Source organism: Rhizobium sp. AAP116 (genome assembly GCF_001295785.1).
Lineage (GTDB): Bacteria > Pseudomonadota > Alphaproteobacteria > Rhizobiales > Rhizobiaceae > Allorhizobium.
Map to the genome: position 1 here is coordinate 1 of NZ_LJIB01000043.1, position 56,013 is coordinate 56,013.

Consider the following 56,013-nt stretch of genomic DNA (forward strand, 5'->3'; position numbering starts at 1 on the left):
GGCGAGGGTCCCGGTCGGAATGGTGCACCATCCGGCGGGAACCTCCCGGGCCACCGGCCAGGCTATGGCAGACATTCCCTTGGGAAGACTCTGCCAAAGCCGGACCCGCGCCCGGTCATTCCTCGGGACGCAAGTTCCAAGGACCGTCGCCGCCTTGCCAGAGAGACGCATGCAGCGGGAATAGACGCCGAACGAGGCGCCGGAAGGAGCCACATAAACTACTTAGACAGGTTGCTTCTGGCGCCTCGTCCGAGACAAGCATGACCGACCCGGAGGGAGTTGATCCCGACCGGTGGCCGAGCATGCGTATTTTGACAGTTCAGTTCCTGGAGGGGGGAGAGCGGGCCGCAAGCGCGGAGGCCATCTCCCCCTTGGTGGGGGAGAAAGCGATTTCGATGAATTAGGCGAGCGCAAGCCGCCTAAACATCTGAAATCGCAAGTGAGGGGGTCCGTTCGTCGTGCCACCATCACCGATCCCCTCACCAACAAAATCTGAGGTTTAGCCCTGATCGGGCTAAGCCCTCGATTTTATATCCTCTCCCACAAAGGGGAGAGGAGAATTCAAAAATCATTTGTTCTCCCTTGAACAAAGGAGCGTAAACTGCCCATCTTGAGAGAGAAGAAAAACGAGAGGAAACCGCCATGGACGGACAGGTATCGCCGAAAGCAGAGATCGCGGATCCCGCCGCGCGTATCGCGTCCCTGCTCGCGGCGCAGAAGGCGGCCTGGGCCGCCGACGTTACCCCCAGCCATGCCATTCGCGACGATCGCCTGGCGCGGCTCGACCGGATGATCGAAGCCTGGCAGGATCGTTTTGCCGCGGCGATTTCTGAGGATTTCGGCAATCGGCCCGCCGTCGTTACCACGCTCACCGATGTCGTGCCGGTGCGGGCCGCGATCCGCCATGGGCGCAAACATCTGAAACGCTGGATGCGGCCGCGTCGCGTGTCGCTGGCCTGGACCGGCAAGCCGGCCTCGGCGGTCATTCTGCGCCAGCCGCTCGGCGTCGTCGGGATCGTTGCCCCGTGGAACTATCCGCTCAATCTGATGCTGTCGCCCTTGGTCGGCGCCCTTGCGGCCGGCAATCGGGCGATCCTGAAACCGTCGGAACTGACGCCTGCCTTTTCCGAGGTGCTGGCAAAAGCCATCTCCGAGACGTTCTCCGAGGACGAGGTGGCTGTCGTGACAGGCGGGCCCGAGGTGGCGACGGCCTTTACGTCGGCCCCCTTCGACCACCTGATCTTTACCGGCTCGACGGCGATAGGCCGCAAGGTGGCAGAAGCGGCGGCGAAGAACCTGACGCCTGTCACCCTCGAGCTCGGCGGCAAGTCGCCGGCCATTCTCGACGCTTCCGTGCAGTTCGACAAGGCCGTGCCGCGCCTCGTCTGGGGCAAGCTTTTGAATTCCGGCCAGACCTGCGTGGCGCCCGATTATGCGCTGGTGCCGCGCGAGCGGGTTGCCGATTTCCTCGCCGCCGTGAAGGCGGAGGTTAACAGGCAATATCCCGGCCTGCCTGCCAATGCTGACTACACCTCGATCATCAGTCCCCGGCATTACGCCCGGCTCACCCGGCTCGTCGAGGAAGCCCGCGAGAAGGGCGCGGAGGTGGCCGAGCTTGCCGGGCCGCATGATCCTGACGCCCGCGTGTTTTCGCCGGTCGCGGTAATCGGTGCGCCGGACGATACCGCCGTGATGCAGGAAGAGATCTTCGGGCCGATCCTGCCGATCGTTGCCTATGACACGCTGGACGAGGCGATCGCCTATATCAACCACCGCGACCGGCCGCTGGCGCTCTACTGGTTCGGCGAGGACAAGGCGGCGCAGGAGCGCGTGCTTTCCGGCACGATTGCCGGCGGCGTGACGGTCAACGACACGATCCTGCATCTCGCCCAGGACGATCTGCCCTTCGGCGGCGTGGGTGCCTCCGGCTACGGCGCCTATCACGGCGAAGCGGGGTTCCTGGCGCTCAGCAAGGAGAAGCCGGTGCTGAAGCAGTCGGCGATCTCTGGCGTGAAGTTCCTCTATCCGCCTTATGGGCGGATGGCGCAATGGATGCTGAAACTGCTCGGGCGCTTCGGCTGACTGATCAGGCTTGTCGGTCAGCCGGCAGCAAGGCGGGGGGACGGCCGTTCGGGGGCAAGCGCCGGCTTCGGCTTCGGGGCCCGCACCGCAAGCTCGAAATCGGCGAGCGGCATAGGCCGCCCGAAGAGATAACCCTGGAAGAACCGGCAGCCGGTCGTCTCGAGAAAGGCGAGCTGGGCCGGGGTTTCCACCCCTTCGGCCACGGTTTCGAGGCCGAGATCGGTGGCGATCGCCCTGATCGAGCGGACGAGGGCGGCATCGCGGTCGTTTTCGGCGACGGCTGCGACAAAGCTGCGGTCGATCTTGAGCTCGCTCACTGGCAGGCGGCGCAGATAGGCCAGCGAGGAAAAGCCGGTGCCGAAATCGTCGAGCGAGAAAGTGAGGCCGAGCCTCTTCAGGGACACCATTTTCTCCGCGACGGGTTCGAGCCCGGCGATCAAGACGCTTTCGGTGAGTTCAAGCCTCAGACGTGTGGGATCGATGCGGTGGCGGGCGAGCAAGTCCCGCAGCGTGGTTTCGAAATCGCCCTCGTTGAACTGGCTGGCACTGACATTGACCGAAAGGGTGAGGCGCCCGAGCCTCGGATCGGCCTGCCAGCGACCAAGTGTCGCCAAGGCCTCTTCGAGCACGAAATTGCCGACGAGCGGCATCAGTCCGACTTCTTCGGCGGCTGGGATGAAGGTGGAAGGCGGTATCGGGCCCTTGGCTGGGTGGTGCCAGCGCAGCAGGGCTTCAGCACCCATGATCTCGCCCTTCGCATCGACCTGCGGCTGGTAGGCGAGGCTGAGCTCGCCATGCCGGAGGGCTGCCACCAGATCTCGGGCGATGCCGCCTGGCGCCGAGAGCCGTTGCTGCAGGGCGTAAATGGCAGTGCAGAAGATGAGGGCGGCCATGGTCGGATTGAGCCAGACGCCGATGCGGTGCAGGTCCGGGGGAACCGGCTGGGCAAAGGGGAGCCTCAGATCGGCCGCATGCAGGACGACGAAGGAGACGAGGCTTGCGGCGATCACCGAAAGCTGGAGACGGGACGGTCGGCGCAGATAATTGATGTAGGCGAGCATGCCGAGCACAGGCAAGAAAAGATGCGTCACGCGCGGCGCGCCATTCTGCGGTACGTCGAACATCAGGCAAAAGCCGATGACAAAAATGAGAAAGCTGATCTGCGCGACAAGGAGGAAGAGATCGAGCCGGCGGCGGGTGACGAGCGCGAAGCAGACAAGGGCGGCGATAACCGGAAAGAACTCGGCCAGCGCCAGCAAGGTGTAGCCCTTGACCAGAAATATCAGCGACCAGAACAGCGCGACGCCACCCACGGCAAGCGTCACGGTCTGATAGACCCGGATGACACGATCCGCCTTGTCCTCCTGATTGGCCTTGCCGAACATCATTCGCCAAATCGTCCCTTCGGGGCCCCGGTTAGGCCTCTCTGGCACGGTGATCCAAGTGCGTCCGGAGGCTGAAATTCAGAATACCCTAACTTAGCCCACTAAAGAAACCATGTATCTCGATCATCAAGTCTTTCTGTTCGTTGCGAAGCCTGTCGGGCCGGACAAGGTGCGGGGCGGCCCATCTGCCGACGAACCGCCCCTTTGGACCTTAACGGTCCAACCTCCCCCCGGAGACTATTCAGCCCGATTGTTCAGCCCGCCTTGGCGACCTTCATGACGTCGGGATCGTAGACGCGGCCAAAGCGGTTGGCGAGGAAGGCGGGAAGGTCGATCTCTTCCTGGCGGACGAAGCCGGCCTGCGGCAGGGTGCCGTCGGCGAGCAGGTCAAGCACGGTGCAGATGCCGGCAGCCGTGGTGATCTGGATGGCGCTCATCTTCTTGGCAGCCACCACGCCGGCATAGACCTTGTTGGCATAGGTTTCCTGCAGGTAGCGGCCATCCTTCCAACCGCAGACGGTGACGAAGACGACAACCACGTCCTGCATGGTGGCAGGCAGGGCGTTTTCGAAGAGATCCTTCAAAACGTCGCGGCGGTTCTTCAGGTTGAAGTCGTTCAAAAGCGCCTTGATGATCGCCTGGTGGCCGGGATAGCGGATGGTGCGGTAGTTCATCGTGCGAACCCGGCCTTCGAGCGTCTTGGCCAGCGTGCCGAGACCGCCCGAGGTGTTGAAGGCCTCGTAGGTGACGCCGTCGAGCGAGAATTCCTCGCGCTCTTCTATGGCCGGCACGACAGTCAGCTTGCCTTCTACGATCGCCTCGCAGGGCTCGATGTACTCGTTGATCAAGCCGTCGGTCGACCAGGTGAGATTGTAGTTCAGCGCGTTGGACGGATATTGCGGCAGGGCGCCGACGCGCATGCGCACCGTGTCCAGCGTGTCGAAATGCTTGGTCAGGTCGTTGGCGACGATCGAGATGAAGCCGGGTGCGAGGCCACACTGGGGAATGAAGGCTGAGCGTGCGCCGCGGGCGAGTTCTTCCACCTTGCGCGTCGTCGCCACGTCTTCGGTGAGGTCTAGGTAATGCGTCGCGGTGCGTGCGGCACTTTCGGCGATCGCGCCGGTCAGGTGGAAGGGAGCGGCGGAGAGCACGGCGAACTGGCCGGAAAGGGCTGCGTCGAGAGCGTTCGCGTCTGATATGTCGAGTTCGAGCTTCTTTACGGCGGGATGTGCGTCGAGCTTTGTCAGCTGTTCGGCGCTGCGGTCCGCGACGGTCACCGCGTAGTCGCCGGTTTCGGCGAGCATCCGGGCAATTGCGCCGCCGATCTTGCCCGCGCCGATGATGGTGATGGTCTTCATGGTTGCCCCTCGCATGCCTGATGTCCGCAAATCGGACGAGATGTCATTTGTCAAAGCAGTGTGCGCGCGGAGGCTGTCGATTCCAAGTGACGATCTGATCGGATTGCGGTATCAATCCGGGCGTATCGACGAATGAAGTGGGCGAAATGCAGATCACAGATAAGGATCGGGAGTTGCTCTCGCTGCTCTCGGAGAATGCGCGGATGCCGGTGGCGGAACTCGCGCGGCGGCTCAATCTGTCACGCACCACCGTCCAGGCCCGGCTGGAGCGGCTGGAAGCGCAAGGGGTGATTGCCGGCTATCAGGTGCGGCTCTCCGATGCCTATCAAAGCGGGCTGATCCGGGCGCATGTGATGATCACCATCGCGCCGAAGGCGCTGACGGCGGTGACCGGAGAGCTGAACGCGATCCGCGAGGTGACCGCACTCTATTCGGTGAACGGTCCCTACGACCTGATCGCCATTGTCGCCGCCCCGTCGATTTCCGAGCTCGACCGGTTGATCGACCGGATCGGCGAATTGTCCGGCGTCGAGCGGACGCTGTCGTCGATCATCCTGTCGACACGGATTTCGCGGTAGGTTTCAAGCCGCCTTGAGTTCCGCCCTTGCAAGTGCCCGTTCGAGTGCTGCGATGCAGGTTTCGTCGTGGTGGCGGCCGGCGCCTTCCCAGAGGATGGTGAGTGCCTTTTCGACCGGCATGGCGGCGCGATAGGGGCGGTCGGCGGTCAGTGCATCGAAGACGTCGGCGGTGGCGACGATGCGGGTCTCGAAAGATATCTCGTCGCCCTTCAGGCCGCGCGGATAGCCGGAGCCATCGAGTTTTTCGTGATGGGTGCCGCCAATCAAGGCGAGATCGGCGAAAGCGGCGATGCGCGAGAGGATGGTCTCGGAGAATTCCGCGTGGCGCTTCATCTGCTCCCATTCCTCGCCTTCAAGGCGGCCGGGTTTGTCGAGCACGCTGTTGGAGACGCCCAGCTTGCCGATGTCATGCAGCAGAGCTGCACGCTTCAGGCGGCGTCGTTCCGGCAATGCCATGCCCATTTCCTCGGCGATCAGGTCGGTGAAGAGGGCGACGCGATCGCTGTGGCCGGAGGTGTAGGGGCTCTTGGCATCGATGACGCGGGCAAAGCCGGCAGCAATATCATCGAGATAGCACTCGTCAGCCATCACCGCCTGGCGGCCCGGTTCAAGCGCCAGCACATAGGCTTCCAAATTATCCGAGCCGAGTTCGGCAAAGAAGACTGGCGTGGCCAATGCTTCGAAGATTGTGACGAGTTCCGGATCGAACCAGCCGCCGGCGCGCTTCTTCACCTCGACGAGGGCGGCTTCTGGGCCCTGGTGGACGAAGAAGACGTCGATCACCTGCGCCATCAGCGCGATGCGGGCAAAGAGGTGGATTTCCTCGCCCTTCAAACCTTGAGGCAGGCCGCCGCCATCGACATGTTCGTCGAGATCGAGAATGCCCTTTGCCACTTCCTCGGAAAAGCGCATCTGCCGGGCAATCTCGGCCCCGCGCTGGCATCGCGTCTGGATCAGGCTGGTCGAGATCTCGCCGCCATTCTTGAAGATGTTGAGAATGCCGCGGAAGCGCTCGGCAAGCCCGGCTTCCATGCCGGTGTGGGAGAGCACGAATTTCAGAATCTGCGGGAAGGAGCCGTCGACCAGCTTGAAGTCGTGTTTGAACTTCAGGTCATCGGCCAGATAGAGTTCGCAGATGCGGGCGGCATTGGACGAGCAGCCGAGATCCTTCAAGAGCAGGGTGTAATAGAGATCGCGCAGCGCCTCTTCGCAAAGCCCAAGCGCCTGGCCGATGCGCGTGCCGATGAAGCAGCAGCGCACGCAATGGCCGGCGGGCTGACCTTCCGTCATGTCGAGCGCGTGACTGAGTGCCTCGATCAGTTCTGCAAGCCTGATGGTCTGGGTCATGGCGCCTTCTCCTCCCGTTAGACCATTTCCAGCAAAAACGGAGTAGCATCCATGCTCTATCCTTTTGTTTTCATGCAATTCCGGTGGCAAAGCGCGCTTCGCGCTTTTGCCTTGACTGCTCCAGTCTGAAGGAATGGGATTAAGAACGGGTATCGCTGCGGCGGTCGCGCGATCACGCAGCCGCGAGGGCGTTGTCCCGGGCGACGGCGTGTTCGAGGGCATCGACGCAGAGCGGGTCGTGATGCACACCTGCGGTCTTGCGGATGACGGCGAGCGCTTCTGCCGGGGTGATCGGAGCCCGGTAGGGTCTTTCGGCCGTCAGAGCATCGAAGACATCGGCAGTGGCGACGATCCGGGTTGCGAGCGAGAGCTGGTCGCCAGTGAGCCCACGCGGATAACCCCTGCCGTCGAGCCGCTCGTGATGGGCGCCGCCGACCTCCGCGAGTTCCGCGAAGGCGGGGATTTGCGAGAGGATTCGCTCCGAATGCGCCGCATGGGCCTGCATCTCTGTCCATTCCTCGGGATCGAGACCGGAGGGCTTGTTCAACACCCGGGCCGAGACGCCGAGCTTGCCGATGTCGTGCAGCAGGGCCGCCCGACGCAGGCTCCGGCATTCGGATGCAGAAATGCCGAGTTCTTCGGCGATCTTCACGGTGATTTCCGCGACCCGGTCGCTATGGCCGGCGGTGTATGGGCTTTTTGCGTCGATGACGCGGGCGAAGCCCTCCACGATATCGTCGAGATAGTCGTCGTCTGCCAGGATGACCGTCTGACCCGGCTCTGCTGCCAGCACCTTCAGCTGGAGATCCGGCGCCTTCAAATCGTCCCAGACGCCAGGTTGTGCCAGCACGACGAGGCATGCATCGACGACTGCGGGATCGAGCCAGGTGCCCCGACGGGCGCTGAGCTGACGCAATGCCTGTTCCGGGCTGCCATGGCTGGAATGAACATCGACCACCTGGGCGGCCAGTGCGATGCGGGCGAAGATATGGATCTCTTCGCCCTTCAGGCCGTCTGGTCGGCCGGTGCCGTCATGATGCTCGTCGAGCTCGCGGATTCCTGCCGCGACATCCTCGGAGAACCGCATCTGGCGTGCGATTTCCGCACCCCTGTGGCAGCGGATGTCGACCAGTTCTCCCGCATGTTTGCCTGAACGCAGCGCCTTAATGACAGCCTTGACCTTGCCCGTAACGCCGCGACGGGCGCCGGCGTGGCGGAGGACCTGTCGCAGCAAGCTGGGCAGCGTGCCATCGACGCGGCGGAAGTCGCCCTTGAAACGGGTATCGTCCGTATCGAAGATCTCACACATGCGCACCGCATTGGCTGAGCAGCCGAGATCCTTCAGCATCAGGGTGTAATAGAGGTCGTGCATCTGCTCTTCCGGCAGGCCCAGGCGGCGGCCTATGGCCGTACCGATATGGGCGGTGCGAATGCAGTGTCCGGCAATCTGCCCACCGGTCAGGTCGAGTGCGTGGCTGAGGGCACCAATCAGTTCAGCGAGGCGTATCTGTGCGAGCATGTGTATCTCCGTCGCTGCCAGATTTAACCCTTAAGAGTTAAGGGGTCGTAGATAATTCGGATATCCTCACATACGAAACGCCTGTGATGGCAACCTCCTGTTCACTCCTTCCATGCTTGTCTTTTTCCCGCATTGTCTTAAGCCATGAGACGCACTATGTGCGGATAAGCCAAACCAACGAGGACTGTCCCCTGTGATGAACGAAGACGAAGACGACAAGAGCAAGGAACTGCCGATCGGCAAGGAAACGGAAGCGAACCTCTTCAAGTCGCGTTCGATCTTCATCTATGGCGGTATCACCATGGAGCTGGCGCAGAAGGTCTGCACGCAGCTCGTCGCGCTTGCTGCCGCCTCGGATGAAGACATCCGCGTGTTCGTCTGCTCGCCGGGCGGCCATGTGGAAGCCGGTGACGCGATCCATGACATGATCCGCTTCATCAAGCCGAAGGTCTTCATCATCGCGACTGGCTGGGCCGCCTCTGCCGGCTCGCTGATTTTCGTCGCGGTTCCCAAGGAGCGCCGTCTGGCCCTGCCGAACACCCGCTTCCTGATGCACCAGCCGTCTGGCGGCACCCGCGGCATGGCCTCCGACATCGAGATCCAGGCCCGCGAAATCATCAAGATGAACGAGCGCCTGATCAAGATCTATGCGAAGGCCACCGGCCAGAGCCAGGAGAAGATCGCCAAGGACATCGACCGCGACTACTGGCTCTCGGCCGAAGACGCCGTTACCTATGGCCTGGTCGGCCGGATCATCGAGAGCCACGCCGACATCGGCTGAGGCTTTCGCCTGAGATTGACGTGAAAAAGCCGCCGGAGCGATCCGGCGGCTTTTGTCGTTTGAGGCTTTTCGATCAGATCAGCGGGCAACCGCGGCGATTGGCAAAGCGCAGCTGTTCAGGCCCGCGACGGGTAAAGCCACGCACGGTGATGCTGCGATCGGTGACGCGCACTACTTCGGCGCGGCGCAGACCCTCTTGCGCCGCGGCACGCTGGGCTTCACGCGGGCTGCAGCCGCGATTACGGTCGCGGCGGTCACGCTCGGGTTCGCGCTCGCGAATGATCGGGCGCACACCATCCGGACCGATGCGCAGTTCAATCCCTTGCGCGGAAGCCGGGGCGGCAAAGGGGGCGGCGAGCGGAAGGCCGGCGAGGGCGAGCGTGGTGACGAGCGCTGCGTGCAGGAACTTGGCGGACATGATGGGGCTCCTTTGATGTCTTGGCGAGGAAAGTCGCACGGAGCCCGAAAGTTCCCTCGTCTCAGGCGGATGAGCCGGCTGTCAGCGCCATTCGTGCAGCCGTTCAGCCATCAGCGGCCTGGATGTGACCAGCGGCAGGGCGGGGAAACGCTCGGCATAATCAAGCGCATCGGCCTCGTCGTTGAAGCCGATGAAGATCATCGACAGCGATTTGGCCTTCGGCGCGCCCTTCTTGCGATAGGCAAGCTTTACCGCGCAATGGGGAAAGGCCTCGTCCAGCACGGCCCCTTCGGGCAGGGCATCCGACAGAGCGAGATGGGCGCCGAGGCCGAGGAAGCGCTCGATGGCGGCAAAGGCGGTCGGCTCGGGCAATTGCTTGTTCTCGGAGGATCCCGGCGCGCGGCCCCAGAACAGGCTGTCGACCAGCCCCTTCGCCCGCTTCGACTTCACCACCACGAGCCCGCCGGCCGCGACAAGCTCCAGATGGGCGTCCCAGGTCTGGAAGAGGTCGGGGGATTGGTGGAGTTCGGTGAGGAGGAGGCGGAGGGTTGTGGTGAGGTCGGCGTAGAGGGCAGGGGGCATCGCGGTCTCGGGCTGTGTGGTTGGTTGGTGGCGGCCTCGTAGCATGGTGGGGGCGGGGTGGATATGCTCAGTTCGGCTCTGGCGTCAGATCGACACGGCTTTCCTTGCCATCCGGCGTCTTGAGCACGAGTTCGACGCCGCCGCCGATGGAGCGCATGTAGCGGACCACGGAGGAGAGGAGCACGTCGTCGGAGCGTTCGATTTTCGACACGGTGTTCTGCGTCATACCGGCCCGGGCTGCGACATCCTGTTGGGTGGCCTGCATGGCCTTGCGGACCTCGGCCAGTGCCTTGCCCAGCCGCCGCTCGTTGCGCTTGGCGTCGAGGCGTGCGCGGACGTCGTCCGGCAGTTCGGCGCGAAGGGTTTTCCAGTCAGTGTCCATTGTGCTTCTCCTTCAGCCAGGCTGAAAAGCGGGTATCGGCCTTGCGGATCAGGGTCTTGTAAAACAGCGTCTGGCTCATGCCCTGCTTGTCGCTGCCGCAGAGGATGATGGCGCTCTGGGCCGGATCAAAGGCGAAGGCGGCCGCTCCCGCCAATCCCATCAAAAATTTAGAGATGCACTTTATGAAACGCCCCTATCTTAACGGCCTCATCATGTATTGAGATAGCATTCATGCAAAGCTAAAATGAAGTGCAACGAAGCTGACCTTGCCCCACTCCGTCATCCTCGGCCTTGTGTCGAGCATCTGCAGTGGCGTCACCACCTTCGACCTCGCCGTTTGCCGCCGACGTCGGCAGATCCTCGGGACTTCGCCCGAGGCTGACGGCGGTGGGCCTTTTAGCCAACGAAAAACCCCGCCAGTTCACCACGGCGTGGCCCGCATTTTCTCAATCCTCAAGAGGCTAACGCACCCTCTCAAAACCCCGCGACCTCATCGCAGTCCATGTCCTAAATGTGCTTAGGGCGTCGGTCTTGCCGGACCATCTCCACCACATCCTCGACCCCCACAACCTGCCCGATCTTCCCATCCAGATAGCGTAGCGTGACCCGAGCGTGTTCGTCATCATAAGAGCCGATGCACTCCCTTGGCAGCAGAACGCGGTAGTCTCGCTGATAGGCATCGATGGCGGCGGTTCGGATGCAGGCATGGGTGTTGATGCCGCAGAGGACGAGATGATCGACCTTCTGCTCCTGCAGGGACTGATCGAGCGTGGTGCCGAAGAAGGCGCTATAGCGCTTCTTGATGATGGTCACGTCGTTTTCAGAGACTTCGAGGTCTGGATGGAGCTGCGCCCCCTCGGTTCCCTCGATCACACTGGCGATATTCTTATCCCGCATTTCCAGAAAGGCATCGCTCAGGTCGGCGCGGAATTCCTGACTGATCCAGACAATGGGTAGAGTCTCTGCGCGAAAGGTGCGGACGAGGTGGTTCGTGTTGGCGACCAGGGATGTGACGACGCTGGTTTCAAGCGACGCGAGGAAGTCGTTCTGCAGGTCGATGATCAGAAGGCAGGGTTTCATGTCGCTGATCGTTATGGGCTTGGCACGACAGACATGTGACGGAGTGGGGTGCCAAGGGTGCGGTCGTCATGCTCGGCCTTGTGCCGAGCATCTGCCGTGGCATCCGCACTCTCGACCGTGCCGCCTGCCGCTGGCAGCAGTAGATCCTCGGGACTGCGCCCTGACATGACGGCGGTGGGCCTTGTGGGCACGAAAAACCCCGCCGAATTTCTCCGGCGGGGTCCGCATTCCCTCAATCCTCAAACGCTATCCGCGCTCTTAGAACTCGACAGCCCGATCGCCGTCTTCGTCCTGAATGCGGGTCGGCAAACCAATCTTGTTCAGCAGATTGATGAACGGCTTGGGCGGCAGTTCTTCGACGTTGGCCATCTTCTTCACGTCCCATTCGCCTGTCGCGACGAGCATGGCCGCAGCGACCGGAGGGACGCCGGCGGTGTAGGAGATGCCCTGGCTGCCCACTTCGTTATAGGCTTCCTTGTGATCGGCGACGTTGTAGATGAAGACGGTCTTTTCCTTGCCGTCCTTCAAACCCTTCACGTAGTCGCCGATGCAGGTCTTGCCTTCGTATTCCGGGGCAAGCGAGGAGGGGTCGGGCAGGCAGGCCTTGACGACCTTGAGCGGCACGACTTCGGAACCATCGGCGAGCTTGACCGGCTGTTCGGAGAGGAGGCCGATCGACTTCAAGACGGTGAAGACGTTGATGTAGTGATCGCCAAAGCCCATCCAGAAGCGCACGTCGGCGCCGTCCATGTTCTTGGCCAATGAGTGCACTTCGTCATGGCCGCAGAGATAGGCGCGGCGGGTGCCGACGACCGGCAGGTCGTAGTCCTTGCCGATCTCGAACATCTTGTTGACCTGCCATTCGCCACCCTGCCAGGAATAGACGACGCCGGTGAATTCGCGGAAGTTGATTTCCGGGTCGAAGTTCGTGGCGAAGTACTTGCCGTGGCTGCCGGCATTGATGTCGACGATGTCGACGTCGGTCACCTTGTCGAGATACTCGTCCTTGGCGAGACGCGCATAGGCGTTGACGACGCCCGGATCGAAGCCGGCGCCGAGGATGGCGGTGATGCCCTTTTCAGCGCATTCTTCCGCACGCTTCCACTCGTAGTTTCCGTACCACGGCGGTGTCTCGCAGATCTTGTTCGGCTCTTCATGGATCGCGGTGTCGATATAGGCGACGCCGGTGTCCATGCAGGCGCGCAGCACCGACATGTTCAGGAAGGCGGTGCCGACATTGATGACGATCTCGGTGCCCAGCTTCTTGATCAGGGCCTTGGTGGCTTCGATGTCGAGGGCGTCGAGCGCATGGGCTTCGAGAACGCCCTCCTGCTTCATCGCCTTCTTTTCATGAACCGAAGCGATGATCGCGTCGCACTTCGCCTTGGTGCGCGAGGCGATATGGATGTCGCCGAGCACGTCGTTGTTTTGCGCACATTTGTGGGCAACCACCTGCGCGACGCCGCCGGCGCCGATGATGAGCACGTTCTTCTTCATAATGGGACCAACTCCTATGTCCAATCGTCAGAACCTGGGCTTGAAGGATTTCAAGACAGGCTTTGTTCGTAGTCCGTGTAGTCGAACTCACGGACCGTCCTGAGGCTGCCATCCAGTTCGCGGATGGCGATTGCCGGCATTTGCACGCCGTTAAACCAGTTTTTCTTGACCATCGTGTAGCCGGCGGTGTCCTGCAGCGAGATGCGGTCGCCGATGTTCAATTCCTGTTCGAAATTGAACTCGCCGAAGATATCGCCAGCAAGGCAGGACTTGCCGCAGACCTGGTACCGGTGCGGTCCCTGGTTAGGGTGGACCTTTGCGCTTTCCCGGTAGATCAGGAGATCGAGGAGATGCGCTTCGATGGATGAATCCACTACGACAAGGTCCTTGCCGTTATAGAGCTTGTCGAGCACGGTGACTTCGAGCGTGGTCGACTTGGTGATCGAGGCTTCGCCGGGCTCCAGATAGACCTGGACGCCGAATTCGCCGGAGAAGCGCTTGAGGCGCTCGGCGAACTTCTCCAGCGGATAGTTCTCGCCGGTGAAATGGATGCCGCCGCCGAGCGAGACCCATTCGGCCTTCTTCAGGAGGGGACCGAACTTCTGTTCGATATCGCCGAGCATCTGATCGAAAAGGTCGAAATCGCCGTTTTCGCAGTTGTTGTGGATCATGAACCCGGAGATCAGGTCCATGACCGGCTCGACCTTTTTCAAGTCCCATTCGCCAAGCCGCGAGAAGGGGCGGGCAGGGTCTGCAAGGTCGAAGCTCGAGGAGGAGACGCCGGGGTTCAGCCGCAGGCCGCGGATGATGCCGGAGGACTGGCTCTCGAAGCGGGTCAGCTGGCCGATCGAGTTGAAGATGATCTTGTCGGCATGGCTGACGACTTCGTCGATCTCGTAATCGGCGTAAGCGACCGAATAGGCGTGGGTTTCCTTGCCGAAGCGCTCATGGCCGAGACGGACTTCGTTGAGCGACGAGGAGGTCGTGCCGTCCATATAGTCGCGCATGAAATCGAAGACGGACCAGGTGGCGAAGCATTTCAGCGCCAGAAGCGCCTTGGCGCCGGAGAGTTCGCGCAAGGTCGCGATCTTTTCCATGTTCTGGAGCAGCTTGGACTTGTCGATCAGGTAATAAGGAGTTTGGATCAAGGCTCTATCCTTCGTGAACCCAGCCATATCTGGCGGAAGTGAACGGGACGCCCCGAATGCGTCGGAGGGGTCCCATAGGCAAAAGGGGGTCAAAAGGCAAGCATATGCTCAAGGGAATCTCCCCCGTTCCTCCTGTTTGCCTTGACATGGTGAAACGGCGATGACGATCAACCCGGCCGTTTCACAAGGCCGTCTTGCGTGGACGGGAATGCAGCCATGCGTGAGGCGGCGGGCTTCGTTCAGCAATCGGCAAGCTTTGCGTTGCTAAGCCAGGTTGTATCGGTTCTGCCTGGACGCCTCATGCATCTCGACCTCGCCACCATCCTGATCCTGCATCCGCTGTCGCTGACGGTCGGCGCGCTGTGTTTCCTTTATCTGCGCTTTGGCTCGCGGCGCGGCCATGGGCTCGGCAAGATGGCCGTCGCGTCCCTCGTGCTTGCTGTCGCCTCGGTACTGGCGGGCGCCTCCGAGCAGGGCTTCGTCGCTTACGAGACCTGGACCTATCTCACGACGATCGTCACCCCCGTTGCCTATGTTCTGATGCTTGTGGGGCTGAGCGACGTGATCACGGAAGACCGTGCGGGCAGGCTCTGGTGGGTGCTGCTCGTGCCTGCTGGCATCGCGGTCGCTGCCCTCGTGACCGCGTTTCCGCTGGAAAGGTTCTACCGCGGCGCAGTTTTCCTCACCTGCATGGGCGGCTTTTCGGCCGCCTCCGCTGCACTGGTGATGTGGGATCCGAAAAGGCAGAGGCTGACGAGCCGTTTCGGGCTTGCGGCAGCCTTCGGCGCCAAGGCCGTCACCGCTGCCGTAACCTTCGTGGCGCTCGTCGTGCCTGATAGCGTCCAGATGACGCCGGCGGCGGCATTTCTCGTGCTGATCCTCGCCCAGTTTGCCATCGCCATGTTTGTGCTGATTCTGGTGCAGGAGCGTGCAGAACAGAGACTGATCGCCCTCACCGAAACCGACAGCCTGACGGGCATCCGCAATCGCCACTGGATGATGGACCGTCTGCCGCGCGAGGCGCCGGTCGCCAGTGCCTATGTGATCATCGACATTGACCACTTCAAACAGGTGAATGATCGTCTTGGTCATCTGGCGGGTGACGAGGTGCTGACATCGGTGGCGCAGGCGATGACACGACAGCTGGGGCGCAATGCCATCCTGGCGCGTATGGGGGGCGAGGAGTTCGGCTTCTATCTGCCGGCTGCCAACGAGGCTGATGCCATGCAGACGGCGGAGCAGTTGCGCGCCTCGATCGCCGCGCTGACCATTTTCCACGAGGGGACGAAGATTGCGGTGACCTTGAGTGCCGGCGTGGCTGTGGCGCCAACGGCAATGTCGATCATGCAGCTCATCGGCCGCGCCGACGAGGCGCTTTACGCCGCCAAACGCGGCGGCCGCAATCGGGTCGTTCTGGCGCGATTCGAGACCGCGGCACATGATATGCGCCTCACGGAGGTCGATGTGCCACTGGTGGCAAAACCCGTCTGAACCGCGGGAGGGCGAACGCTTTTGCCGTAGCGGCGGCTTGCCACAGCGACCGTAATTTGATTGGCCTTGGATCCATCCAGGTTCGTTTTTTGGCGAGTCCATCATGCTCAAAGACTTTTCTCCCCAGGCGGCCTTCATGGGCGTGCTCGTCGCCTTTGTCGGTTTTGCCAGTTCGTTTGCCGTCGTGCTCCAGGGGCTGAAAGGCGTCGGCGCGACGGATTACGAAGCGGCCTCCGGGCTGATGGCGCTGTCGGTCGCCATGGGGCTCTGCGGGATCGTCTTGAGTGTGTGGACGAAGCTGCCGGTCTCTGTCGCCTGGTCGACGCCGGGTGCTGCGCTGATGGTGACGGCGGGGATTCCGGTCGGCGGGTTTCCGGCGGCGGTCGGGGCGTTTCTGGTCTGTGCGGCGCTGATCGTGCTCGCCGGCCTCATCCGGCCCTTCGGGCGGGCGGTTGCCGCCATTCCGGCGCCGATTGCCAATGCCATGCTGGCGGGTGTCATTCTGAATTTGTGCTTCGCGCCGTTCAAGGCGGTCGCCTTCGATCCTTTGCTCGGTCTGCCGATCCTCGTGGTCTGGGCGGTAGTCGCGGCCTTCAAGCGGCTTTACGCGGTGCCGGCTGCGCTTTTGACCTTTGTTGTTGTCATCGTCTTCGGCGTAGACTTGCCGGAGGGGGCAATGGCCAGCTGGGCGGCATCGCTTGCGCCCCCGGTGGAGTTCGTGTCGCCGGTCTTCACGCTGCCGGCGCTGGTGTCGATCGCACTGCCGCTGTTCATCGTCACCATGGCCTCGCAGAACATTCCTGGTATCGCGATCCTCAAGGTCAACAAATATGACCCGCAACCGGGGCCCATGTTTGCCGTGACCGGTCTTTTTTCTGCACTCGCGGCACCTCTCGGCGGCCATGCGGTGAACCTTGCGGCAATTACAGCGGCAATGTGCGCGGGCGAGGACGCGCACCAGGACCCGAAGCGGCGCTACTGGGCGGCGATCATTGCTGGGATCGGCTATGTGCTGCTCGGGCTGGCAGCCGGTGCCGTCACCGGCTTCGTGTCGCTGGCGCCCCCGATCCTCATCCAGTCGGTGGCGGGACTGGCGCTGATCGGGGCCTTTTCGGGGTCATCGGTTGCGGCGTTTCAGGTGCCGGAGACGCGGGAGGCGGCGGCGGTGACGTTTCTTGTCACGGCGTCGGGGATTTCCATCCTCGGGATTTCGGGGGCATTCTGGGGGCTGATTGCCGGGGTGGCGATGCTGGGGCTGGTCAAGCTGGCGAGAAACCGCACGTGAGACGGCTGCGCATCAAAGCCATCATCTTTGTGCTCTTTGCCGGTTTCTTCGGCTATGTCTTCTACACGCGCTACTGGATCTGGCGGGACTGCATAGCGGCTTCGCAATCGAGTTGTGTCACGCCCGATGGCAGCAATGTTACCGATGGCGGGATGGTCTGGGGCGTGATCGCGCTCGCCTTCCTGGCTGCCGCCGTCATTGCCCAATTCGGGCGGCGGTGATCTGGGTGTGCCGGATCTGGTGCAGTCGTAAGGGTTGCGCTAGGTTTTGCGCATGGAGTTCGAATTCGATCCGGTCAAAAGCGAGGCGAACAAGGCGAAGCGCGGAATCGATTTCGTGGCGGCGCAGGAGTTCGGTATGATCCTTAGATTTGAATGCTGGGTATGCTGCCGAACCAAGGCGGATCCGAATAGGCCTGATCTTTGGTCTCTTGTGGGCAGGTATCTACGTTCTGCGTGACGAGCGCATTCGGATCATTTCCGTTCGCCGGGCAAGAATTCAGGAAAGGCGTTTCTATGAAGACAATCAGCGCTGAAGAGCTGGATCGCCTGTTCGATGAGGGCGAAGAAGGTGTGCTGCAGTACTTCAACCTGACCACGGCCAGACGTCCCAATCTCGAACCGGTTGAGCTGACCGTGACGGTCATGTTGGGAACGAAGCTTAGGCTGGAGCGTCAAGCAAAGGAACTCGGCGTATCCGTTGACTCCTTGCTTGAAGACTGGCTGCGCGAAAAGCTGGACGAGGCAAGTCCATCCGCCGCCGAATAACACCCTTGCGCGATTCAATTCATCGCGTTATTCCTGACCCCATGAAGATCAACGGCACGACCATTGCTGCGACTGAAATGACGGCCCGCACTGCGGCCCGCTTCGTCGCGTCGGTGCCAAACTCGCTTCTTCTTCTCGGCCTTATCCGCGGTTGCCGGGTCCATTGAGGAGCGCCCGGCGGCCGGGTCAGCCGTTTGGCGATTGCTCCTCGAAATCCCCTTTTGTAATGCAATCCATCCCTTGAATAGGGCCTGTTCGGACGTGCCAAAGCTGCGCTGATTTGTTATCAGCCATGGCAGCCGCCAGGGACGAGAAGAGACCAAGACGATGATTTTGAAGACCCATACCGTGAAGCAGGGCATGCCGGACGCTTCGCAGAAGTACCGCGCCTATCCGCAAATCGCCATTCCGGACCGCACCTGGCCGTCGAAGGTGATCGACAAGGCACCGATCTGGTGCTCGGTCGACCTGCGCGACGGCAATCAGTCGCTGGTCAATCCGATGGGCCATGACCGCAAGGCGCGCATGTTCCAGCTGTTGCTCGACATGGGCTTCAAGGAAATCGAGATCGGTTTCCCGTCTGCGTCCCAGACCGACTTCGACTTTGCCCGCTGGTGCGTGGAAGAGGGCGGCGTGACCGCCGATGTGTCGCTGCAGGTGCTGGTGCAGTGCCGGCCGGAGTTGATCACGCGGACGTTTGAGGCGCTGGAAGGTGCCAAGAACCCGATCATCCACTTCTACAACTCCACCTCCGAGCTGCAGCGCCGCGTGGTGTTCGGCAAGGACGTCGCTGGCATCAAGCAGATCGCGGTCGATGCGGCGAAGATGATCATGGACATGGCGGCGAAGGCTGGTGGCGGTTATCGCTTCGAATATTCGCCTGAGAGTTTCACCGGCACCGAGCTGGAAGTGGCTTTGGAGATCTGCAACGCCGTTATCGCCGAAGTGAAGCCGACGGCTGACAACAAGCTGATCCTGAACCTGCCTTCGACCGTCGAGATGGCGACGCCGAACATTTATGCCGACCAGATCGAATGGATGTGCCGCAACATCGACAACCGCGAAAACGTGCTGATCTCCTTGCATCCGCATAATGACCGCGGCACGGGCATCGCTGCGACCGAGCTGGGCCTGATGGCCGGTGCCGACCGCGTCGAAGGCACGCTGTTCGGCAATGGCGAGCGGACCGGCAATGTCGATATCGTGACGCTGGCGCTCAACATGTTTACGCAAGGCGTCGACCCGCAGCTGGATTGTTCCGACATCGAGCGGATCAAGGCGGTCTATGAATATTCCAACGAGATGGTCATTCCCGAGCGCCATCCGTATGTCGGTGAACTGGTCTATACGGCCTTTTCCGGCTCGCATCAGGATGCGATCAACAAGGGCATGAAGGCGATCAAGACCGCCAATCATCCGGTCTGGGAAGTGCCTTATCTGCCGATCGATCCGCAGGATGTCGGCCGCACCTATGAGGCGATCATCCGCATCAACTCGCAGTCGGGCAAGGGCGGTATCGCCTACATCCTGCAGGAGGATTACGGCATCAACCTGCCGCGCAACCTGCAGATCGAGTTCCGCGAGGACATTCAGCGGATCACCGACGAAGAAGGCAAGGAACTGCCGTCGAAGAAGATCTACGACCGCTTCATCGAACGGTACGTCGATCAGACCGGCGCGCGCATCAAGTTCGTCGATCACCACACCTATCCGGCCGGGACTGACCAGAAGGGTATTCGGGTGGTTGCCGCCGAGATTACCGACAATGGCGAGACAAAGCGGATCGAAGGCAAGGGAACGGGCCCGATCGACGGCTTCGTCAACGCGCTCTCGACCTATCTCGGCATCGACCTCTCGGTGCAGGATTATTCCGAGCACTCTTTGCAGCATGGCTCGAATGCAGCTGCCATCGCCTATGTCGAGATGGCCCATGCCGGCGGCAAGTTGTTTGGGGCTGGCATCAACACCAACATCGTGACGGCCTCGCTGGAGGCGATCGTCTCGGCCGCCAACCGTGTGTTGGACGAGCAGAAGAAAGCCTGATGAGATGACGCTCTTCGCCGAGGTTCGACATCCGTCCTCGGCGAAGGCCCCACTTGCGTTGCTGCATGGTTTTGGCGGGATCGGCGCCTCCTGGGCGCCGGTCATCGAGCGGCTCGAGCCACACCAGCCGCTTGTCGTCTATGACCTGCCGGGGCATGGGCGCTCGCTTGATGCCGAGGGTGTCGGGCATGCCGGCGTGATGGCCAAGGCCATTCTGGCGGATCTCGACCGGCGCGGCATTTCGAGCTTTCATCTTTGCGGTCATTCCATGGGTGGGGCGATTGCCAGCCTGATTGCGCTCAGGGCGCGGGATCGGGTGGCATCCCTGACACTTGTGGCGCCAGGTGGCTTTGGTCCCGAGATCGATCATCAGGCCTTGCGGCGTTATGGTTTGGCCGTCGAACCAGACGAGCTGGCTGTCGGGTTGGCCGCAATGGCTGCCCAGGGTGTTGCGTTTGAGGCAGCGGCTCTCGATCGGCTCGCGGCTGCTCGACGGATTGCCGGGGCGACGGATCGACTGATGGAGATCCTCCAATCCTTCCTCGTGGAAACCGACGAACGGATCGGGCAGGGGACGTTGCCGCTCTCTTCATTCTCCGATCTCGGCATTCCAACGCGATTGCTCTGGGGAACGGCCGACCCGATCCTGCCGGTCGCGCAGGCAAAAAACATCTGGGAGGGCGCGGAGGTCGCGCTGATCGAGACTGCAGGCCACATGCTGATCGACGAGGCGCCGGATAGGGTGGCTGTGGCGATCCGGGCGGCGATGGCTGAAGGATAGAACATTTCCGGCGGAATTAGAATCGCCTGAAATGCTCTATCTCTTTGCTTTGACGCAATTCCGAACGCAAAACCGGTTCACACTTTTGCTGGAATTGCTCTAGCGGCTCAACCGAGCAGCCGTTCGCTGTGATCGAGCTTGAGCGGGGCATCTTCGCTTTCGATCTTGTAGCGCTGCCAGTCGAGTTGCCAGTTTCCGGCTTCGCCATCGATCGAGAAGAGATTGTAGCCGGCAGCGGGTTTCTTGGCGCCTGGTCCCTGGCTTGCCGAGGCGATGCCGACGACGGGGACGTTCTTTTCGCGGTCCGTCAGCCAGTAGAGCGTGTTGAGATGGGTGTGGCCGTGCAGCACGAGTTCGGCGCCGCCGGTGCGGATCGCGGCGGCGAAACGGCGGATGCCGATCATCCGCTTGTGCTGGGGAGCCGCTCCCCGGATTGGCGGGTGGTGGATCATCACCACGCGGAAAAGACCTTCCTCGCCGGCGGCCTTTAGAAGTGCTGCGGTCTCGCGGGCCTGGCGACCGCTGAAATAGCCCTGGGCGGAGAAGGGTGGGGTGGCGATGGAGGTCGAGCAGCCGATCAGCGCGACCGGGCCACGGCGGCGGATATAGGGGAAGAGCTTGTGATCGTCCTGGAAGATCAGCGGGTCGTCGTCGCCGCGCATGTAGTCGTACCAGGTCTGCACGACGCGCTCGTGGGCGCCAGGCACATAGGCGTCGTGATTTCCCGGCACAACGGATGTATCGAGCGGTGCACCGGCTTCCTTCAGCCATTCGGAAACGAGCTTGACCTCAAGCTTTGAGGCGAGGTTCACGAGGTCGCCCGTTATGGCAAGGTGATCCGGGTTTTCGGTACGAAGCGACTCCAGGACCATTTCCAGCGCATTGGGGAAAAGGTGCTTGCGGCGGTTGCGATGCCAGTTCACATAGCCCGTAATCCGCTTAGAGGCCAGTTCCCGGATCGTCAGGTTCGGCAGCGGGCCGAGATGCACGTCGGAGATGTGGGCGAGCTTGAACATGGCGCTTCTCTTAACGACGCTGAAACCGAGGGGCAAGGAAAATGACGCCAGCGGGTGGTGCCGGGACGGGTGCCGATAGCGAAAGGCTCGGATGGCCGAAGAGGTTCCTTGTTCGCCTTCTGCATGTCTATTTCGCCATCAATCGTGGCATGACGCTTGGTGTTCGTGCCGCCTGTTTCGACGAGGCGGGGCGGATCTTCCTGGTCCGCCACACCTATGTGCCCGGTTGGCATATGCCAGGCGGCGGGGTGGAGCGCGGCGAGACGGCGATCGAAGCGCTTTTGAAGGAAATGCGGGAGGAGGGTAATCTCGAACCCGTCGATGCTCCCGCACTCTTCCATGTCTACTTCAATGCCCGGATCAGCCGGCGTGACCATGTCTTGCTTTACCGTGTCAACGTGCGGCAGACGATGGTCCGCCCCGCAGACCGGGAGATTGCCGAGGCTGGCTTCTTCCACTTCGACGCTCTGCCGGAGGGCGTGACCCAGGCGACACGGCGCCGGATCGCGGAACTGCGCGGGGAAATCTCCCCGGCGCATCACTGGTGAGTGTCAGGCGCCGAGCTGTTCTCGACCGTGCGGCGCCATCAGGTCCTCATCAGGGCCAACCGGCACGACCCCGGTCGGATTGATCATGGTGTGGCTGCGGTAATAGTGATGCTTGATGTGGCGCATCTCGACCGTCTCGGCCACGCCCGGCGTCTGGTAGAGGTCGCGCAGATAGGCCGACAGGGCAGGATAATCGGCGATGCGGCGGATGTTGCACTTGAAGTGGCCGACATAGACGGGGTCGAAGCGCACCAGCGTGGTGAACAGACGCCAGTCGGCTTCCGTCATGCCGCTACCGAAGAGGTAGCGCTGATCGGTCAGTCGCTTCTCCAGCCAGTCGAGTGTCTCGAAGAGCGGATAGACGGCGCTTTCATAGGCTTCCTGGGTTGTGGCGAAACCGGCCTTGTAGACGCCGTTATTGACCGTGTCGTAAATGCGGGCGTTCACCTCGTCGATCTCGGAATGGAGATCTACGGGGTGCATGTCGAGGCCCGAGCCGGTCAGGCCGTCGAAGGCCGAATTCAACATGCGGATGATCTCGGAGCTCTCGTTCGAGACGATAGTGTTCTGATGCTTGTCCCAGAGGACCGGTACGGTCACGCGGCCCGAGAAGGTCGGGTCGGCTTTGACATAAACCTGCCAGAGGAAATTCGAGCCGAAGAGATGATCCGGCGTGGCGCCGTCGCGGTCGTGGAATTCCCAGCCGTTCGACAGCATCAGCGGATCGACCACGGAAACCGAGATCAGGTCTTCGAGGCCCTTCAGGGCGCGGAAGATCAGGGTGCGATGCGCCCAGGGGCAGGCATAGGAGACGTAGAGGTGGTAGCGACCTGCCTCTGCCTTGAAACCGCCCTTGCCGGAAGGGCCGGCGGAGCCGTCTGCGGTCACCCAGTTGCGGAAGCTCGAGTCAGCCCTCTTGAAGTGCCCCGAGGTCGATTTCGTGTCGTACCAGACGTCCTGCCAGACGCCATCCACCAGTCTACCCATGGTCGCTTCCTTCTCGTTTGAACTTGACCCGGAAGATACGGCTGTCGGCTGCAATTGCGAGGGGCGATGGGTTGAACAGTGCGTTTTCCGTTGGACGGACAGAAATTTTGCTGCTATCGGAACAACACTCAAGATTTAAAGGCCCCGATGACCCTCGCACGGAACCCACGACGACGCTGAAGCTCTCGAACGCACGATATTCGTGCGCGTGAACCCTATCGCTGTCTGTCTATTGGTTTCGGTCATCCATGTTTCACTCCGGCCTTGTCTACCTCACCGAGGATGCGTCGCACGACGCTGTCATTGAACTCATCAACGAAGAAGCTTTTGGTCCCGGCCGGCACACCCGTGCGGCAGCGCGCATCCGCGAGCAGGGGCCGCATGACCGGTCGCTTTCCTTCATCTGCGCGGATAATGGCGAGACGATTGCCTCCGTGCGCATGACGCCGGTTCTGGCCGGGGATGTGAAGGGGCATCTGCTGGGGCCGCTTGCGGTTCGTCCTTCCCACAAGAACCGGGGCATTGGCCGCGAACTCGTGCGGATCGCCATCGAGGCGGCGCGGCGCAAGGGGTCGGAAGGCGTCATCCTGATTGGTGATCCGCCCTATTACATGCCGCTCGGCTTCGAGAAGGTCGCCTACCAGGCGCTCGACTTTCCCGGTCCAGTCGATCCGAACCGGGTGCTCATCGTGCCTTTGGTGGGCGACGTGCATGACCGTTTGAAGGGTGTGATCGCCTGGCGGGACGCAAGTCCCGTCGAGGCCGCGGATGCGGCCGACGGTTCGAAACGCTACGCCTCCGCCTGACGCGGCGACTGCTCCCAGGGAAGGCACGGCCGTTCGCGCATCGGGTGGACGCTTTCAACCTCACGTTCGAGACAGGCACGAATGTAGACCCGGTTCACCAGTTGCATCAGCAAGGCAGTGAGCGGTGTTGCCATGGCGAGCCCAATCAGGCCGAAGAGCGTTCCGAAGACAAGTTGCGACGAGATCACCAGGACGGGAGGAAGAGACACTTTCTGCTTCTGCACGATCGGCGTGACGACGTAACTCTCCAGTGTCTGGACGAACATATAGACGGCAAGCACCATCAGCACCGCATTTGTCCCATCGGGTACGGCGAGCAGCAAGCCTGGGATCGCGGCGAGGATGGGGCCGACATTCGGGATGAAGGCGAGCAAGCCGGCGATGAGGCCAAGCGCCAAGGCGAGCGGTATGCCGATCAGCCAGAGACCGAGACCGGTCAGAATGCCGACGACGGACATCGATATCAACTGTGCCGACAACCAGCTCTGCAGCGTCGCGATGCTCTCGTCGATCACGTTGCCGGCCTCAGGACGGAGCGACGGCGCAAACAGGCGCAGAAAGCCTCTTCTGTAGGTGCCGGGATCGAACGCGCCATAGAGCGCGATAAAGAGCAGCAGGACACTGTTGCCGAGATAGCCGAATGCGGAACCAAGCGCCTGCGTGGCGGCGCCGCCGAACGCGCCGGACCAGAGATCGGTCTGCTCCATGCGATCGAGGAGTTCGCGGCCCCAGGCATATTGCTCGATGCGCTCGGCAAGGCTCTGTGCCGCTTCGGGGAGCTGTCGCCACAGCTCGTCGATCTGCGTCGATACGGCGGGCGCCGCGACCGTGCCGCCAATTGCAAAGCCGCCGACGATCAGCAGGAGGAAGATCGCCACACCCCATGCCGGGCGCAGCGACAGATGCCGGGCAATCCAGAGCCCTCCAGCCCGAAAGAATACGGCGAGCAGGAGCCCGGCAAAGATCATCAGCAGCGTTGCGGGCAAAAGAACCAGGAAAAGGATGAGCGCCGCTGCGAGGACGCCGAGTGACAGGACGCGCATCGAGACGCCTCTATCCCGCGCTTGATTGCGGCCTGGTGCTCTGTCCGTTCGGTTCATGTGAATTGCCCCTTGTTCGCCAAAAGTCGCTGGGGCCATGCCGGCACCCTAGACTGGGAACAGTGGGGAGGGCTCGATGTTCCGATCCATTCTTGGCCCGCATGTGCTGGCGGTGATCCGAACAATGGGCGATCGGGCGAAGCAGAAGCTCAGAAGCGCTTGATCAGCCAGCAGATATCATAGCCCTTGGCAAAATCCTCGATGCGGCCGAAGACGTGGTAGCCGGCACGTTCATAGGCACGGCAGGCAGCCGGGTTGATCGTGTCGATATAAGCGCCGATGCAACCGCGCGCCTTCGCCTCTTCTTCGGCGAGTGTCAACAATCTGCCGGCCATGCCCTGACCGCGCAGGCGCTCAGGGACCGAGAGCAATTCCACATAAAGCCAACCGCGACCGGTATAGCCGACGAGGCCACCGTCGACGGAGCCGTCGTCTGCCTGAATCGGAATGAAGAGATCGCGCCTATCGGATGGGCCGAGCAGGGTCTCGTTGTGGGCCTTGATGCTGGCGAGGATCGCGTCGCGGGCGGTTTCGGGGACGGTGTCGGCGGGAGGGAGTGATGGAGGCATGGGCGAAGGTTAGGCTGCGTTGGCTTCATTGTCCACGTGCTGGTCGGCTGGCCCACATCGGTCATGGGGGGATTCCGAGTGACCACAGCCGCAAAGTGCCTGTTTCCTCAGGGGGCTTGGTCGACGATGCATCGTTGGTCCGCCGTCGAATATGCTAGATCTGGTCCGCCCAGCTACCGATTTTGCAGTGAGAATTCCGATGCATCCGATACCGACATTCACAACAGGTCGCCTCGTTCTACGCGCCATGCGCAAGGAGGACTGGCCTTCGTACAAGCAGCTGATGGCGTCGGAACGGGCGCAATTCATGGGTGGCCCTTTCCTGGATGCTGCAGCCTGGGGCATGTTCTGCAGCGACCATGCGCAATGGGATCTGTTTGGTTGCGGGGCGCTGATGATCGATGAAACAACGACCGGTGCCTGTGTGGGACAGGTGGGGATCAATGCGGGGCCGCTGTTCCCGGAGTTCGAGTTGGGATGGTTCGTTTATCCTCAATTTGAAGGCAGGGGCTATGCCCATGAGGCGGCTGAAGCGCTGCTCCATTGGGCGAGAGAAGTGCGGCAGTTGCCGAGCCTCGTCAGCTATGTCGATCCTGACAATGTCAGATCTGCCGGCCTCGCCACACGGCTTGGTGCCGAGCTGGACCAGCGAGCGGCACGGCCGTCGCCGGGCGATCTGGTATACCGTCACTATCCAAAGCAACCGGAATAGGCGTGTCGGCTGGATGCGGCGTCACGGAAGGTCGCGGCATTACCGCCCCTCGCGCCACCACATGGCCGATACCGCCAGCAACAAGATCCCGAGCCCTGCAAAGCCCGCGAAAAGCGGCAGCGTGTTCACGCCCTTCAGCACGGTTTCGTCCGTCAGCTTGATCAGCATGCGGCGGTCGTCGGCAACACGGACTTCGCCACGCACGGGCAGGATGTCGGGGATGCGGACAGAGGCGTCTCCATCGTCCAGGCGGGCTGTGAGGCCGCGCGATTCCTCGCTCGTCGGGGCGAGTGTATCGGTGGTTGAGATCATCGCGCGGAATTCGGGGGCGTCGACGGCGCCGACATGGACGAGGCTCGAGAAGTCTCCATTGGTGATGGTGAACAGGCCGGTCTCGGTCATGCGGCGTTCGCCGCGATAGAGGCCGGGCTGGATCTCGTTTAGGTTCAACGCAATCGTTTCGCCTGAGGGCGTGGTGATCGTCGCGGGGCCGGGGGCGTCGCCGATGGTCTGGCGGGTCACTTCCAGCGTGCGGCCGGTGGCGCGCGCCTTCAGTGCCTCTTCCTCGAGCTCCGGCTCCTTCATCAGCCAGTGGGCGATGCGGCGATAGAGCGACACATGCGGGCCGCCGCCTTCAAAGCCGCGGGCCCAGAGCCAGCCCTGATCGGAGAGCAGCATGGCGACGCGGCCCTCATTGGCGCGGTTGAGCACGAGCAGGGGACGGTCGCCGTCGCCCGTCATGACGGTTTCGCCATCTGTACGGCCGACATCGACGCTGCGGAACCAGCGGCCCCATTGTGGCGGCTCCACGGCGGAGCCATCGAGGCCACGGGTGACGGGGTGGCGTTTGCCCTGCTCCGAGATGCGGGGATAGAAGCCGGCCTGATGGACATCGCCGGTCGGGGTGGCCGGAAGAACTGACTCGAGCGGTGTGAGGGCGATCGAGTCCTGTCCGGCATGTTCCGGGCCGGCGGCGATCAGCAGCGCGCCGCCATTCCTGACATATTCGGCGATGTAATCGTAATAGAGGATCGGCAGCACGCCGCGATGCTGGTAGCGGTCGAAGATGATCAGGTCGAAATCATTGATCTTTTCGACGAAAAGTTCGCGGGTCGGGAAGGCGATCAGCGAGAGTTCGTTGATCGGCGTGCCATCCTGCTTTTCCGGCGGGCGCAGAATGGTGAAGTGGACGAGGTCGACCGAGGCGTCCGATTTCAAGAGGTTGCGCCAGGCGCGTTCGCCGGCATGCGGTTCGCCCGACACGAGCAGCACGCGCAGGTTCTGGCGGATGCCCTCGATCAGGTGGATGGCGCGGTTGTTGACGTCGGTGACTTCGCCCGGTGTTGCGGCGACCGAGAATTCCAGCACATTGTTGCCGCCGCGTGGGACGCGGAAGGCAAAGGAGGTCTCGGCGCCGGGAACGGCCGGGATGGTGCCGAGGTCTTCGCCATTCATTCTGACCGAGACGTCGGCCGGCTGGTTGGAGGCCTCTCCGTCGTCGAAGACACGGAAGGTCAGTTCCTGTTCCTCGTCGACGATGCCGAAGCGCGGAGCGCGGAGGACTTCGATGCGGCGATCGAATTCGTCGGCCTTGCCGGTGATCAGCGAATGCAACGGGGCGTCGAAGGGAAGCGCCTGGTTTTCGGCCGGGATGTCATGCACCTGGCCGTCGGTGACGAAGATTGCACCACCGACACGGGCCGGCGGAACGTCCGTCGTTGCCGCAGCCAGCGCTTCGAAGAGCTTGGTGGAGGGTGCGTCGCTGTCGCCGGGGTCGGTGACTTCGATGATGCGCGGCTCGATATTCGGGAAGCGGCCGAGGCGGTCGCGGATGCCCTGCAATGCCTCATCGGTCTGCTCGGCGCGGCCGGCGATCTGCTGGCTCTGGCTGCGGTCAACGATCACGGGCACGACTGTCGTCAGCGGATCGCGCTCTTCCTGGAGGAGGAGCGGGTTGGCAAGGGCTGCAAGTACGGCGATCGAAGCGGCCAGGCGGATGGCGGTGCCGCGTACGCCGCGCAGGAAACCGAGGACGGACAGCACCACGGCCAGCACGGCAAGGGTGGCGATGGCGATCCAGGGGATGAAGGGGGCGAATTCGAGCGTCATGGTCTCACTGCCCCAGTCGTTCGAGCAGCGCAGGCACGTGGACCTGGTCTGCCTTGTAGTTGCCGGTCAGCATATACATCATGATGTTGACGCCGGAGCGGAAGGACATTTCGCGCTGCATCTCATCGGCGGGGACGACAGGGAGCACGCTTGCGCCATTGGCATCGATTGCCCAGGCGCCCATGAGATCGTTGCCGGTGATCATGATCGGGCTCACGCCATCGCCGGAGGAGGCGACGCCGCTGTTGCTGGAGAGCGCTTCCTGGCGGGCCTCGACCCAGAGCGGGCTGCCGCTGTAGCGGCCGGGAAAGCCCTGCAGCAGATAGAAGGCGCGCGTCAGCACGTGGTCTGATGGAACCGGCTCCAGCGGCGGGATGTCGATATTGGCAAGGATCGCCTGCAGGCGTTCGCCGTTTGGAGAGGCCCCGACCTCGTTGCCGAGCGTCGAGCCCTGGTCACGCGTGTCGAAGAGCACGGTGCCGCCGGCGCGCATATAGGCGTCGATGCGGCTGATCGCGGCTGCTGACGGCATGGGCGCGGAAGCCGAGATCGGCCAGAAGATGATCGGGTAGAAGGAGAGTTCGTCCTTCGAAATGTCGACACCTATGGGCGGGGCGGGCTCTAGCGTCGTGCGGTAGGTCAGGAAGTCGGTGAGGCCGGCGAGACCCTGCTCGGAAAGGCGATCAACCTCGGCTTCGCCGGTGATGACATAGGCGAGGTGGGTGTTGTCGAGCCGCTCAAGGATCTGTTCGTCGCCGGGCTTGGCATCAGTCGACTGGGCAAGCGCCTGACCGGGCATTGTTGCCGCAGCGAGTGCGACGGCAAGCGCCAGGATTGAGGCGGCAGCAGCCGGTGCGCGTTTCGGCATGCGGGAGAAGGCGCCGCCCATGAAGAGCACGATCAGGCTGTCGATCACCAGCAGCAGGAAGGCGATGGTCAGAAGGCTCGGCTTCAGCGGGGTTGCCGCCGTGCCGGCCATCGGGTCGCGGGCGACGGTGAGGCCTGCCGGCGAGGGAAGCGGGCGCAGTGTGGCATCCGATGGCAGGAGGTTGAGTGCCGTGAAGCCGTCTTCCGTGCCGTAGAGGCCCGGCGGATTGTCGAAGGTCGCGGCTTCTGGACGGTCCGGGCCGAGCGACAGGGGCTTTGCGGTGCCCGCCTCGGCGGTGAGCGCGCCGCGTTCGGTCAGAAGACGGAAGGGCGGAAGCGACGGGGCGGTCGCCTGGCCGGCCTGAGCCTCAGCTGCGCCGACACGAGTGAGCTGGACGATACGGCGGAGCATGTCGACAAAGGTGCCGGAAATCGGCAGATCCGACCAGGTGGCCTCGGCGCTGACGTGGAAGAGCACGATGCGGCCGGCGCCGTTGTCCTCGACGGTGACGAGCGGCGTGCCGTCGGCAAGGCTTGCCCAGGTGCGGGCGGCGAGATCCGGTGTCGGTTCGGCGAGCACCTGTCGCTTGACGAGGATGCCCTCGGGGCGCGGCATGCCGGCAAAGGGGCCAAAGGTCGGGAAGTCGGCAAGCGGCTGCGGCTCGGCCCAGGAGAGTGCGCCGCCGAGCGCGCGTTCGCCCTGGCGCAGGATGACCGGCACGAGCGGGTCGTCTGCGGGGGCGGCGGCAAGGCGGGGGCCGGCAAAGCGGATCAGCGTGCCACCACGGTTGATCCATGCTTGCAGCGGATCATAGACATCGGCCGGCAGGCGTCCGACATCGGCCAGCACGAGGGCAGACGGGTTCTGGTTGAGGATTTCAGGTATGGCGACGGCAAGGTCGGTCTGGCCGGGCTTGACCACGTCGGCATAGGGGCCAAGCGCGCGCTCGATGTAATAGAGCGGCGAGAGGAGTGGCTGGAAGCCGTCACCGCTGTCGCCGGAAACAAGCGCGACCTTGCGGCGGCGGAAGCCGTCGTCGAGCAGGTGGATGGCGCCGGCCGAGGCGACGCCTGCGATCGAGAGGCGGGCGAAATCATTGCGCAGTTCGAAGGGCGCTGCGATCTCGCCGGACGCTTCCGTCGTGCCGGGGGCGAAATCGACCTGACCGGAGGCGATTATGCGACCCTGGCGGTCCTGAGCATCAACGATCAGGCTGCGAGGTTCCGAGGCGTTGAGGCGCGAGAGCGTGACGGTGAGCGCATCCGAGCCGTTGTTTGCGCCGGTGATTGCGACGCTTGCTGCACCATCGCCCTCGACGATGCGGAATTCGGCGGGCGAGAGGCTGGCGAGATCCGACAGGAACGGATCTTCCGCGTCGCGGGCGATGCCGTCGGAGACATAGGCGAGCGTGCCGGGGCGTTCCGACGAGAAGGTGGTGCGGAGCGCTTCGATGGTCCTGATACGATCGGGGCGCTGCGGATGGGGTGTGGCGGCGGCAAGTTTTTCGAGCGCCACGGCGGCGGTGCCGGGTATCGCGTCATGGTTTGCCTCTGCCGTGAAGACGATCGAGACGGGCAGGCTGCGGTCAGCGGCATCGCCGATCAGGGCGGTCGCGGTCTCGACGCGGCGATCCCAGTCGCCGACGGTTGCCCAGCCGTTGTCGACAACGAGCAGTAGAGGACCGTCGCCGGAGAGGGTGGCGTTGCGCGGATTGAGCACGGGGTCGGCCAGCGCAAAGATGACGATGGCGGCCATCAGCATGCGCAGAAGGGTCAGCCACCAGGGGCTTTTCGAGGGCGTTTCCTCGCGCTTCAAGACGCCAGCCAGGATCTTCAGCGGCGGGAAGACTTCCGTCTTCGGGCGCGGCGGGGTGAGCTTCAGGAGCCACCAGATCAGGGGCAGTGCAAGCAAAGCACCAAGAATGGCGGGAGCGCCGAAGGCGAGTGGCATACCTAACATCAGCCCGCACTCCTGTTGACGGCGGGCGGCATGCCCGACAGGTGCATGTGGACAGCGACGAGGGCCTCCGAGGCGAGACGATCAGTGCGGTTGTGGGTGAAGCTCCAGCCCATGCGGCGGAGCTGATCCGACATCGATCCTCGGCGAGCGAGATAGGCCTGCTGGTAGTCTTCGCGCAGGGTCTCTGCGCGGCCGGAGGTGAGCTTTTCGCCGGTTTCGGGATCGGTGAACTCGGTGCGGCCGGTATAGGGGAAGGTCTCTTCCGCCGGATCGGCGACCTCGAGCACGTGGCCGCGAAGACCGCGGCGGGCGAGCGGCGTGATGCGCTCCATCACCCGGTCCGCATCGTCGAGAAAGTCGCCGATCAGCACGATGTCGCTTGCGCCGCGGATCATGCGGGTGTCGGGCAGGCCTTCGGTCAGCGGCGCATGCATGATGGCGGTCGCAAGACGCTCGGCGGCGTTGCGGGCGGAGATCGGCTCCATGATGCCAGGGCAACCGATGCGTTCGCCGGAGCGCGCGAGGATTTCGGCGAGTGCCAGCATCAGCACAAGCGCGCGGCTTTCCTTGGAAACAGAGGCAAGCGTCGACTTGTACATCATTGAGGGCGACATGTCGGCCCAGAGCCAGACCGTGTGGGCCGCTTCCCATTCGCGGTCACGGATATACATGTGGTCGTCGCGGGCAGAGCGGCGCCAATCGATGCGCGAGAAGCTCTCGCCATCTGCATAGGGGCGGAACTGCCAGAAGTTTTCGCCGATGCCGCGCTTGCGGCGGCCATGCCAGCCGGCAATCACGGTATTGGCGATGCGCTTTGCCTCGACCATGCAGTCAGGCACGAGCACGGCGCGCTGGCGGGCGCGCTTCAGCACTTCGCTGCCGGCTGTCTGCTCGACGATCTGGCCGATCGATGCCACGCGGTTAAGGCCTCCCTTACTTGCGCAGGTCGGAAACGAGACCCGCGATGACGTCGCGGACGGTCATGCCTTCGGCACGCGCCGCAAAGGTCAGTGCCATGCGGTGTTCGAGCACGGGTTCGGCGAGTGCGTATACGTCGTCGATGGAGGGGGCGAGGCGGCCTTCATAGAGGGCGCGGGCACGGGCGCAGAGCATCAGGGCCTGTCCGGCGCGGGGACCCGGACCCCAGGCGATGTTCTTGTCGGTCGTGTCGTTGCCGTGGCCCGGACGTGCCGAGCGGACGAGCGTCAGAATGGCGTCGACCACGGTGTCGGAGACCGGCATCTGGCGGATCAGCTTCTGGATCTCCAGCAGGCGGGCGCTGTTGATCACTGCACTGGCGCGGCGGTCACCGACGCCAGTTGTCTCCAGCAGGATCTGCCGTTCGGCGGCGAGTTCCGGATAGAGAACATCCACCTGCAGCAGGAAGCGGTCGAGCTGCGCTTCAGGAAGCGGGTAGGTGCCTTCCTGCTCCAGCGGGTTCTGGGTTGCAAGCACGTGGAAGGGGGCGGGCAGCTGATAAGGCTGGCCGGCGATGGTGACGTGGTGCTCCTGCATCGACTGCAGAAGAGCGGACTGAGTGCGCGGGCTTGCGCGGTTGATCTCATCGGCCATCAGCAGCTGGGCAAAGACCGGACCCTTGACGAAGCGGAAGGAGCGACGCCCCGTCTCGTCCTGGTCCATGACTTCCGTGCCGATGATGTCAGAGGGCATCAGGTCGGGCGTAAACTGGATGCGGTTGGCATCGAGGCCAAGGGCCGAGCCGAGCGTCGTCACGAGCTTGGTCTTGGCGAGACCGGGAACGCCGACCAGAAGAGCATGGCCACCTGAGAGAATGGCGAGGAGGGTGTTTTCGACGACCTTTTCCTGACCGAAGATCACCTTGGCCACTTCCTGGCGGATCGCCGCGATATCTGCGAGCGCCTTCTCGGCCTCGGCGACGATCGCTTTCTCGTCCATTGCAACATCGGGATTTGGCATCATGCCCATGGTCTGCTCCAATTGGTTTTGGCCGAGTCCGGCGAATCGAACGGACGCGTAGGGTGCATGTTACTGAAACTAACTTATTGGCGAGAGGACGGCTGACAAGGACGTTTCGAATGACTATCTCGTGACTGTTATAAGCTAAAGACAAAACCGGGACGCAAAGATGGCAGGCGATACGCTGAAGGCGACTACAGATGCGGCGGGGCTCGCCGCGCTGATTTCGCGCGCGTCAGCGCAAACATCGGGCGGAAAGGCATCACTACCGCCGGTGGAACGCTGGGAACCGCCGTTCTGTGGGGATCTCGACATGGAAATCAGGGCTGACGGGACCTGGTTCTACATGGGCACGCCGATCGGTAGGGCGCCACTCGTCAGGCTGTTTTCGACGGTTCTGCGCAAGGATGAGGACGGCAAGACCTATCTCGTCACGCCTGTGGAAAAGGTCGGTATTCGTGTTCAGGACGCCCATTTCGTCGCGGTCGAGATGAGCGTGACGGAAGAGGCGGGTGAGTCGGTGCTGACATTCCGCACCAATGTCGGCGATGTGGTCGAGGCGGGGCCTGAGCATCCGCTGCGCTTCGAGATCGTTGGCGACAATCACGAGCTCAAGCCTTACCTGGCCGTCCGTGGTCGTCTGGAGGCGCTTGTCTCGCGAGCGGTCATGTATGATCTCGTCGAGCGGGGAGAGGTGGTGGAGATCGAGGGCAAGGCGATGTTTGCCGTGCGCTCTCGCGGCGCGGTATTTCCGATCATGCCCGCCGAAGAACTCGATCGCCTGTCCCGATGACATCAATGACGTTTACCGCAGAGGATTTCCGCCGCCGGGCGCTGGAACAGGTGGGTGCACCGCTCGAGCATGCTTGGCGCGACCATGGCGACCATGCGTTGAACCCGGACACCATCCTGCAATACGAGCAGCTGAAGCTGAAGGACGCGGCGGTGCTGATCGGTGTGATCGACGATCCGGACGAGGCGCGCATCATCCTGACGCAGCGGACCAGCAAGCTCCGGCAACATGCCGGGCAGATCGCCTTTCCGGGCGGCGGTATCGATGCGACGGACAGGTCGCCGGAAGAAGCGGCGCTGCGCGAGGCGGAGGAAGAGATCGGCCTCGACCGTCGTTTCGTCGAGACGGTCGGGCGGCTGCCGCAATATCTCTCGGGAACCGGTTTCCGCATCCAGCCGGTGCTTTCCGTCGTGCAACCCGGCTTCGAATTGACGCTCAATCCCGACGAGGTGGACAGCGTCTTCGAGGTGCCGCTTTCCTTCCTGATGAACCCATCCAATCACCGGCAGGACAGCCGGATGTGGCAGGGCTCCGTCAGACATTTCTACGTGATGCCCTATCGGGAGCGGCATATCTGGGGCATTACGGCCGGCATCATCCGGACGCTTTATGAAAGGCTCTATGCATGACCAATCTGTCCGATCGCGACTGGTTCCAGGAGCCTGCCCTCAAGAAACTGATGACGCTGCTCAACAGCGGTGGCGCGGTGACACGGGTGGTCGGCGGCGCGGTGCGCAACAGCCTGATGGGACTTGATGTCGGGGATATCGACCTCGCCACGACGTTGATGCCGGAAGAGGTGAGCGGCCGGGCGGCGGCGAAAGGCATCAAGGCGGTACCGACCGGGATCGAGCACGGCACTGTGACGCTGGTCGTTGACGGCAAGGGTTATGAGGTGACGACGCTCCGGCGTGACGTCGAGACCAATGGTCGCCATGCCCAGGTCGCCTTTGGCGCAAGCTGGCAGGAGGATGCCGACCGGCGCGATCTCACGATCAACGCGCTTTATGTCGGTCTCGATGGTGAGGTGATCGATCTCGTCGGCGGCCTGAAGGACATCGAAACGAAGACAGTGCGCTTCATCGGCGATGCCGAGCAGCGGATTGCCGAAGACTACCTGCGCGTCCTGCGCTTCTTCCGCTTCTTCGCCCATTACGGCAGCGGCCGTCCCGATGCGGACGGGTTGAAGGCCTGTGCAAGGGCGCGGAGCCAGCTGAAATCGCTCTCCGCCGAGCGCGTCTGGAGCGAGATCAAGAAGCTCTTGTCCGCGCGGGATCCGGGGCGGGCGCTCCTCTGGATGCGCCAATCGGGCGTGCTGACCGAAATCCTGCCTGAAACGGAGAAATGGGGCATCGATGCGATCCCCGGTCTGATCGCAGCCGAACAGGCATTGGGCTGGGATCCGGATCCGTTGCTTCGTCTCTGCTCTATCGTGCCGAAGGATGCGGCGCGGCTTGTGACGCTGTCCGAGCGATTGCGGCTGTCGAATGCCGAGGCGCTGACGCTCGACCGGTTCGCACGGGCGCCGAAGCCGCAGGAGACGGTGACCGACGTCGCCTTCGACCGCGATCTCTACCGCTTCGGCAAGGACGGCATGATCTCGATGCTGAAGCTCGAGCTTGCCTCCGCCCGGGCCCGTGCCGAGGGGGACCAGAAGGCGATGGCGCGGAGTGCGCGGCTGTTTTCGCTGTTGAAGCGTGCCGAGGGCTTTGTGCGGCCGGTGCTGCCGATCAAGGGCTCCGACGTGCTTGCCGCCGGTATCCCTGCCGGGCCGAAGGTTGGGGAAATTCTCGGCAAGCTCGAGGAAGGCTGGATCGCATCGCAGTTCAATCTCAGCCGCGAAGATCTGCTGGCCCGGCTGGAGACACTGGCGAAAGCTTGAGAGTTCGGCGCATCGAGGTAGGATGATACGCCCGAGAGCGGGTTCGGTTCATCAGGCCCCGCTCAACAAAGAGTGTCCATTTGTCCGCGATCCAGCGGCGATCCCTGGAGCGTATCTCTCCCGGCTTCAGTTGATCGACATGATGTCGGTCTGGCCTTTCAGAGGAGGGATTTCCATGACACGCTTCGCAGTCGCATTTCTTGCCGCAGGCATGACCTTTGCCGCTTCTTCGGCGAATTCCGCCAACATTGTCGAGACCGCCCAGCAGGCGGGCAGCTTCAAAACTCTTTTGGCCGCCGCTCAGGCTGCCGGTCTCGTTGACGCGCTTTCGGGCGGCGGTCCGCTCACGGTCTTTGCCCCGACGGACGAGGCTTTCGCAGCGCTTCCGGCCGGTACGGTCGAAAACCTGCTCAAGCCGGAAAACAAGGATCAGCTGGCCGCGATCCTGAGCTACCACGTCGTCGGTCGTGAACTGACCTCGACGATGCTGCCGGGCCGCACCATCCATGTCCGCACGATCAAGAGCGGCGGTGACAGGACGCTCGCCGTGTCGAAGTCTGGCGCCGGCGTGACCGTCGATGGCGCAAACGTCGTATCCGCCGACATACGCACTGATAACGGCGTCATTCACGTGATCGACAAGGTCATGCTGCCGAGCAGCTAAGACACGCAGGTTCGTCCTGGACACGGAGCCCGCCTGTCGGGCTCCGTTGCCGTTCATGCCGTGTCGCCTGAGGTTTCAGGCCGTCTGGGACTGATCGTTGCGGATCCGTTCCTTGATGTGGTCCACCATGGACGGACGGATGATCTCCTCGCCATGGGTGACCTTCAGGTGTTCCACGGCCCGTCTTACGACTTCTGCCTCCTCGTCGGCCCGCGTGTGCCAATCGCAGCCGGGGACAAGAGTTCCGCATTCGAAGCGTTTCATGATCGTCTCCTCCTTCGTCGTCTCAACTCTCCCGTAACCGCAGAATGCCATGATTGTTCGGCGGATGGCAAAAAAATGGCCCGCACGAGGCGGGCCAAGGGTATCGACGCGGTGGATTCGGACTGATCAATCGGGCATGGCCCAGGCATGGAATACGGAGCGCGCGGGTTGGCGCTTGCCCCGATGGCTGCCAGTCTCGATGTCGTTTGCGGCAAGCCGGTCGGCGAGATCCTTGCCGGCCAGACCGAGGCGCACCTGCTCAACGAAATAAGAATGGGGCAAGTCGACATCACTCGACTGACGCATTTGCTCCGCCAGCCGATCGATCAATTCGGGTGCCTTGAGCGCACGATCGGTGGGGTCACTGACGCGGGATACGGATACTGAGCTGGATGGGGTCATCGCAATCTCCTCCTCGATACTGCGTGAGGCCGCAGAATGCCTCCCGTCCGGCGCGAGCGCAATGCAAACTGTCAAGTTCGCGACACACTTTGTCGTAAGCGGCGGGAATCACCGCTCATTCTTTTTCGTGAGTTGACGTGTGGATAACCGTGACAGCGGTAACCCGTGCGATCAGGGATATCGCACGAGCGGCGGGAGCGAGGAGAGGATTGATTCGACGTTACCGCCGGTCTTCAGGCCGAAGATCGTGCCGCGGTCGTAGAGCAGATTGAACTCCACATAGCGGCCGCGACGGACAAGCTGTTCCTCGCGGTCCTCGTCCGTCCAAGGGTTGTTGAAATTGCCCCGGACGATCTTCGGATAGACGAGATTGAAGGCGCGGCCGACATCCTGGACGAAAGCAAAGTTGGCGGCCCAGCCGCCCTTGTCCTCGTCTGCCGTCAGCCAGTCGAAGAAGATGCCGCCGATGCCGCGCGCCTCGTTGCGGTGGGGCAGGAAGAAGTATTCATCGCACCACTTCTTGTAGGCGGGATAGTCGGCGACGGGGGGATGGCGTTCGCAGGTGACTTCCATCGCGCGGTGAAACAAACGAGTGTCCGGATCGTCTTGGCTGCGACGGCGGTCGAGCACCGGCGTCAGGTCGGCGCCGCCGCCGAACCACTGGCTCGATGTGACCACCATGCGGGTGTTCATGTGCACCGTCGGCACATGCGGGTTCACGGGATGGGCGATCAGCGAAATGCCGGAAGCCCAGAAGCGCGGGTCTTCCTCGGCGCCGGGCATCTGCTTGCGGAACTCGGGTGAGAACTCGCCATGTACCGTCGAGGTGTGCACGCCGACCTTCTCGAAGACGCGGCCATACATCATCGACATGCGGCCGCCGCCGCCCTTGCCCTCTTCGCGCTGCCAGTCCTTGGCCTGGAAACGACCCGGCTCGCGATCGGCCATCGGGCCGGTGAGCTCGTTTTCCAGCGTCTCGAAAGAAGCGCAGATCGTGTCGCGCAGGCTTTCGAACCAGGCGCGGGCGGCGTCCTTCTTCTCCTCGATATCCTCTGGCAAGCCTTTCGGCAGAACCGGTCGCTCCATGTCGTCCCCCTCAACTTCTTCAGGCAAACGAATATCAGGTGAAATCGCGGGCGGCCATATGGGGGCGGGGGTGTCCCCGTAAAATCGACTCGCCTTCCGGTTTTGCGTGGATTAATCTCTCGTCCATGCGAGGGATTTCATGACGAAGATACCTGGCCCGCCGCCATTTACAGGTCTCAGGAAGCGTATTGCCGATCACCGCGCCGGAACGGCCGGGCGTCTGGGCGGGCAGTTCGTGCGCGAGACCTATTGTCTGACCCGCGAAGAGGCCCGAGCCAAGGCGCGCGAGTGGTTCGACGCCTTTCCGAAGGCGGCTTACTGGACCGAGGTAGAAAGCTGGCGGCAGCTCGACGAAGACCAGATCGAGTTCACCATGCGCCGGCTGCCTTCGGCCGACTGACTGCGCCCTGCTCAGGTGCGATCCGAAGGCGAAACCTCAATTCGCTAAAATTCTAACAATCTTCGAAAGCCAATCACAAAGCCTCGTCGCTAGGGTGATCCCTATACAGCCGGAATGATGCCGGCTTCGGATCGACATGACATGCGACACAAGGTTTTCCCATGACTGTAGCCTCGTTCAACCCATCCATTGCCAGTCAGGCTTCGATGGCTAGCGCTGCCGCGTCCGCCCTTGACCGGGTAGCACCGCGCGCGGTGGCAGCGCCTGTCGCCGAGGTAGATGCGGCTGCATCGAGCTATTGGTCGATTTCCACCACCATGCGGCCCGGCAGCCTGTCGGCTGGCAGCGTGCAGGAAGCGAACGAGATTGCGGCCGCGGTCTCCGATACGGCTGCACTCGGCCTGGAGCAGGCGACGGATATCGTCGCACGCATCCAGCAGAAGCTCGTGCTTGCCAAGGCTATCGGCGCCGATCGCAATGCGATCAATGCCGATATCTCGCAGATGAAGGTCGATCTCGGTGCCGTCGTTGAGGACAGCACGTTCAACGGCGACAACTGGCTGATGGTTGAGGCCGGCGGGCGGCCCAAGGTCGCCTCGCTGCTCGCCTCGGTCACCACCGGCGATGACGGTGGCCTGTCCATCAATATGGTCGATTTCGACACTGCCAAGTCGACGCTCGTCTCGCGCCAGGAGGCGCGCGACGGGGTGCTGACGCGGGCCTATGCCGGCACCAGCCTCGGCGGCGTGCCTTACAATTACTACCTGATGGATGCGCAATCGCGCGAACCGGTAGAGGCCGGGGCTCGCGAGATCAGGCTCGATAGCGGCACGACCAGCGACGAGATCGACGGGATGATCTCGACCCTCAATCGGGTCCTGATCGATATGGTGAGCGCCCGCGCCGAGGTGAGCAAGACGCGCAGCCAGGTGACGGGCGGCGGCGTGCTTCTGCAAGGCTTGCAGGGGATGTCCGAACTCGGTGTCAGCCGACTGGTCGATACGGAACTCAACGAGCAGCGGGTTCGGCTTACAGCAGAGAAGGTGCAGGACCAATTGCAGTCCTCCGCGCTCAACATGGCGAATGTTTCGATGACGTCGTGGTTGAAGCTCTGAGCTCAAGCTGCTGTTTGTGAATCGAAAAGGCCCGCTTTGAGCGGGCCTTTTGCTGTTCTCGGCAGCTGACCTGCTCTCGTTCAGCTCTTGGCGCGGGGACGCCTTGCCTTGCCGCGCGGCAGCGGGACCATGATGGGGGTCGCGGCTTTTCCGGCCTTCTTCGGCAAGTCGGTGTCCTTTTCCGGGGCGGCCGCTGTCGCAACAGGCTCGACGGTCGGATCTGCCGCCTCCTGTGATGCCGAAGCCTCCGGCAAGGGCTCGTCCGGTACTGGTGGTTCAAGGTCGATCACGGCTGGAAGCGGCGCCTCCACGGCGAGCACGGGAAGAGCTTGCGGCTCGACCGGTTCTGTTTCGATGGTGACCGGTTCTGCGACGGTGTCTTCGACGAGGTTGGCTGCGACCGTCTCGGGTGTTGCGGTTGTCGCCTCAACGGGTGCTTCTGCAGCGGGCGCTTCACCGCGCAGGATGTCGTTGATGATTTTGGTGACCTTCAAGGCCGTCGGCAGGTCGGTGTTGGTCGAATGGCCGCAGAAGGAGACCTTGATATCGGTCGCAATCTTCGGACGCGAATTCAGTTCGCCGAACCAGTCGAGTTCGCCGACGACGTCGATGACCTCGGTGAAGGCTTCCGGCATCTTGATCCGGCCACCGAAGGTGACGATCCGCGCGGTGTTGGCGAGCGTCTCTAACCGACCCGGGTCACTGGCCTTCAAGGCGTAGAGGGCGTCGGCAATGACGCGGTTGCCGCGGGAATGGCCAGCGATCAGGGTGAAGGACAGCGTGGGATCGGCAAGCAGGGTCGATACCGTATCGGCATCGAGGCCGGTGCGGCGACTGGTGTCGGTATCCTCGCTGCGCTTGCCATAAGCACCGAGCTTCGGCCGACCGACGACGTCGTCGATCACCTCGAGATTGCTTCTGATGTGGCCGAGCCAGCCGAAGAGGAAGGCGCCGCCGATGGCCTCGTTGACGATGTCGCCAAGGCCGTATCCCGACACAACGGCTGCCACGGGGGCGTCGATCGCGTCGGCCACGTTGCGCGCGAAGGCGGCGGCACCGATCGCCGAGCCGCCGATGCCGGCGACTGCCATGGCGTGCACCTCGCGCCCACCGCGCAGGCGGAATTCCTCGACGCTGTCGCAGAGCGTCAGCATCCCGGCGCCTGTGGGCGGAACGATCATGATCAGGCCTTCAGAGGCCAGGCTGTCACTGATGTAGAAGGTCTCGTCGGCTGTGAGGGCCTTAACATCATAATAGAGCGCGTCCATGCCCGTATTGCGGAGACGCCAGGGCTCCAGGGCGGCGTTGCGGACCGGGCGCTGGCTCAAGCGCTCGGGGAAGCTCAAGGATCGGGCGAACTGGGTGAGACCCAGGGCGAATGCTGTCTCGAACATGACTCCATCTCCCTATTTTGCTGCAGCGCAGCATAGCGCGACACGGTTGAATTAGCAATTGCCGTTGAAGCGGCGCATCGCTACCGTCTCGCTATCCTAGGCGAGGGCGACTGTGGGCGCCTTGATCTATGTCTGGTTCCTGCCGATCCGGAGTCAGAAGCTGGTCTGGCGCAGCGCTTCCCCGGTGATCATGGCCGCCGATATCGCGACATTGATCGAACGCTGGCCCTCGACCATGGGGATGATCACGCGGTGATCGGCCCGGTCATGCACCTGATCGGGAACACCGGCACTTTCGCGCCCGAAGAGAAGGATGTCATTTCCGGCGTAATCGAATTCGGTGTAGGGCAGGGCGGCTTTGGTCGAGGCGAGCACGAGGCGGCGTCCTTCCGAAAGCCGCCAGGTGTCGAAGCGCTCCCAGTTGACGTGGCGGGTCATGGCGACGCTCGCGAGATAATCCATGCCTGCGCGCTTCAGGTTCTTGTCGGAGAGCACGAAGCCGGCCGGCTCGATGATATCGACCTTCATGCCGAGACAGGCGGCGAGCCGGAGGATGGTTCCGGTGTTGCCGGGAATGTCTGGCTGGTAAAGGGCGATGCGCAAGTCGGTCATGGGGCGGTCTTATGCGATCGGGGCACGTCGCTCAAGGCGGTCGCTGTCTTGCTCCCCCCCTGTCTGTGATCGGTGTGCAACAGTTGCGGCAGAATGTCTCGATCGCCGGGAAAGCCGGCTGGAAAATTCCCCTGTCCGCCGATAGAAGGAAGCTCTACTTCAACACTAAAGCGGGAGGGCCATCGATGGATCTATTCGGTATTTCGCGCCAGCCCCGATTTATGGCTGTTGCCGCCTGAGGGCGTCACCTCCGCCTCTTTTCCCAAACTGATTCATCCTGCGGCCATAAGTGGCCCCAATCATTGAATATTCGCGTCCTTGCGCCACCTTCGTCCGGTGTCGCGCGCGCCATTTCTGGAGACGTTTCATGTTCTCGTGGTTCGAAAGCCGCCTGAATCCGTACCCGGCCGATGACCCGGTCCTGCCGCCCAAGGGCCTTGTCGCCTTCTGCTGGCACTACACCAAGCCCGCCGGCTGGTGGCTGGCGTTGCTCGGCCTGTGCTCCGGCCTGATCGCGGTTGCCGAAGTGTTCCTGTACCAGTTCCTCGGCAATATCGTTGACTGGCTGTCGACGGCCGAACGTTCGACCTTCCTGCAGACGGAAGGCGGCACGCTTGCCTGGATGGCGGGCCTGCTGCTGATCGGCCTGCCGGTGCTCGGTGTGATGCACACGATCACCATGCATCAGGTGCTGGCCGGCAATTTCCCGATGATCGCGCGCTGGCAGATGCACCGCTTTCTGCTCCGGCACTCGATGACCTTCTTTGCCAACGAGTTCGCCGGTCGCGTCTCGACCAAGGTGATGCAGACGGCGCTGTCTGTCCGCGAAAGCGTGATGAAGATCATCGACGTCTTCATCTATGCGACGACCTTCTTCGTCTCGATGCTGGCGCTGGTTGCGTCCGTCGACTGGCGCCTCGGCGTGCCGCTCGTCCTCTGGCTGGCGATCTACGCGCTGATCCTGCGCAACTTCATTCCGAAGCTGCGCAAGCTCTCCAGCGAACAGGCCGATGCCCGCTCGATGATGACGGGCCGTATCGTCGACAGCTATACCAATATCGCGACGGTGAAGCTGTTCTCGCATGCCGGCCGGGAAGAGACCTACGCCAAGGAGGGCATGGATGCCTTTCTCAGCACGGTGCACCGGCAGATGCGGCAGATTTCGCTGCTCAATATCTGCGTCGATATCAACAATGCCATCGTCCAGTTCTTCGTGGCGGCACTCGGCATCTGGTTCTGGCTGAACGGCACGGTGACCGTCGGTGCGATTGCGGTTGCCATCGGGCTTTCCATGCGCATCAACGGTATGTCGCAGTGGATCATGTGGGAGGTTGCCGCCCTCTTCGAAAACATCGGCACCGTCTATGACGGCATGGGCATGATGACCAAGGCCCACGACATCGTCGACAAGCCGGCTGCCAAGGCGCTCGCCGCACCGAAGGGCGAGATCGTCTATGACGGCGTGCGCTTCCACTATGGCAAGCAGAAGGGCGTGATCGAGGACTTCTCGCTGACCATCAAGGCGGGCGAGAAGGTTGGCCTCGTCGGGCGCTCCGGTGCTGGCAAGACGACGCTGATGAACCTGCTTCTGCGTTTCTACGACCTGGAGAAGGGCAGGATCCTTGTCGATGGCCAGGATATCTCTGATGTCAGCCAGGACAGTCTGCGGGCACTCGTCGGCGTTGTGACCCAGGATACGTCGCTTCTGCACCGCTCGATCCGCGACAACATCGCCTATGGTCGTCCCGACGCCACCGATGCCGAAGTCATCGAAGCGGCGAAACGGGCCAATGCCTGGGAGTTCATCCAGGGGCTATCCGACATGCAGGAGCGGACGGGGCTCGACGCGCATGTCGGTGAGCGCGGCGTGAAACTCTCGGGCGGCCAGCGGCAGCGCATCGCGATCGCCCGTGTCTTCCTCAAGGATGCGCCGATCCTCGTACTCGACGAGGCGACCTCGGCGCTCGATTCAGAAGTGGAGGCGGCGATCCAGGAAAGCCTGTTCAAACTGATCGAGGACAAGACGGTGATCGCGATTGCGCACCGGCTGTCGACGCTGACGCAGATGGACCGGCTGATCGTGCTCGACAAGGGCCGGATCGTCGAAGAGGGAACGCATCAGCAACTGGTGGCGAATGGCGGCATCTATGCCGATCTGTGGAACCGCCAGTCCGGTGGTTTCCTCGCCGATCAGGCCGATGGGGCGAACGAGGTCCAGGAAACGGCAGCCGAGTAACACGCCGCAGGCGCGGTCAAGACGATTGCTGGAACACTGGCGGCGGCGGAGCAATCTGCCGCCGACCTTTTTTTTGGCTGCAGCTATTCGGAAGCTCCCCATTTTTAGCGCTATCAAAGGTTGTCTGCAATCTAAGTAAAATATTCATTTGTTGCATTCTAGAACGATTTCATCCCGACCTATCCGGACGATGTCTTGTCCTTACACCTGGCGACCTCCCACGCCCGGTTGGGAATGTGTTTTTCCTCCCCCCGGAGACATTCATGTCCAATCTCAAGATCAAAGTCGCGTTGCCGTTACTGTTTGCCGTGGTGCTGACCTTCGGCATTGGCCAGGGCATTCTGGCCATCAATTTCATCGGAAACGTCAAGGAGCAGGTCGATGTCATCGGCCGTGAGCGCCTGCCGCGCACGCTGGCCGTCGCGCGCATGAACGCCTCCTTCGCCGAGGTACGCCGAGACTACGCCATGCTGTTGAATGCGGAACCGGCAGAGCTGGATTCGGTCGTGTCTGCCACTCAGACAGCGGTTGCGGAACGCGATGCGGCATTCGCCGCCTATGAGCCGATGATCACCATGCCTGCAACCCGGGCACGTTTCGACAGCATGAAGGCAGCGCTCGCAGAATATGATCGCCTTGCCTTGCAGATGGTCGAATTGAAGCGCACGGGCAGTGAGGCTGCGGCCAAGGCCGTGTTCAACGGTGCCATGGCAACGAATGCGCGCTCGCTTGTTCAGCTCATGGACGAGACGATCAAGGCGAATATCGAACTCAGCGATGCGGCGATTGCCGAAGCAGACGATGTCTCCACTGCCGCCATCAACACGACGATCGCCGCCGTTCTGATCAGTGCGCTGATTGCCGCCGGTGCCGCCTTCTTCAGCTTTGCGCGGATCGTTCGTCCGATCTCGGCCATTACCGGTTCGATGCGCGCGCTTGCTTCCGGCGACACACAGTCCGAGATCCCGTTTGCCGGTCGTCAGGATGAAATCGGCGAGATGGCGGCTGCTGTCAGCGTGTTCCGCGACAATGCCATCGAGCGTGCCGCGCTCGAGCGTCAGGCGGAAGAAAACCGTTCGCTCAGCGAAACCGAACGACAGGCCCGCGAAGCCCAGAAGGCTCGCGAAGCGGCCGAAGTGCAGTTTGCCGTCGACCAGCTTGCCTCCGGTCTGAAGCGTCTGTCGGATGGTGATCTCGTCGCGCAGATCAACGAGCGCTTTGCCGATCATCTCGATCCGCTGCGTTTGAATTTCAACCAGTCCGTCTCCCGCCTGAAGGACGCCATGCGCGCCGTCAGCGAAAATGCCCGGACGATCGATGCCGGCGCCAACGAGATGCTGGCTGCCGCCGATGATCTGTCGAAGCGGACCGAGCAGCAGGCAGCCTCCGTCGAAGAGACGGCGGCAGCACTCGAGCAGGTGACGACCGCCGTCAAGGACAGCGCTGTGCGTGCCGACGAGGCCGGCCAGCTGGTCAGCCGCACGCGGGAAGGGGCCGAGCATTCGGGCGAGGTCGTGCGCCGTGCGGTTGCTGCGATGCAGGCGATCGAGAAATCCTCTTCGGAAATCTCGAACATCATCGGCGTGATCGACGACATCGCGTTCCAGACCAACCTTCTGGCGCTGAATGCCGGCGTCGAAGCGGCTCGCGCCGGTGAAGCCGGCAAGGGCTTTGCGGTCGTTGCCCAGGAAGTGCGTGAGCTTGCGCAGCGTTCGGCCAATGCGGCGAAGGAGATCAAGGCCCTGATCACCACGTCTGGCGAACAGGTCCGCAATGGTGTCAGCCTCGTGGATGAAACCGGCAGGGCGCTGGAGACCATCGTGCGCGAGGTGCAGGAGATCAACCAGAATGTTCTGGCGATTGTCACCTCCACCCGCGAGCAGTCGACCGGCCTCCAGGAAATCAACATGGCCGTCAATCAGATGGACCAGGGCACGCAGAAGAACGCGGCTATGGTGGAGCAGTCCACGGCTGCAAGCCATGGTCTGGCTCAGCAGGCCGGTCAGTTGATACAGCTGATGGCGCAGTTCAAGACGGGCGAGAGCGGCTATCAGGCATCGCCGCGGGTCGCCCCGGCAACGCCGGCCGCCCAGCCGCAGCCTTCGCCCGCACGGGCACTGGGCCGCAAGATCGCCAATGCCTTCAAGGGCAACACGGCGGTGGCGGCAGAGTGGTCCGAGTTCTAAGCACTGCATTCCAGAGGATGCGAAGAAGAGGGGCAGACATGCCCCTCTTTTTTTGTCGGTGCTTGCGCACTGGATTGTGGATGAGGCGAGAACTGCCCTTCGGCGCGTAAGGCTTTGTTAGAATTCGGATTGGCATGGAAGTCTGCCGGCATTTTTTCCCGGTCGTCTCATTCCGTTTCAATCCAGGATTTCAGTCGTGAAAAATCTCAAGATCAAACTTCTGCTGCCGCTTCTCTTCGGTCTGATGGTGATCGTGTCGCTCGGGCAGGGTGCAATTGCCATCCGCTCCGTGACCGACATGAGTGGTCAGATGGAAGCGCTGGGCGGGCGCCTCGATCGGTCCATGATGATTGCCGAGATCGATTCCGTCCTCGGCGACGTTCGCCGTCTCAACCTGATGATCCTGACGGCTGCCACCTCGGCCGACAAGAAGACGCTGGTCGAGGATCTCGCAGCCGCGCGCACGCGGCTGGATGCCGCGATCGCCGAGTTTGACGCCGCGATCGTTCTCCCCGATGCCCGGCAGCGTTTTGACAGTTTCAAGGCGACCGTCGTCGAGTTCAATGGCCTGGGCCAGAGCTTCGTCGAACAGGCCATGGCCTCGAAGCTCTATCAGGCGAAGGACACGCTGGCCCAGATGGTGCCGCTCGGCAGCGCCGCGGAACAGAGCCTGGAGGAAATCAAGGACATCAACCGGGCTGCCGGCGTGCAGGTTCGTCAGGATGCCGATGCGTCTGCGACGCTTGCCATGCGCCTGTCGCTGGCGGCCTTCGTGCTGGCCGCGCTGATGGCGCTCGGTGCAGCGGTCGTGTCGATCCTGCGGGTTGCGCGCCCCATCTCCGCGATTACCGGTTCGATGCGGACGCTTGCCGGCGGCGACACCGAAACGGAGGTTCCTTTCGCGAACCGTCGGGACGAGATCGGTGAGATGGCGGCAGCCGTTTCCGTCTTCCGCGACAATGCGATCGAGCGTGCGGCCCTGGAGCGCCAGGCCGAGGAGAACCGTTCGATGAGCGAAACGGAGCGCCAGACGCGCGAAGCACAGAAGGCGCGCGAAGCGGCCGAGGTGCAGTTTGCCGTCGATCGTCTGGCCGGTGGACTGCAAAAGCTTTCCGATGGTGACCTCGCGGTCGAAATCGGCGAACGCTTTGCCGATCACCTCGATCCGCTGCGTGTGAACTTCAACCACTCCGTTGAACGGCTTCGCGATGCCATGCGCGCCGTCGGCGAGAATGCCCAGGCAATCGACGCCGGTGCGAGCGAAATGCTCGCAGCAGCCGACGACCTGTCCAAGCGCACCGAGCAGCAGGCGGCCTCCGTTGAGGAAACGGCAGCAGCGCTGGAGCAGGTGACGACTGCGGTCAAGGACAGTGCCGTGCGGGCCGAGGAGGCTGGGGCGCTCGTATCGCGGACACGGGTCGGCGCCGAGCGTTCGGGCGAAGTCGTGCGTCGCGCGGTGGATGCGATGCATGCGATCGAAAAATCGTCGAGCGAAATCTCCAACATCATCGGTGTGATCGACGAGATTGCGTTCCAGACCAATCTTCTGGCGCTGAACGCGGGTGTCGAAGCCGCGCGTGCCGGAGACGCCGGCAAGGGCTTTGCCGTCGTTGCCCAGGAAGTGCGTGAACTCGCCCAGCGTTCGGCCCATGCGGCGAAGGAGATCAAGGGACTGATCACGGCGTCCGGCGAGCAGGTCCGGAGCGGGGTCACGCTGGTCGGTGAGACCGGTCAGGCGCTCGAAGCCATCGTCCGGCAGGTGCAGGAGATCAACCAGAACGTCGCCGCGATCGTCACGTCTGCGCGCGAGCAGTCGACTGGTCTGGCCGAGATCAACTCGGCCGTAAACCAGATGGATCAGGGTACGCAGAAGAATGCGTCCATGGTTGAGCAGTCGACCTCCGCCTGCCATGGCCTGGCGCAGCAGGCGACGTCGCTGATGCAGTTGCTCGGTCAGTTCCGCCTTGGTCAGGAGGCTCAGCGCATGGCCGCCCCGCGGATTGCTCCGGCGCCAGGCGCAAGCCAGCCGCAGGCCTCACCGGCGCGCGCCCTCGGTCGCAAGCTTGCCAGTGCCTTCAAGGGCAATGCCGCTGTTGCAGCGGAGTGGTCGGAGTTCTGAGATCCCTGAATATCGGATCCGGAGACCAAGAAACGGGGCAGCGATGCCCCGTTTTGCGTTTGTCGCAGGCGGTCGCCCCAAGGCATTCATTTGGCTGATCGGTTCATTTGCCGAATTGGCTTGTCGGCGGGATGGCGAGGCCGCTATGCGGTGACTTCAAACAGACGGGCCGATACCTTCACGCGCGCCCTCGCGTTCCACTCAGGAGCAACATGCTGAAACATATCGACTGGATCTGGGCGGTCCTTGCCGGGGCCCTGCTCGCCGTCATGGTGACCATCAACAGCGGTCTTGCGGCTTTGACCACACCATTCACCGCATCGTGGGTGGTGCACGGCGTCGGCGGTGTGGTCGCCTTTCTCCTGCTGGTGGCCAATGGTGCCGTCGCGCGTCGGGCGGGCCGCATTCCGGCCAATGGCAAGGCGCCCCTCTGGTCCTATCTCGGCGGTGCGCCCGGCGCCTTTGCGGTGGCCTTGAGTTCGATCGCGGTCAATTCGGAACTGGCGCTGGCCGGCGGCCTGTCGCTTTTGCTTGTCGGGCAGATCCTGTTCGGGCTCCTTTCTGATCAGTTCGGGCTGTTCGGCACGCCGAAGCGCAGGCTCAACCGGTTCGATTTCCTGGCCACAGCATGCGTTATCGGCGGCAGCGCGCTGCTTATCTTCTCGAAGGCGGCGTGAATGCTGGGCGCTGTTCTCATTGCACTCGCCGGCGGTGCTGCCGTCGGCATGAGCCGGTCGATTAACGGGCGGCTGACCATGGACCGCGGCGCGTTTACGGCCTCGGCCTGGAACCACTGGATCGGCTTCCTGCTGTTGACGGTCTATGTGCTGCTTTTCCACCGCATCGGCCTGCCGCTGATCGCTGATGTCCCGGTCTTCTATCTGACAGGCGGCGTGATCGGAGCCTGTTTCGTGGTCATCAGCTCCTATGTCTTTCCGCGCATCGGAGCGGCCCGATCCGGGCTTCTGATCATCGGCGGGCAGATGATCACCGGCTTGATCATCGATCTCGCACGCGGTACCGCCGAGTTCCACATCGGCCAGCCTGCCGGCGTGGCGTTGATCCTTCTCGGCATCTATCTCACCCGCTACACGCGCTGACGGCGAGCGCCTTTCCCGCAGCATGAGCGGGCAGGCGCCGGCGCGATCGGGTCTGACCAAATTGTAATGGTCGAGATGCTGTTTGAGGCTTTGCCCTCCCGGGCAATCGGCCTATATCGCTTTTCATGTTTCAAGCTGTCGCCCGCCTCTTCGAAAACTGGCTCGATCCCTTCGCCCGATCGGACAATCTGCGTCCACCGGAAAAGATTTGGGCCTTCGTCTGGTTCTATGTCAGCCAGGCGAAGATGGCCTTCTTCCTGATGGCGATCTTCGGCGGTGCCGTGGCCATGCTCGAAGCCGGCCTGTTCTGGTTCGTCGGACGGCTTGTCGATCTGCTCGACACCGTGCCGAAAGAGGCCGGCTGGGACGGGCTGATTGCAGCCCATGGCGGCGAGTTGTTAGCGATGGCGCTGATCGTCCTCATCGGTCGCTTTATCGTCGTGACGATCGGTGCCCTCGTCGAGGAACAGGTGATCGTCCTCAACTTCTTCAACCTGGTGCGCTGGCAGGCGCATGCGCATGTGGCGCGTCAGTCGCTCTCCTTCTTCCAGAACGATTTTGCCGGACGCATCGTCACCAAGGTCTGGTCGGCGGGGCAATCGACCGGGGATCTGCTGACGTCGCTGCTGCAGGTCGTCTGGTTCATGGTGATCTATACCATTTCGACCATGGCGCTGGTTGCACAACTCGACTGGCGGCTGGCGGCGATCATCGGCGCCTGGGTGGCGATCTTCCTGGTGCTGGCCCGGTATTTCGTGCCGAAGATCCGCCACCACGCAAGAGAGACGGCGGAGGCATCGTCGATGCTGAACGGCCGTCTGGTCGACAGCTATTCGAACATCCAGACCCTGAAGCTTTTTGCCCGCGAGCGGCAGAACGACCATTATATCCGCGCTGGTTTCGACCGGTTCCAGGACACGCTGCGCCCCTTCGCGCGGCTGCTCACCGGTGTGCGGGCTTCGCTTTCGATTCTTTCCGGCTTCATGATTCTGATGGTGGCGCTTCTGTCCGTCGATCTCTGGTTTGCCGGGGCGGTGACCGCAGGTGGTGTGGCGTTCACGCTCGGCCTGGTGCTGCGCCTCAACATGCTGCTCGGCCGGATGATGACGCAGCTCAACGGCATCATGCGCAATATCGGCACGATCCAGAATTCGGCCGAACTGGTGGCGAAGCCCATCGGGCTCACCGACAAGCCGGATGCGGCGAAGCTTCAGGTGAAGTCGCCGGAGATCCGCTTCGAAGACGTGACGTTTCATTATGGCCGCAAGACCGGTGCGATCGACAATCTGACGCTGACCATTGAGCCCGGCGAGAAGGTCGGCATCGTCGGACGCTCAGGCGCGGGCAAGTCGACGCTGGTCAATCTGCTCCTGCGTTTCTACGACCTGGAAGGTGGCCGTATCCTGATCGACGGACAGGATATCTCGACCGTCACGCAGGAAAGCCTGCGCTCGCAGATCGGCATGGTAACCCAGGATACGGCGCTTCTGCACCGCTCGATCCGCGACAACATTCTCTTCGGTCGCGAGGATGCGAGTGACGAGATGCTGTTGAAGGCTGCCGAGCGCGCCGAAGCACTCGACTTCATCCAGCGGCTGGAAGATCAGCGCGGGCGGAAGGGTTTCGACGCCCATGTCGGCGAGCGGGGTGTCAAGCTCTCCGGCGGCCAGCGGCAGCGCATCGCGATCGCCCGCGTGATGCTCAAGGACGCGCCGATCCTCGTGCTCGATGAGGCGACATCGGCACTGGACTCGGAAGTGGAGGCGGCGATCCAGTCCAATCTCGACCGGCTGATGCAGGGCAAGACAGTGCTGGCGATCGCCCACCGTTTGTCGACCATTGCCGCCCTCGACCGACTTGTTGTGATGGACAAGGGGCGGATCATCGAGCAGGGCACCCACCAGGAACTGGTGGCGCAAGGCGGGCTCTATTCCGAGCTCTGGGCGCGGCAATCGGGCGGCTTCCTCGATACGCGGGACCAGCTGGTAACGGCTTGATGCCTGCGGCCGTGTTTTCCTGGAGGTCCAACGCGCTGCATTGCTTGATAAACTGTCGCTCACACTTGCGTTAAATCAAGCTTTTGGGGATGGTATCCCGGAAATCCGCGACAACGTGGCTCCTTGTCCGACGAAGACTGGACAGAATAGAATATCGGGCTTAGAACGCGCCAATCTGGCGGGGAATCTGTGGCTGCACAGTGGCCGGATTGTGATTCCCGCTGCGGGGGCAAATGCGGTGTGTCGCAGGATTGCGAGAGGAAAAAGTGACCGTGAGCGAACACGAGACAACGACAGAACATGCGGGCGAGCCTACGCGCCGCGACTTTCTCTACATGGTGACCGGTATTGCCGGCGCGGTTGGTGCGGCTTCGTTCGCCTGGCCTTTCATCGACCAGATGCGTCCGGATGCATCGACGCTCGCGCTCGCTTCGATCGAAGTGGACGTGTCTGCGCTTGAGCCGGGCATGTCGCTGACCGTCAAGTGGCGCGGCAAGCCGGTCTTCATCCGCAACCGTACGGAACAGGAAGTCGCGGAAGCCAACGCCGTTGCGCTTGCTGACCTCAAGGATCCGGTTGCCCGCAACGACAACGTCGATGCGACAGCCGAAGCGACCGACCTCGCGCGATCGGCCGGCGAAGGCAAGGAAAACTGGATCGTCATGATCGGCTCCTGCACCCATCTGGGCTGCGTGCCGCTTGGCCAGGCCGGTGATTTCGGTGGCTGGTTCTGTCCCTGCCACGGCTCGCACTACGATACGGCGGGCCGTATTCGCAAGGGTCCTGCGCCGACGAACCTTCCGGTGCCGACCTTCGCATTCACATCCGACACTGTCATCACGATCGGCTGAGGGGATAAGACACAATGAGTGGCCATTCGAGTTACCAGCCGTCCACCGGCGTCGAGAAGTGGATCGATGCGCGCCTGCCGCTGCCGCGTCTGATGTATGACAGCTTCGTTTCCTACCCGGTTCCGCGCAATCTGAACTATGCCTACACCTTCGGTGGCATGCTCACCGTCATGCTGCTCGTGCAGATCCTGACCGGTGTCGTGCTTGCCATGCACTATGCTGCTGAGACGACCGTCGCCTTCAACTCGGTCGAGAAGATCATGCGCGACGTCAACAACGGCTGGCTGTTGCGCTACATGCATGCCAACGGCGCATCGTTCTTCTTCATCGCCGTCTACCTGCACATTGCCCGTGGTCTCTACTACGGCTCCTACAAGGCGCCGCGCGAAATCCTATGGATCCTCGGCGTGGTGATCTTCCTCCTGATGATGGCAACCGCCTTCATGGGTTACGTTCTTCCCTGGGGCCAGATGTCTTTCTGGGGTGCGACCGTCATCACCGGCTTCTTCACCGCCTTCCCGTTTGTCGGTGAAACCATCCAGCAGTTCCTGCTCGGCGGCTTTGCTGTCGACAATCCGACGCTGAACCGCTTCTTCGCGCTGCACTACCTGCTGCCGTTCATGATCGCCGGCGTGGTCATCCTGCACGTCTGGGCGCTGCACGTCACCGGTCAGACCAATCCGACCGGCGTTGAAGTCAAGTCGAAGACCGATACCGTTCCCTTCACGCCCTATGCGACGCTGAAGGATGCGCTCGGCCTCTCGGTCTTCCTGCTCGTGTTTGCCTATTTCGTCTTCTACATGCCGAACTATCTCGGCCATCCGGACAACTACATCCCGGCTGACTCGCTGAAGACCCCGGCCCACATCGTTCCGGAATGGTACTTCCTGCCGTTCTACGCGATGCTGCGCGCGATCACGTTCGACATCCTCTTCATCGACTCGAAGCTCGGCGGCGTCCTCGTGATGTTTGGCGCGATCATCGTGCTGTTCTTCCTGCCGTGGCTCGACACGTCGAAGGTTCGTTCGGCCGTCTACCGCCCTTGGTACAAGCTGTTCTACTGGATTTTCGTGGCGAACTCGCTGCTGCTCGGCTGGCTCGGTGCCATGCCGGCGGAAGGCATCTACGTTATCCTGTCGCAGGCCGGTACCGCCTACTACTTCGGCTTCTTCCTCGTGATCATGCCGCTGCTCGGACTGTTCGAGACGCCAAGGCGCATCCCGAACTCGATCACCGAAGCGGTTCTCGAAAAAAGCGGCAAGTCCGCGGCCGCACAAGCCTGAGCACGTGAGAGGACGATAACAATGAAAAAGCTTGTCACGAGCATCGCTCTGATCGCAGCCATGGCCGGTTTTTCCGGCCAGGCCATCGCGGCAGAAGGCGGCGATCTGGCCGAAATGACGCATCATGCTGCGCAGACCGGTCACTATCCGATCCTGAAGCCCGAGCAGATGGACTGGTCCTTTGCCGGCCCCTTCGGCAAGTATGACAAGGGCCAGCTTCAGCGCGGCCTGAAGGTCTACACCGAGGTCTGCGCTGCCTGTCACTCGATGAATCTGGTTGCCTTCCGCACGCTGGAAGATCTCGGATACTCGGAAGCCCAGGTAAAGGCGTTTGCGGCAAACTACGAAGTCGAAGACGGGCCGAACGCCGACGGCGAAATGTTCATGCGCCCGGCCGTTGCTTCCGACCACTTCCCGTCACCCTTCCCGAACAAGGAAGCGGCAGCGGCGGCCATGGGTGGTGCGGCTCCGCCGGACTTCTCGCTGATCGCCAAGGCCCGCGGCGTGACCCGCGGCTTCCCGACCTTCGTATTCGACATCTTCACCCAGTATCAGCAGGGTGGCCCGGATTACATCCACGCGCTGTTGACCGGCTACCAGGATCCGCCGGAGGGTGTCGAAGTTGCCGATGGTACCTACTTCAACCCTTACTTCATCGCCGGTCAGTCGCTTGCGATGGCACAGCCGATCTCCGACGGCCAGGTGACCTATGATGACGGTGCGCCGGAAACGATGGAGCAGTATTCGCTCGACGTCTCCGCCTTCCTGATGTGGGCCGCCGAGCCGCATCTCGAAGACCGCAAGCGCATGGGCTTCATGGTCATGGTGTTCCTCGCGATCTTCACCGCGCTGATATACCTGACGAAGAAGTCGGTGTACTCGACCAAGGAACACTGATCCTTCGGGATGACGTTTCACGCAAAAGGCGGTCTTCGGGCCGCCTTTTTTGTTGGGGGGCCATGCCAATCTTGGTAAGGTCCCGCGAAATCCTCCTGTCACACTCCGGATGCCCCATGACCAAGATCGCCCACGAACTCGCCGCAGCCATCCGCTCCATTCCCGACTATCCCAAGCCCGGGATCATCTTTCGCGACATCACCACGCTGCTCGGCGACGCGCGGGCGTTTCGTCGCGCCGTCGATGAGCTGGTGCAGCCCTATGTGGGGCTGAAGGTCGACAAGATTGCCGGCATGGAGGCGCGTGGCTTCATTCTCGGGGGTGCGGTCGCGCACCAGCTCTCGGCCGGCTTCGTGCCGATCCGCAAGAAGGGGAAGCTGCCGCACGAGACCGTACGGATCGCCTACAGCCTCGAATACGGCGTCGACGAGATGGAAATCCATATGGATGCGGTGAAGCCGGGCGAGAAGGTGATCCTTGTCGACGATCTCATCGCCACCGGCGGCACGGCCGTGGGCGCCGTACAGCTGCTGCGCCAGATCGGCGCTGACGTCGTGTCTGCCTGCTTCGTCATCGACCTGCCGGAGCTTGGTGGCCGCAAGAAGCTTGAGGCGCTCGGTGTCGAGGTTCGAACGCTCGTAGAATTCGAGGGGCACTGAGCCTTTTTACAACGACCGGGCGCTGCCGCCCGGTCGACCCCTCACTGGTCCCTTAGCGCTCAGCCAGCGCCAATCTCCCCGCCATTGCCAAGAAGCCGCATGAGAGCAACCGGTTGATGATCCGCATCCTGTGCGGACGCTCCACGATGCCATTCCGCATCGCGGCTGCGGCAAGGCCGTAGAGTGCGAAGACCACGAAGGTCACGGCCATGAAGACGAGGCTGAGACCGGTCATGGTGGCCAGGGGTGCAGGATCGGCCTGATCGACGAATTGCGGCAGGAAGGCCAGGAAGAAAAGCGGAAGCTTCGGATTGAGCAGGTTGATCAGGACCGCTTTTTGGATGATCCGCCAGGCCTGCCTGCTGGGTTCGGCCGTCTGCTCCTGGACGAGGCCGCTTTTCCAGAGACCGATCGCCATCCAGATCAGATAGGCGATGCCGGCATAGCGGATCGCCTCGAAGAGACGCGGCTCGGCGGCGACGAGGGCGGCGAGCCCCAGCGCTGCCGCCAGCATATGCGGGACGATGCCTAGCGTGCAGCCGAATGCGGCGATCAGGGCGTTGCGGCGTCCACCACCGAGGGCTGCTGCCAGCGTAAAGAGCGCGCCCGTGCCGGGCGTTGCGACAATGATAAGGGTCGTCAAAAGGAAATCGAGGGTCATGCTTATCTCCTGCGTTGCTGGAGCAAGCATGCCGGTGTCAGGTGCTCCCGTCTTGTACAGGATTGCAGCCGAGCCAGGCGCTGCGATAGGCGCCGGGGGTAAGGCCGAAGCGGCGACGGAATTCGCGGTGCATATGGCTCTGATCGACGTAACCGCAGGCCGCAGCGACCTCTGCGGGGGCGAGACCTTGCATCAGCAGGCGGCGGCCCAGGTTGGCGCGGCTCTGCATGCGGTAGGCATGGGGCGTGAGGCCGGTGTGGCGCAGAAAGGCGCGGA

At 62.5% G+C, this 56,013-nt stretch carries 54 protein-coding genes (1 of these 54 only partly in view); 28 read left to right on the top strand and 26 right to left on the bottom strand.

Features of this window, described 5'->3' with window-relative positions; translation table 11 throughout:
- Positions 1-642: 642 nt before the first annotated feature.
- A complete protein-coding gene (locus IP85_RS20105) occupies positions 643-2,082 on the top strand; it encodes a coniferyl aldehyde dehydrogenase (RefSeq protein WP_054151443.1) in 1,440 nt (479 codons plus the stop codon).
- A gap of 17 nt (positions 2,083-2,099) precedes the next feature.
- Here IP85_RS20105 and IP85_RS20110 read toward each other — a convergent pair whose 3' ends face one another.
- Together IP85_RS20110 and IP85_RS20115 are read right to left on the bottom strand one after the other, a co-directional pair.
- Positions 2,100-3,470, bottom strand: coding sequence for an EAL domain-containing protein (locus tag IP85_RS20110; RefSeq protein WP_054151444.1), 1,371 nt, complete (start codon positions 3,468-3,470; stop codon positions 2,100-2,102).
- A 251-nt stretch (positions 3,471-3,721) separates the two neighbouring features.
- Positions 3,722-4,825: a saccharopine dehydrogenase family protein gene (locus IP85_RS20115; protein ID WP_054151445.1), complete on the bottom strand. Its 1,104-nt coding sequence runs from the start codon at positions 4,823-4,825 to the stop codon at positions 3,722-3,724.
- A gap of 146 nt (positions 4,826-4,971) precedes the next feature.
- On the opposite strand from IP85_RS20115, the gene IP85_RS20120 reads away from it, so the two are divergent.
- Positions 4,972-5,403: an Lrp/AsnC family transcriptional regulator gene (locus tag IP85_RS20120; protein ID WP_054151446.1), complete on the top strand. Its 432-nt coding sequence runs from the start codon at positions 4,972-4,974 to the stop codon at positions 5,401-5,403.
- 3 nt (positions 5,404-5,406) lie between these two features.
- On the opposite strand, the gene IP85_RS20125 is transcribed toward IP85_RS20120, so the two are convergent.
- Positions 5,407-6,750: an HD-GYP domain-containing protein gene (locus IP85_RS20125; protein WP_054151447.1), complete on the bottom strand. Its 1,344-nt coding sequence runs from the start codon at positions 6,748-6,750 to the stop codon at positions 5,407-5,409.
- Positions 6,751-6,922: 172 nt separating this feature from the next.
- A complete protein-coding gene (locus IP85_RS20130; RefSeq protein WP_054151448.1) occupies positions 6,923-8,269 on the bottom strand; it encodes an HD-GYP domain-containing protein in 1,347 nt (448 codons plus the stop codon).
- Positions 8,270-8,465: 196 nt separating this feature from the next.
- On the opposite strand from IP85_RS20130, the gene IP85_RS20135 reads away from it, so the two are divergent.
- Positions 8,466-9,050, top strand: coding sequence for an ATP-dependent Clp protease proteolytic subunit (locus IP85_RS20135; RefSeq protein WP_054151449.1), 585 nt, complete (start codon positions 8,466-8,468; stop codon positions 9,048-9,050).
- A 73-nt stretch (positions 9,051-9,123) separates the two neighbouring features.
- On the opposite strand, the gene IP85_RS20140 is transcribed toward IP85_RS20135, so the two are convergent.
- From IP85_RS20140 to IP85_RS20165, 7 genes are all read right to left on the bottom strand, one after another.
- On the bottom strand, positions 9,124-9,468 hold the full coding sequence (locus IP85_RS20140; RefSeq protein ID WP_054151450.1) for a hypothetical protein: 345 nt from the start codon (positions 9,466-9,468) through the stop codon (positions 9,124-9,126).
- A gap of 81 nt (positions 9,469-9,549) precedes the next feature.
- Positions 9,550-10,050 (bottom strand): hypothetical protein, encoded by a 501-nt coding sequence (locus tag IP85_RS20145; protein ID WP_054151451.1) that lies wholly within the window; start codon positions 10,048-10,050, stop codon positions 9,550-9,552.
- Between the two features lie 67 nt (positions 10,051-10,117).
- Complete coding sequence (locus IP85_RS20150; RefSeq protein WP_054151452.1) at positions 10,118-10,432, bottom strand: helix-turn-helix domain-containing protein; 315 nt, start codon at positions 10,430-10,432, stop codon at positions 10,118-10,120.
- Positions 10,422-10,592, bottom strand: coding sequence for a hypothetical protein (locus IP85_RS22290; protein WP_156323024.1), 171 nt, complete (start codon positions 10,590-10,592; stop codon positions 10,422-10,424). Before IP85_RS22290 ends, IP85_RS20150 begins: the two co-directional genes overlap by 11 nt.
- 347 nt (positions 10,593-10,939) lie before the next feature.
- Positions 10,940-11,512 carry an isochorismatase family cysteine hydrolase gene (locus IP85_RS20155; RefSeq protein WP_054151453.1) on the bottom strand — a complete coding sequence of 191 codons (573 nt, stop codon included), beginning with the start codon at positions 11,510-11,512 and terminating at the stop codon, positions 10,940-10,942.
- A gap of 258 nt (positions 11,513-11,770) precedes the next feature.
- On the bottom strand, positions 11,771-13,009 hold the full coding sequence (locus IP85_RS20160; RefSeq protein WP_054151454.1) for a saccharopine dehydrogenase family protein: 1,239 nt from the start codon (positions 13,007-13,009) through the stop codon (positions 11,771-11,773).
- Positions 13,010-13,059: 50 nt separating this feature from the next.
- A complete protein-coding gene (locus tag IP85_RS20165) occupies positions 13,060-14,157 on the bottom strand; it encodes a carboxynorspermidine decarboxylase (RefSeq protein WP_054151455.1) in 1,098 nt (365 codons plus the stop codon).
- A 216-nt stretch (positions 14,158-14,373) separates the two neighbouring features.
- Between IP85_RS20165 and IP85_RS20170 the strand changes: the two genes are divergently transcribed.
- From IP85_RS20170 to IP85_RS20195, 6 genes are all read left to right on the top strand, one after another.
- Positions 14,374-15,648, top strand: a complete 1,275-nt coding sequence (locus IP85_RS20170) for a GGDEF domain-containing protein (protein ID WP_054151456.1) — start codon at positions 14,374-14,376, stop codon at positions 15,646-15,648.
- A gap of 103 nt (positions 15,649-15,751) precedes the next feature.
- Positions 15,752-16,933, top strand: coding sequence for a benzoate/H(+) symporter BenE family transporter (locus IP85_RS20175; protein WP_054151457.1), 1,182 nt, complete (start codon positions 15,752-15,754; stop codon positions 16,931-16,933).
- The gene (locus IP85_RS20180) at positions 16,930-17,154 is read left to right on the top strand and encodes a hypothetical protein (protein WP_069043662.1); all 225 of its coding nucleotides are present in this window, start codon (positions 16,930-16,932) and stop codon (positions 17,152-17,154) included. The genes IP85_RS20175 and IP85_RS20180 overlap by 4 nt, the downstream gene beginning before the upstream one ends.
- 294 nt (positions 17,155-17,448) lie before the next feature.
- Positions 17,449-17,700: a hypothetical protein gene (locus IP85_RS20185; RefSeq protein ID WP_054151458.1), complete on the top strand. Its 252-nt coding sequence runs from the start codon at positions 17,449-17,451 to the stop codon at positions 17,698-17,700.
- 327 nt (positions 17,701-18,027) lie between these two features.
- Positions 18,028-19,743, top strand: coding sequence for a 2-isopropylmalate synthase (gene leuA, locus IP85_RS20190; RefSeq protein ID WP_054151459.1), 1,716 nt, complete (start codon positions 18,028-18,030; stop codon positions 19,741-19,743).
- A 4-nt stretch (positions 19,744-19,747) separates the two neighbouring features.
- On the top strand, positions 19,748-20,524 hold the full coding sequence (locus IP85_RS20195; RefSeq protein WP_054151460.1) for an alpha/beta fold hydrolase: 777 nt from the start codon (positions 19,748-19,750) through the stop codon (positions 20,522-20,524).
- A 107-nt stretch (positions 20,525-20,631) separates the two neighbouring features.
- Here the strand turns inward: IP85_RS20195 and IP85_RS20200 are convergent, their stop codons facing one another.
- The gene (locus IP85_RS20200; protein WP_054151461.1) at positions 20,632-21,540 is read right to left on the bottom strand and encodes a metallophosphoesterase; all 909 of its coding nucleotides are present in this window, start codon (positions 21,538-21,540) and stop codon (positions 20,632-20,634) included.
- A gap of 41 nt (positions 21,541-21,581) precedes the next feature.
- Here IP85_RS20200 and IP85_RS20205 point away from each other — a divergent pair, with 41 nt between their 5' ends.
- Positions 21,582-22,088: an NUDIX domain-containing protein gene (locus tag IP85_RS20205; RefSeq protein WP_054151462.1), complete on the top strand. Its 507-nt coding sequence runs from the start codon at positions 21,582-21,584 to the stop codon at positions 22,086-22,088.
- 3 nt (positions 22,089-22,091) lie between these two features.
- Here IP85_RS20205 and IP85_RS20210 read toward each other — a convergent pair whose 3' ends face one another.
- Complete coding sequence (locus IP85_RS20210; protein ID WP_054151463.1) at positions 22,092-23,075, bottom strand: glutathione S-transferase family protein; 984 nt, start codon at positions 23,073-23,075, stop codon at positions 22,092-22,094.
- A gap of 248 nt (positions 23,076-23,323) precedes the next feature.
- Between IP85_RS20210 and IP85_RS20215 the strand changes: the two genes are divergently transcribed.
- Positions 23,324-23,881, top strand: a complete 558-nt coding sequence (locus IP85_RS20215; RefSeq protein WP_054151464.1) for an N-acetyltransferase — start codon at positions 23,324-23,326, stop codon at positions 23,879-23,881.
- On the opposite strand, the gene IP85_RS20220 is transcribed toward IP85_RS20215, so the two are convergent.
- Together IP85_RS20220 and IP85_RS20225 are read right to left on the bottom strand one after the other, a co-directional pair.
- Positions 23,866-24,924 (bottom strand): AI-2E family transporter, encoded by a 1,059-nt coding sequence (locus tag IP85_RS20220; RefSeq protein ID WP_054151465.1) that lies wholly within the window; start codon positions 24,922-24,924, stop codon positions 23,866-23,868. The genes IP85_RS20215 and IP85_RS20220 overlap by 16 nt on opposite strands.
- Positions 24,925-25,130: 206 nt before the next feature.
- Positions 25,131-25,550 (bottom strand): GNAT family N-acetyltransferase, encoded by a 420-nt coding sequence (locus tag IP85_RS20225; RefSeq protein WP_054151466.1) that lies wholly within the window; start codon positions 25,548-25,550, stop codon positions 25,131-25,133.
- A 199-nt stretch (positions 25,551-25,749) separates the two neighbouring features.
- Between IP85_RS20225 and IP85_RS20230 the strand changes: the two genes are divergently transcribed.
- On the top strand, positions 25,750-26,262 hold the full coding sequence (locus IP85_RS20230; RefSeq protein WP_054151467.1) for a GNAT family N-acetyltransferase: 513 nt from the start codon (positions 25,750-25,752) through the stop codon (positions 26,260-26,262).
- 39 nt (positions 26,263-26,301) lie between these two features.
- Here the strand turns inward: IP85_RS20230 and IP85_RS20235 are convergent, their stop codons facing one another.
- The 4 genes from IP85_RS20235 to IP85_RS20250 are packed head-to-tail and all read right to left on the bottom strand — an operon-like array spanning position 26,302 to position 33,145.
- On the bottom strand, positions 26,302-28,371 hold the full coding sequence (locus IP85_RS20235) for a hypothetical protein (protein WP_054151468.1): 2,070 nt from the start codon (positions 28,369-28,371) through the stop codon (positions 26,302-26,304).
- Positions 28,372-28,375: 4 nt separating this feature from the next.
- Positions 28,376-31,198, bottom strand: a complete 2,823-nt coding sequence (locus IP85_RS20240; protein WP_054151469.1) for a DUF4159 domain-containing protein — start codon at positions 31,196-31,198, stop codon at positions 28,376-28,378.
- Positions 31,198-32,115 carry a DUF58 domain-containing protein gene (locus IP85_RS20245; protein WP_054151470.1) on the bottom strand — a complete coding sequence of 306 codons (918 nt, stop codon included), beginning with the start codon at positions 32,113-32,115 and terminating at the stop codon, positions 31,198-31,200. Before IP85_RS20245 ends, IP85_RS20240 begins: the two co-directional genes overlap by 1 nt.
- Positions 32,116-32,131: 16 nt before the next feature.
- On the bottom strand, positions 32,132-33,145 hold the full coding sequence (locus tag IP85_RS20250; RefSeq protein WP_054151471.1) for a MoxR family ATPase: 1,014 nt from the start codon (positions 33,143-33,145) through the stop codon (positions 32,132-32,134).
- 160 nt (positions 33,146-33,305) lie between these two features.
- Here IP85_RS20250 and IP85_RS20255 point away from each other — a divergent pair, with 160 nt between their 5' ends.
- From IP85_RS20255 to IP85_RS20270, 4 genes are all read left to right on the top strand, one after another.
- Positions 33,306-33,929, top strand: a complete 624-nt coding sequence (locus IP85_RS20255) for a DUF1285 domain-containing protein (RefSeq protein ID WP_054151472.1) — start codon at positions 33,306-33,308, stop codon at positions 33,927-33,929.
- The gene (locus IP85_RS20260) at positions 33,926-34,558 is read left to right on the top strand and encodes a CoA pyrophosphatase (protein ID WP_054151473.1); all 633 of its coding nucleotides are present in this window, start codon (positions 33,926-33,928) and stop codon (positions 34,556-34,558) included. The genes IP85_RS20255 and IP85_RS20260 overlap by 4 nt, the downstream gene beginning before the upstream one ends.
- Positions 34,555-35,811, top strand: coding sequence for a CCA tRNA nucleotidyltransferase (locus IP85_RS20265; RefSeq protein ID WP_054151474.1), 1,257 nt, complete (start codon positions 34,555-34,557; stop codon positions 35,809-35,811). The genes IP85_RS20260 and IP85_RS20265 overlap by 4 nt, the downstream gene beginning before the upstream one ends.
- Positions 35,812-35,986: 175 nt before the next feature.
- Positions 35,987-36,475 carry a fasciclin domain-containing protein gene (locus IP85_RS20270; RefSeq protein ID WP_054151475.1) on the top strand — a complete coding sequence of 163 codons (489 nt, stop codon included), beginning with the start codon at positions 35,987-35,989 and terminating at the stop codon, positions 36,473-36,475.
- Between the two features lie 75 nt (positions 36,476-36,550).
- Here the strand turns inward: IP85_RS20270 and IP85_RS20275 are convergent, their stop codons facing one another.
- The 3 genes from IP85_RS20275 to hemF all read right to left on the bottom strand — a co-directional run bounded on the left by IP85_RS20275 (position 36,551) and on the right by hemF (position 38,227).
- Positions 36,551-36,739 (bottom strand): DUF1059 domain-containing protein, encoded by a 189-nt coding sequence (locus tag IP85_RS20275; protein ID WP_054151476.1) that lies wholly within the window; start codon positions 36,737-36,739, stop codon positions 36,551-36,553.
- A gap of 126 nt (positions 36,740-36,865) precedes the next feature.
- On the bottom strand, positions 36,866-37,141 hold the full coding sequence (locus tag IP85_RS20280; protein ID WP_054151477.1) for a hypothetical protein: 276 nt from the start codon (positions 37,139-37,141) through the stop codon (positions 36,866-36,868).
- Positions 37,142-37,312: 171 nt separating this feature from the next.
- Positions 37,313-38,227: an oxygen-dependent coproporphyrinogen oxidase gene (gene hemF / locus IP85_RS20285; protein WP_054151478.1), complete on the bottom strand. Its 915-nt coding sequence runs from the start codon at positions 38,225-38,227 to the stop codon at positions 37,313-37,315.
- A 139-nt stretch (positions 38,228-38,366) separates the two neighbouring features.
- Here hemF and IP85_RS20290 point away from each other — a divergent pair, with 139 nt between their 5' ends.
- The gene (locus IP85_RS20290) at positions 38,367-38,627 is read left to right on the top strand and encodes a hypothetical protein (protein WP_054151479.1); all 261 of its coding nucleotides are present in this window, start codon (positions 38,367-38,369) and stop codon (positions 38,625-38,627) included.
- Positions 38,628-38,788: 161 nt separating this feature from the next.
- The gene (locus tag IP85_RS20295; protein ID WP_082347845.1) at positions 38,789-39,742 is read left to right on the top strand and encodes a hypothetical protein; all 954 of its coding nucleotides are present in this window, start codon (positions 38,789-38,791) and stop codon (positions 39,740-39,742) included.
- A gap of 80 nt (positions 39,743-39,822) precedes the next feature.
- Here the strand turns inward: IP85_RS20295 and IP85_RS20300 are convergent, their stop codons facing one another.
- A complete protein-coding gene (locus tag IP85_RS20300) occupies positions 39,823-41,136 on the bottom strand; it encodes a hypothetical protein (protein ID WP_054151481.1) in 1,314 nt (437 codons plus the stop codon).
- 153 nt (positions 41,137-41,289) lie between these two features.
- Entirely contained in the window at positions 41,290-41,748 is a 459-nt protein-coding gene (locus IP85_RS20305; protein ID WP_054151482.1) for a tRNA (cytidine(34)-2'-O)-methyltransferase, read from the bottom strand.
- 367 nt (positions 41,749-42,115) lie between these two features.
- Here IP85_RS20305 and IP85_RS20310 point away from each other — a divergent pair, with 367 nt between their 5' ends.
- The 10 genes from IP85_RS20310 to IP85_RS20355 all read left to right on the top strand — a co-directional run bounded on the left by IP85_RS20310 (position 42,116) and on the right by IP85_RS20355 (position 55,076).
- Positions 42,116-43,984: an ABC transporter ATP-binding protein gene (locus IP85_RS20310; RefSeq protein WP_054151483.1), complete on the top strand. Its 1,869-nt coding sequence runs from the start codon at positions 42,116-42,118 to the stop codon at positions 43,982-43,984.
- A 263-nt stretch (positions 43,985-44,247) separates the two neighbouring features.
- Positions 44,248-46,170: a HAMP domain-containing methyl-accepting chemotaxis protein gene (locus IP85_RS20315; protein ID WP_054151484.1), complete on the top strand. Its 1,923-nt coding sequence runs from the start codon at positions 44,248-44,250 to the stop codon at positions 46,168-46,170.
- Between the two features lie 196 nt (positions 46,171-46,366).
- The gene (locus tag IP85_RS20320) at positions 46,367-48,289 is read left to right on the top strand and encodes a methyl-accepting chemotaxis protein (RefSeq protein WP_054151485.1); all 1,923 of its coding nucleotides are present in this window, start codon (positions 46,367-46,369) and stop codon (positions 48,287-48,289) included.
- A 212-nt stretch (positions 48,290-48,501) separates the two neighbouring features.
- Positions 48,502-48,966: a DMT family transporter gene (locus tag IP85_RS20325; protein WP_054151486.1), complete on the top strand. Its 465-nt coding sequence runs from the start codon at positions 48,502-48,504 to the stop codon at positions 48,964-48,966.
- Positions 48,967-49,389, top strand: coding sequence for a DMT family transporter (locus IP85_RS20330; RefSeq protein WP_054151487.1), 423 nt, complete (start codon positions 48,967-48,969; stop codon positions 49,387-49,389).
- Between the two features lie 125 nt (positions 49,390-49,514).
- Positions 49,515-51,386, top strand: coding sequence for an ABC transporter ATP-binding protein (locus tag IP85_RS20335; RefSeq protein WP_054151488.1), 1,872 nt, complete (start codon positions 49,515-49,517; stop codon positions 51,384-51,386).
- Positions 51,387-51,658: 272 nt separating this feature from the next.
- Positions 51,659-52,237, top strand: a complete 579-nt coding sequence (gene petA / locus IP85_RS20340) for a ubiquinol-cytochrome c reductase iron-sulfur subunit (RefSeq protein ID WP_054151489.1) — start codon at positions 51,659-51,661, stop codon at positions 52,235-52,237.
- A gap of 14 nt (positions 52,238-52,251) precedes the next feature.
- Positions 52,252-53,520 carry a cytochrome b N-terminal domain-containing protein gene (locus IP85_RS20345; RefSeq protein WP_054151490.1) on the top strand — a complete coding sequence of 423 codons (1,269 nt, stop codon included), beginning with the start codon at positions 52,252-52,254 and terminating at the stop codon, positions 53,518-53,520.
- Positions 53,521-53,541: 21 nt separating this feature from the next.
- Positions 53,542-54,417, top strand: a complete 876-nt coding sequence (locus tag IP85_RS20350) for a cytochrome c1 (protein WP_054151491.1) — start codon at positions 53,542-53,544, stop codon at positions 54,415-54,417.
- 116 nt (positions 54,418-54,533) lie between these two features.
- Positions 54,534-55,076 (top strand): adenine phosphoribosyltransferase, encoded by a 543-nt coding sequence (locus IP85_RS20355; RefSeq protein WP_006725613.1) that lies wholly within the window; start codon positions 54,534-54,536, stop codon positions 55,074-55,076.
- Positions 55,077-55,128: 52 nt separating this feature from the next.
- Here the strand turns inward: IP85_RS20355 and IP85_RS20360 are convergent, their stop codons facing one another.
- Both IP85_RS20360 and IP85_RS20365 read right to left on the bottom strand, forming a co-directional pair.
- Complete coding sequence (locus IP85_RS20360; RefSeq protein WP_054151492.1) at positions 55,129-55,737, bottom strand: LysE family translocator; 609 nt, start codon at positions 55,735-55,737, stop codon at positions 55,129-55,131.
- 37 nt (positions 55,738-55,774) lie between these two features.
- A protein-coding gene (locus tag IP85_RS20365; RefSeq protein WP_054151493.1) for an AraC family transcriptional regulator crosses the window boundary here: on the bottom strand, positions 55,775-56,013 show its 3' end. 589 nt of this gene lie beyond the right edge of the window; the window shows 239 of its 828 coding nt (coding positions 590-828); its start codon lies beyond the right edge, outside the window; the stop codon is at positions 55,775-55,777.

Bases quoted from the DNA above. Each gene is read 5' to 3' on its own strand.
- IP85_RS20105 (WP_054151443.1), top strand. From the start codon at position 643: ATGGACGGACAGGTATCGCCGAAAGCAGAGATCGCGGATCCCGCCGCG.
- IP85_RS20110 (WP_054151444.1), bottom strand. From the start codon at position 3,470: ATGATGTTCGGCAAGGCCAATCAGGAGGACAAGGCGGATCGTGTCATC.
- IP85_RS20115 (WP_054151445.1), bottom strand. From the start codon at position 4,825: ATGAAGACCATCACCATCATCGGCGCGGGCAAGATCGGCGGCGCAATT.
- IP85_RS20120 (WP_054151446.1), top strand. From the start codon at position 4,972: ATGCAGATCACAGATAAGGATCGGGAGTTGCTCTCGCTGCTCTCGGAG.
- IP85_RS20125 (WP_054151447.1), bottom strand. From the start codon at position 6,750: ATGACCCAGACCATCAGGCTTGCAGAACTGATCGAGGCACTCAGTCAC.
- IP85_RS20130 (WP_054151448.1), bottom strand. From the start codon at position 8,269: ATGCTCGCACAGATACGCCTCGCTGAACTGATTGGTGCCCTCAGCCAC.
- IP85_RS20135 (WP_054151449.1), top strand. From the start codon at position 8,466: ATGAACGAAGACGAAGACGACAAGAGCAAGGAACTGCCGATCGGCAAG.
- IP85_RS20140 (WP_054151450.1), bottom strand. From the start codon at position 9,468: ATGTCCGCCAAGTTCCTGCACGCAGCGCTCGTCACCACGCTCGCCCTC.
- IP85_RS20145 (WP_054151451.1), bottom strand. From the start codon at position 10,050: ATGCCCCCTGCCCTCTACGCCGACCTCACCACAACCCTCCGCCTCCTC.
- IP85_RS20150 (WP_054151452.1), bottom strand. From the start codon at position 10,432: ATGGACACTGACTGGAAAACCCTTCGCGCCGAACTGCCGGACGACGTC.
- IP85_RS22290 (WP_156323024.1), bottom strand. From the start codon at position 10,592: ATGGGATTGGCGGGAGCGGCCGCCTTCGCCTTTGATCCGGCCCAGAGC.
- IP85_RS20155 (WP_054151453.1), bottom strand. From the start codon at position 11,512: ATGAAACCCTGCCTTCTGATCATCGACCTGCAGAACGACTTCCTCGCG.
- IP85_RS20160 (WP_054151454.1), bottom strand. From the start codon at position 13,009: ATGAAGAAGAACGTGCTCATCATCGGCGCCGGCGGCGTCGCGCAGGTG.
- IP85_RS20170 (WP_054151456.1), top strand. From the start codon at position 14,374: ATGCGTGAGGCGGCGGGCTTCGTTCAGCAATCGGCAAGCTTTGCGTTG.
- IP85_RS20175 (WP_054151457.1), top strand. From the start codon at position 15,752: ATGCTCAAAGACTTTTCTCCCCAGGCGGCCTTCATGGGCGTGCTCGTC.
- IP85_RS20185 (WP_054151458.1), top strand. From the start codon at position 17,449: ATGAAGACAATCAGCGCTGAAGAGCTGGATCGCCTGTTCGATGAGGGC.
- leuA (WP_054151459.1), top strand. From the start codon at position 18,028: ATGATTTTGAAGACCCATACCGTGAAGCAGGGCATGCCGGACGCTTCG.
- IP85_RS20195 (WP_054151460.1), top strand. From the start codon at position 19,748: ATGACGCTCTTCGCCGAGGTTCGACATCCGTCCTCGGCGAAGGCCCCA.
- IP85_RS20200 (WP_054151461.1), bottom strand. From the start codon at position 21,540: ATGTTCAAGCTCGCCCACATCTCCGACGTGCATCTCGGCCCGCTGCCG.
- IP85_RS20205 (WP_054151462.1), top strand. From the start codon at position 21,582: ATGACGCCAGCGGGTGGTGCCGGGACGGGTGCCGATAGCGAAAGGCTC.
- IP85_RS20210 (WP_054151463.1), bottom strand. From the start codon at position 23,075: ATGGGTAGACTGGTGGATGGCGTCTGGCAGGACGTCTGGTACGACACG.
- IP85_RS20215 (WP_054151464.1), top strand. From the start codon at position 23,324: ATGTTTCACTCCGGCCTTGTCTACCTCACCGAGGATGCGTCGCACGAC.
- IP85_RS20220 (WP_054151465.1), bottom strand. From the start codon at position 24,924: ATGCGCGTCCTGTCACTCGGCGTCCTCGCAGCGGCGCTCATCCTTTTC.
- IP85_RS20225 (WP_054151466.1), bottom strand. From the start codon at position 25,550: ATGCCTCCATCACTCCCTCCCGCCGACACCGTCCCCGAAACCGCCCGC.
- IP85_RS20230 (WP_054151467.1), top strand. From the start codon at position 25,750: ATGCATCCGATACCGACATTCACAACAGGTCGCCTCGTTCTACGCGCC.
- IP85_RS20235 (WP_054151468.1), bottom strand. From the start codon at position 28,371: ATGACGCTCGAATTCGCCCCCTTCATCCCCTGGATCGCCATCGCCACC.
- IP85_RS20240 (WP_054151469.1), bottom strand. From the start codon at position 31,198: ATGTTAGGTATGCCACTCGCCTTCGGCGCTCCCGCCATTCTTGGTGCT.
- IP85_RS20250 (WP_054151471.1), bottom strand. From the start codon at position 33,145: ATGGGCATGATGCCAAATCCCGATGTTGCAATGGACGAGAAAGCGATC.
- IP85_RS20255 (WP_054151472.1), top strand. From the start codon at position 33,306: ATGGCAGGCGATACGCTGAAGGCGACTACAGATGCGGCGGGGCTCGCC.
- IP85_RS20260 (WP_054151473.1), top strand. From the start codon at position 33,926: ATGACATCAATGACGTTTACCGCAGAGGATTTCCGCCGCCGGGCGCTG.
- IP85_RS20265 (WP_054151474.1), top strand. From the start codon at position 34,555: ATGACCAATCTGTCCGATCGCGACTGGTTCCAGGAGCCTGCCCTCAAG.
- IP85_RS20270 (WP_054151475.1), top strand. From the start codon at position 35,987: ATGACACGCTTCGCAGTCGCATTTCTTGCCGCAGGCATGACCTTTGCC.
- IP85_RS20275 (WP_054151476.1), bottom strand. From the start codon at position 36,739: ATGAAACGCTTCGAATGCGGAACTCTTGTCCCCGGCTGCGATTGGCAC.
- IP85_RS20280 (WP_054151477.1), bottom strand. From the start codon at position 37,141: ATGACCCCATCCAGCTCAGTATCCGTATCCCGCGTCAGTGACCCCACC.
- hemF (WP_054151478.1), bottom strand. From the start codon at position 38,227: ATGGAGCGACCGGTTCTGCCGAAAGGCTTGCCAGAGGATATCGAGGAG.
- IP85_RS20290 (WP_054151479.1), top strand. From the start codon at position 38,367: ATGACGAAGATACCTGGCCCGCCGCCATTTACAGGTCTCAGGAAGCGT.
- IP85_RS20295 (WP_082347845.1), top strand. From the start codon at position 38,789: ATGACTGTAGCCTCGTTCAACCCATCCATTGCCAGTCAGGCTTCGATG.
- IP85_RS20300 (WP_054151481.1), bottom strand. From the start codon at position 41,136: ATGTTCGAGACAGCATTCGCCCTGGGTCTCACCCAGTTCGCCCGATCC.
- IP85_RS20305 (WP_054151482.1), bottom strand. From the start codon at position 41,748: ATGACCGACTTGCGCATCGCCCTTTACCAGCCAGACATTCCCGGCAAC.
- IP85_RS20310 (WP_054151483.1), top strand. From the start codon at position 42,116: ATGTTCTCGTGGTTCGAAAGCCGCCTGAATCCGTACCCGGCCGATGAC.
- IP85_RS20315 (WP_054151484.1), top strand. From the start codon at position 44,248: ATGTCCAATCTCAAGATCAAAGTCGCGTTGCCGTTACTGTTTGCCGTG.
- IP85_RS20325 (WP_054151486.1), top strand. From the start codon at position 48,502: ATGCTGAAACATATCGACTGGATCTGGGCGGTCCTTGCCGGGGCCCTG.
- IP85_RS20330 (WP_054151487.1), top strand. From the start codon at position 48,967: ATGCTGGGCGCTGTTCTCATTGCACTCGCCGGCGGTGCTGCCGTCGGC.
- IP85_RS20335 (WP_054151488.1), top strand. From the start codon at position 49,515: ATGTTTCAAGCTGTCGCCCGCCTCTTCGAAAACTGGCTCGATCCCTTC.
- IP85_RS20345 (WP_054151490.1), top strand. From the start codon at position 52,252: ATGAGTGGCCATTCGAGTTACCAGCCGTCCACCGGCGTCGAGAAGTGG.
- IP85_RS20350 (WP_054151491.1), top strand. From the start codon at position 53,542: ATGAAAAAGCTTGTCACGAGCATCGCTCTGATCGCAGCCATGGCCGGT.
- IP85_RS20355 (WP_006725613.1), top strand. From the start codon at position 54,534: ATGACCAAGATCGCCCACGAACTCGCCGCAGCCATCCGCTCCATTCCC.
- IP85_RS20360 (WP_054151492.1), bottom strand. From the start codon at position 55,737: ATGACCCTCGATTTCCTTTTGACGACCCTTATCATTGTCGCAACGCCC.